This is a genomic window from Streptomyces sp. NPDC002490 (genome assembly GCF_040296045.1).
In the GTDB taxonomy this organism is placed as follows: Bacteria; Actinomycetota; Actinomycetes; order Streptomycetales; family Streptomycetaceae; genus Streptomyces.
In genome coordinates, this window is record NZ_JBEOWM010000003.1 from 171,666 (window position 1) to 228,197 (window position 56,532).

A 56,532-nucleotide genomic window follows, 5' to 3' on the forward strand; every position below is an offset into this window, starting at 1 on the left:
ACAGCTCCAGCGCGGCGGCGCTGCGGGTGGTGCCCAGCTCGGCGGCCAACTTGGGCACCGCCGGGTCGGACAGGGTGCACAGCACCTCGTTGTCGGCGGGCAGCCGCTTGCGGGTCACCCCGCTGGCGACCATGTTGGCGTCGCACAGGATCGGCGCCCCGGCGAGCAGCGCCGCACGGGCGCGGGCCACCACACCGGGGGAGTGGGCCAGGTCACGGACCAGGTCGACCATGCCGCAGGCGTGGATCATCCGGACCGCGACCCGGGCGACGTCGGCCGGCAGCCCGGACAGGTCCGCCTCGGCGCGGATGGTGGCAAAGGACTGGCGGTAGATCTCCGCCCCGTCCTTCTCGTAGTCGAACACTGCTCTGTCGGCCCTCTCGGCTCGCTCGTCCATCACTGGTCACTCGGCGGGCGCGGGGCCCGTTGCCCGGCGGGCACGGCACCGGCCCCCCTCCCGGCAGGGCCGACCGGCACCTTCCCGGCGGGCACCGGTCCGGTCCGTTCCCCGGCGGGTGCGGGACCCGTCCTCCGGGTCCCCGGTGCCTCATCGTCCTGCCCGTGCCGCCGCAACGGTAGTCGCGAGCGCTGCGGCTTCCGTCACCGAGGTGCCCCGCACCGTCCCCCCGCGCACCGCGCTGACCTGGTATCCGGTGCCGGTGGCGACCACGTCGACCCGGTCGCCGCGGGGCCGCCCGCACCGGCGGTCGCACCCCGACCAGTGCACCGGCAGGGCGTTTGCCCCGTGCGCCGGCAGGGCGGCGTCCGGGACGGTGCGCACGGTGGCGGCGGCGTCGGCCCGGACGTCCGCCAACGACTTGGCGCAGCCGGGCCGCCCGACGCAGGCGGTGACCCCTTCCCAGGGCCCGTCCGGCGCGGTGACCAGCCCGGTCGCGGCGAGGGCGGCCGACTCGACGGCCCCCGCACCGGGCACCACCACCCCGCGCCACGGCGTCAGCCGCAGCTCGCCCCCGGACCCGGCCGCGGCCTCCAGCAGCGCCGACCACTGGTGCGGGGCGAGCCGCCCCAACGGGACGAGCACGCTGAGCCCCCCGGGCAGCACCCCGGCGACCGGAACCCGCCCGCGCGCGGCGATCTCTCCGGAGGCGGCGGACGAGTCGGCGAGTTCGGTGACGTCGACGAGGTCGCCGACCCCGGCCCGGCGGACGGTGTCGAGCGCGAGCGCCCGGACGGCCCCGGCCCCACCGGGCAGTTCACCGACCCGCCACACCCGCTCGGCACCCCCGGCCCGGGCGGCCTCGGCCGCGACGAGGAACGCCTCCGCGGCGTGCACGGCGACCCGGGGCGCCGCCTCCGCGGGCACGGCCAGGACGGTACGGTCCGGGCCCGCGCCGATGCGGACGGTCGCGGTGCCTTCCGCTCCGGCGACCAGGGCGATGTCCGGTTCCAGCGCCTCGGTGTCGCCCCGCCCGTCGTCCACCGCGAACAGGAACCGTCCCGACAGCGCGGGCGTCCGCCCGCTCGCGCACACCAGATCGTCCAGCTCGCGCAGCCACGCCCCGACGGCCCGGTGCCCGAGACCGTCCAGCCCGGACAGCGGCGAGGCGACGACGTTCCGCACCCGTTCGTGCGCCGCGGAGGGCAACAGCCCCGCCGCGTCCAGGGCTGCCGCCAGCCCCGCCCCGCAGCCCTCGTCCAACCCCCGCAGTTGGACGTTGCCCCGCGAGGTGAGGTGCAGCTCGCCGTCGCCCCACCGCTCCGCGGCGGCCCCCAGCCCCTCCGCCTGGGCGACGGTCAGCACCCCGCCGGGCATCCGTACCCGGGCGAGTGCCCCGTCGTCGGCGGAGTGCAGTCGCAGCGCACCCGGGCAGGCGTCGTCCCGGCCCCCGGCGGGCGGGGGGGCGGTGCCCGGACAGACGGCCGGGCGAACGGCCTGGTGGTCGGCCTGGTGGTCGGTCCGAGGGGCGGCGGGTGGGCGCGGCTGCGCGGTCGGCATCCTGCGAGCGTACCGAGGCCCTTCGCCCGGCCCGTCGGCGACCGACACCGACCGGTCACCTCCCCGTGCCCGGCCGGCGCCTCCGCCCTCGCCGCCTTCTCCCCGTCCGTCCAGCTTGACCCTGCCGACGACTACCGCCGCCCCGGTTCCTTCAGCCCGCCGCCGCCGAACGCATCGAGGCCGCCTGCCACGTCACCCCGCGGGTGCGGGGACCACTGCTGTCTACGTAAGAAAACATGGGACGTGAAAGGACCACCCCCGCGTGCGCGGGGACCACGGCTGTGGGCGGGGAGCGTCGCTCACGTCGGGGGGACCACCCCCGCGTGCGCGGGGACCACCATCACCAAGACCCTGCAAGGGCGGTAGCCGTGGGACCACCCCCGCGTGCGCGGGGACCACCGAATCGGCGGACCCCAGGGACGCGTACCGGGAGGACCACCCCCGCGTGCGCGGGGACCACAGCGGCTCACGCGACCTCCTTCGCTTCCCGGTCGGGACCACCCCCGCGTGCGCGGGGACCACCCTTCCTGACCTGCAACGTTAGTCGGGCAACACCCGGTTTTCCTTGAGAACTTGAAAGTCCGGCAAAAGCCCCAAAACCAACAATCTCATCCCCGTGCCCCCGAGTTCGAGCGTGCAGGTACCCGTATCGCCCCCGCCCCCTCCCCGCGCCGAGGCGGAAGAACGGGGCCGGGCAACGAGTATGCCTCCTCCCGACCGCGAGCCGGGCTGGACCACGGGTCAGGCCGCCCGCACCTACGGGCTGAACGGGGGCGCCCCTACGGCTCGGGCAAGCTCGTGGGAGTAGGCGTCGCGGAGCGCCCCCGGCGCCCGCCACCCGGCACCCGCCACCCGGCGTCCGGGCCCCAGGACCGGGCCCCAGGACCGGGCCCCAGGACCGGGCCCCAGGACCGGGACCCAGGACCGGCCCCGGACCCCAGGCAGCGTCAGGGGATCGGGTCCGGTTCCTGGGGGGAGCGCACGGCACGTTCCAGGGCGCTCGGCAGTTCCGTTCGGCGTCGGATCCGCAACTTGCGGTAGGTGCTGGTCAGATGGGTCTCCACGGTGCGTCGGGCGAGGTGCAGCAGGGTGGCGATCTCGGTGTTGGTGCGGCCGTCGGCGGCCAGTTCGGCTATCCGGCGTTCGCTGCCGGTCAGTGCGTCGGTGCCGGTGCGGACGGCCGCGGGGTCGCGGGCGCCGCCTTCGCGCAGGGCCTGTTCGGCCAGGGCGAGCCAGCGCAGGGCGCCCTTGGCCTCGGACAGCCCGGCGGCCTCGCGCAGCCGGGCGCGGGCCCGGCCGCGTTCGCCGGCGGCGAGGAGTTGGCGGCCCTGGGCGAGCAGCGCGGGGATCAGCTCCATGTCGGTGTCGACGGGCGCCTCCCGCAGGGTCCGTACGGATTCCTCGGCCAGTTCGAGCCCGCGCCGTCCGCCGGTCGCGGTGCCCAGCACGCTCAGGGCGCGGCCGACGGTGCGCGGGGTGTTCCACACCCGGGCCAGCCGCAGTTCCTCCGTCGCCAGGGCCAGTGCCTCGGGGACGGCGCCCAGCGCCAGCCGGCACTGGGCGACGGCGGTCCGCCACGGGGTGACGACGGGGCTGATCACCTCGCGGGCGGCCTGGCGGCGGCCGGATTCCAGGAAGTCGTGCAGGGCGCCGGCCGGGTCGCCGGTGGCGGCGCGCAGCACGCCCCGCGCGTACAGGTAGCGGTTCAGTTCCCAGCTCTCCGGTACTTCGCGCAGGTCGAAGCGGTCGGCGTGGTCCAGCGCCGCGTCGGTGCGGCCGGTGTGGACCAGGGCCATCAGGGTGTGGGCGTCCCCGTTGGTGGGGTCGGGGCCCGGGCCGGGGCCGTGGCCCGCGCCGGGGGTGGCGGTGAGGGCGAGCAGCCGGGCGAGGTCGCCGCGCGCGGCGACGATGTCGACCCGGGTGTTGACCAGTGCCCCCAGCATCGGGTGGAGCAGGGCGGGGTGCTGTCCGGCCAGGCCGCGTTCCACGAGCCGTTCGGCCGCGTCGAGTTCGTCGGCCCACTGGGCGACCGCGGCGGCGGTGCCCAGCAGGAAGGGTTCGGCGAGCGGGTCGGTGGGCTGGGCGAGCAGGTACCGCACCCGGGACATCGCCTCGTCGGCGGAGATCAGGGCGGCCGTCGCCGCGTACCGCACCAGCAGCATCTGCCCGGCGGGACCGACCAGTTCGGGTGACTGGCTGCCGGTGTCGCACAGCCAGCGGTACACCTCCTGGCGGGTCACCAGGTCCTGGTCGGACAGCAGGGCGGTGGCGGTCTGCACGGTGCGGGCCAGGTCCGGGTGGCCGGAGAGCCGCCCTTCGGTGTGGCGCAGCACCTCCATCGCCGTGCGGATCTCGCCGCTTCCGGCCAGGGCGGTGCCCAGGGCGACGGCGGTGCGGACCCGGTTGCGGGGGTCGGCGGGCAGGTGTTGGGCCTCGGCGAGCCGGGCGATGGCGGAGGGGGCGCCGGCCGATGCGTACTCCAGGGAGCCCAGTTCGGTCAGCAGCCGCTGCCGCAGGCCGTCGGTCAGCGGCTCGTCCAGTGCCCGGCGCAGGTAGCCGACGGCGTCGGCGGGGCGGGCGTCGTGCACGGCGACCGTGACGGCGTCGCGGAGCACGCGCAGCGTCCAGGGCCTGCCGACGGCGGGGGCGCGCAGCAGGTGCCGGGCGACCGCCTCGACCCGGTCGCCGCGGCGCAGCATGGCCTCGGCCGCGGCCAGGTGCGCGGCCTCGCGCCGGGCCCGGGGCCAGCCGCTGAGCACGGCGTCGCGCAGCAGCGGGTGGGCGTAGCGGGGGAGGCCGTCCGGGTCGGGGCGCAGCAGGCCGAGCCGGGTCATGGCGGTGAGCCAGCCCTCGATGCGTACGGGGTCGGCTCCGGCCGCCTCGGCGAGCACGGCGGCCAGGTCCTCGGCCGGGCTCCGCTCGGGCGGTGGGGGAGGGGTGCACCACGGGCTCGAACGGTGCGGCGCGGGCGCGGGCGGGTCGGTACGGCCGTAGGCGGCGGCGCCGGAGCGGATTCCCGGCGCCGCGTCGTGGGGGGCGTGGGCCGGGTGGGACGGGTCCGGCGCGAAGGGCGCGTACGCCCCCCGGGGCCCGTGCGAGGGGTGGTGCGGCGTTCCGTCGGCGGGTTCGGCGGGGTGCCGGTGGCGGAGGTGCCCGGGGAGGGCGTCGTCCCGGTGCTCCGCGCGGCGCCGGGACGGGCGGGCGGCGTGCGGCGTCGCCGTCGGGGTCTCGTGGGCGTGCCGGTGGGTCGGGCCGGCCGGAGACGGGTTCGTCCACGGGCCGGGGCGGGCGCCCTCCGGTGTGCCGGGGCGCGGTGGGGGGCTCGCGGGCCGTGCCTGTTCCAGGGCGGCGAGGCAGCGGGCGACCTCGGCGGTGGCGGGGCCGGCGCTCCCGAGCCACCAGGAGACGGCCGCCGGGTAGGACCCGGGGTACAGCGCGGCGCAGCTCTCCGGCAGGGGCGGGATGCCGTCGGGGTGCGGGGTGCCGGCGAGGTCGTCCAGCAGGGCGTGCAGGAGCAGCGGGCTGCCCGCACCGGCCCGTACGCACTCCCGGGTCCAGCGCGGGGGTGCCTGGGGGAACGCCCCGCGGACCAGTTCGGCCGCCGCCGGGTCGCCGAGCGGGGCCAGGGCGTGGGTGCGCACCAGCGACGGCGACAGCGCCCGGGCGAGTCCGGGGGGCGGCGGGTCGATGTCGTACTGGCTGCGTTCGGTGGCGACGAGCAGGACCGGTAACCGGTCGACGTGCCGGGCCGCCTCCGTCAGCCAGCGGCGCGAGGGGGCGTCGGCGAGGTGGACGTCGTCGACGGCGACCAGCACCGGGCCCTCGGCCGCGTGGGAGCGCAGCAGCCGCCACAGCCGGGCGGCGCCGCCCCGGTCGTCGCCGGCGGGGGCGGTGTCGGTGAACTCGGGGAAGGGGTCCAGGAGGTGGTGGACCATGGCGAAGGGCACCGTGGTGTCCTCGGGCGAGCAGTGCACCCGCAGCACCCGCAGGCCGCGGTCGGCGGCGTGCCGGGCGGCGGTCTCCAGGGCGGTGGTGCGGCCGGTGCCGGTGGCGCCGCGCAGCAGCACGAGACGGCCGGTGCCGGACCGTGCGCGTTCGATCTCGGCGGCCAACAGGGCCTCGGTGGCGTCACGTTCACGGAGCGGTCCGTTCATCGGTGCCTCCTGTGGTGGCTGGTGCTCCCCCGCTGTCTGAGAGGGGCGGGCGCGGCGAAGGGTGGTGTGGAGTGGCGCGGGTCACGGTGACGCGCCGTTTCCGCGCGCCCCTTGCGCCGGGCGCATGCCCTTCGTCCCGGCGGGACTCCGGCCCCATCTCGTGGTGCTCCTCGTGGTGCTCCACGATTGCCAGGCCCCGCCGGCCGCACGAATGTGGAGGACGCACATCCGTCACCGGCCCGCGCTGACCGGCGCGGGCACGTGAAGAGGGGGGCAACGGATGCTCGACTCACCCTGGAGCAGCGACACGTCCACGTCGGCCACCACGTCGGCCCGCGGTTCGGGCAGAGCCGTCGGCGTCCTCGGGCGGCGGGTCCCGGTGGCGGTGTCCGCGCCGGACCCGATCAGCCGCGAGGGCGCGGTCAGCCAGTTGCGCCGCCACCCGGAGATCGACCTGCGGGAGGAGTCGGGCCCCGGCACGGTGGCCCTGCTCGTCGAGGACGCGCTCGACGAGGCGGCGTTGACCCGGCTGCGCCGGATCGTGCGCAGCGAGGGCGCGCGGGCGGTGCTGGTGATCGGCGCGATCCGCGAGAGCGAGCTGCTGGACGTGGTGGAGTGCGGCGTCGGCGCCATCGTCTGGCGGCACGAGGCCACCGCCCACCGGTTGGTGCAGGCCGTGCTGGCCGCCTCGCGCGGCGACGGGGACCTGCCGGCGGACCTGCTGGGCCGCCTCATCAGCCAGGTCGGCACCCTGCACCGCGGCGCGGCGGGTCGCCCCGGCGCCCCGGCGCTGGGCCTCGCACCCCGAGAGGTGGACGTCCTGCGGCTGGTCGCCGAGGGCCTCGACACGGGAGAGATCGCGGGCAGGTTGTCCTACTCCGAACGCACCGTCAAGAACGTGATGCATGGCCTCACCACGCGGCTGCATCTGCGCAACCGCGCCCATGCCGTAGCTTATGCCCTCCGGGAGGGCTACATCTGACCGAACGGGCAAGCCGGGTGGGCCTCTTCGGACCGCGCGGGCACGGCATCCTGCCCGCCCGTCGTCCCCGCGGCGCGTGCGGGCGGCGGGCGCCCGGGGCACGATCGGCGGAGGATGCCGGGACCGGCATCGGTGAACGGCAGGGCGACGGCATCGGCGCGGGGCTCCGGCGGCGCTCGCGGGCCGGGCGCCCGCGGCCGCGGTACGGGCAGGAGCGCAAGTGATCCACGAGGTGGACGAGGTCCTCAAGGCCCTCCTCCGGGGCGGTGCGTTGAGCGAATCGGGCATCGAGGTGGCCTTCGAGGCACCCACCCGTGACTGGGCGGCCCGGCGCAACGCCCCGGTGGTCAACGCCTACTTGTACGACATCCGGGAGGACGTCGACCGCCGTCAGCGCGGGCAGGTGGCGGTGCGCGACGCGGACGACGTCGTGGTCAAGCGGCGCCAACCGCCGCGCTGGTTCCGGCTCTCGTACCTGCTGACGGCCTGGACCAAGACCCCGCAGGACGAACACCGCTTGCTGTCCGCCGTATTGGCGACGCTGCTGCCGCGCGAGCTGCTGCCACCGTCCGAACTCCCGGGTTCGCTGGGCGCCCTGGGGCTGTCGGTGCCGCTGTCGGTGGCCGGGGTCCAGACGGAGGCCCGGTCCCTCGCCGAGATCTGGTCGGCGCTCGGCGGCGAGCTGAAGCCGTCCCTGGACCTGGTGGTGACCGCGCCCTTCCCGGCCTTCCCGGAGTACGACGCCGGGCCCCCGGTCACCGAGGGCGCCACGGTCCGGGTCGGCGCCCTGGACGGCCGGCCGCCGGTGTCCGGGGGGCGCTCGCACCGGCCGCACCAGGTGGCCGCCGCCCGCGCCGCCCGCGCCGGGGGCCGGGGCGGCACGGACGGGACGGCGGCGGGCGCGCGGACGGGGCGGCCGTGACCACCACGACACCGCCCTCCGCCGCCGGCGTCCCCGTCGACGCGCCCGCCGACGCGGCCGGTGCTCTGCTGGCCCGGCTCGACGCCCTGCGGGAGCGGGTGGCCGCGCTGGTCGAACACCGCTCCGCCGCCGACCCCACCTCCGAGGACCCGTTGCGCGGGCTGTACCTGTCCGAGGGGGCGGTGCGGCACCTGCTGCGCCCCCGCCCGCCCGCCGACGGGGCCCCCGAGGGCGCGGCGCCGCTCCCCGTCGGCGCCCCGGCGGGGCCCGGGGACCGGCTGGCGCGGCTGGGGGCGCGGGCCGGGCTCACCGAGCTGGACACCGCCGCCCTGCTCATCGCGCTCGCCCCCGACGTGGACCGCACCTTCGAACCGCTCTACGGCTACCTCAACGACGACGTGAGCCGCCGCCGCGCCACCGTGGGCCTGGCCCTCGACCTGTGCGGGATGCCCGCGCACCGGGCGGCGGCCCGGAACCGGTTCCACGCCTCGGCTCCGCTGCCCGCCCTGGGCCTGCTGGAGGTGGAGGAGACCGAACGCCCCTTCCTGACCCGTCCGCTGCGCGTCCCGGACCGGCTCGTCGGACACCTGCTCGGCGACGACACCCCGGACGCCGCGCTCGCCGGGCTGCTGCTCCCGATGCCGGGCCCGCCGGCGCCGCCCGCCGACGACACCGCCGACGCCTTCGTCCGGCACCTCGCCGCGCGGCTGGGCGAGGGTCCCCTCACCGCCTATCTGCGCGAGCCGCGCGAGGGCGACGGCCTGGCCGTCCTCGCCCCCGCCCTGGACGCCGCCGGCATCGACGCGCTGCGCTGCGCCGCGCCCTGCGCGGAGCGGGCGCCGGAGCTGCTGCGCGAGGCCCGGCTCGGCGGCCGGGCGCTGGTGGTGACGGGCCTGCCGGAGCAGCCGGGCCCGCTGGTGCGGGCGCTGACCGCGGCGCGGGGGGTCACCGTCCTGCTGACCGACACCCGCCCCTACGATCCGCACTGGTCGCCCGCCGATCCGCTGGTCCTGGACGCGCCGGGCCGCCGGGCCGGGGGCGCCGACGCCTGGCGGGCCGCGCTGGGCGCCGACGCCGAGGGCTTCGACCTGGCCCTGGCCGTCGCCCCGTACCGGCTCGGCGGCGAGCGCGTCCAGCGGGCCGCGCACGCCGCGCGGGCGCTGGCCGCCTTCGAGGGCACCCCGGTCACCGCGGACCACGTGCGGCTCGCCGCCCGCCGTCAGTCCGCCTCCGGGCTGGAACGGCACGCGCGGCGCATCCGGCCGGCCGTGGACTGGCGGGACCTGGTGCTGCCCGACCGGCCCCTGGGCCAGCTCCGCGAACTGGCCCTGCGGGCCCGCCACCGGGACCGGGTCCTGGGCGACTGGCGGCTCAGCACGGGCGGCGGGCGCGGCCGGGGCGTCCTCGGTCTGTTCGCGGGCGAGTCCGGCACCGGCAAGACCCTGTCCGCCGAGGTGGTCGCGGCCGACCTGGGCCTCGACCTGTACGTGGTCCAGCTCTCGTCGGTGGTGGACAAGTACGTCGGCGAGACCGAGAAGAACCTGGAGCGGATCTTCACGGAGGCCGACCGCACCGACGCCGTGCTCCTCTTCGACGAGGCCGACGCCGTCTTCGGCAAGCGCTCCGAGGTCAGGGACGCGCACGACAAGTACGCCAACATGGAGAGCGCCTACCTGCTCCAGCGGCTGGAGTCCTTCGACGGCATCGCCCTGCTCACCACCAATCTGCGGGCCAACATCGACGAGGCGTTCACCCGGCGCCTGGACCTGGTGGTCGACTTCCCGTTCCCGGACGCCGGGCAGCGGCTGGCGCTGTGGCGGCACGGGCTGTCGCACGTGCCGGCCGCCGAGGGCATCGACCCGGCGTCGCTGGCCCGGGACTTCGAGCTGGCCGGGGGGTCCATCCGCAGCGCCGTGGTCACCGCGGCGTACCTCGCGGCCGGGCGGGACGGCACGGTGACGGCGGGCGACCTCCTGGAGGGCGCCCGCCGCGAGTACCGCAAGGCCGGGAGGCTGGTCCCCGGGGAAGGCGGCTGGTGAGGGCCACGGGGCCCGGTGGTCAGAGCGTCGTCATGACCGCGATCTCCCACTCCTGGTCGTCGTTCTTGAGGCAGTCGAAGAGGGTCAGCTTCTCCCCGGCCTTGCCGTCGCTCCAGCCGTTGACGTTCAGGCACTTGTTGTTGCTGGCGTAGTTGCGGATCCAGTAGGCGCCGCTCTCCTGCTTTTCGGCCCACCAGAGCTGGTTGTCGTCGGTGGTGCCGTCGCAGGTGAACTGGGTGATGTCGGTCCTGATGGGCGCGGCTCCCCGGTCCGGAAGGTCCATGCAGTACCCGTCCGCGACGTTGACGATCTGGAAGAGCGGCACCCCGCCGGGCCCGGCGTCCGGGTACTTCACCTCAAGGTCCCAGAGCTGGTTGTCGCCGATCGGAACGCAGTCCGACTGCTGCACGCGGCCGTCCAGTTCGCCCCGCCCCCGGCCGGGCAGCTCGGCGCACATGTCGGTGACGGTGTTGCGCAGCATCACGTTCTCGGCGGGCACCACCGTCTCCTCGGCCGGTGCTTCGGGCTCCTCCTCGCCGTCGCTGCCGCCGCTGTCGCCGTCGCTGTTGCCGTTGGTGCCGCCCAGGCCGCCGTCGTTCTCGGGTTCGGGCGGTTCGGCGGCCGGTTCCTCGGCCTCCGGCGGTTCGGCGGCCGGCGGCGGCGGTTCGGCGGGCGCGGACTCGGCGGGGCTCGGCGGGGCCTTCGGAGCGGCGGACGGGCTCGGCGGGACCGTCGCCCCCGCCTGCTCGGTCTGCGGCTTCGCGGCGGTCGCCAGCTTCGGCTCCTTCATGATCCAGATCGTCACGAACGCCACCACCAGGGCCAGGAAGATCCCCAGGAACGTCGCCAGCCACTGCGGCAGGAACCCCCGCTGGACGTACGTCCCCTCCACCTCGGTCGGCTCCACCCCCGACCGGCGCACCGCCAACGTGAAGGGCCGCTCCTCCTTCGCCCCGAACCAGATCACCTGCCGCGGACGCAAGGTCGCCTCGACGAACGCCGCCCGCCCCGGCTCGATCTGCACGCTCCCCGGCCGCACCTCGTACGTCAGGTGATCACCGTGGTCGCTCCCGGCGACCGACGCCGTCACCTTGGTGTTGCCGAGGTTGTCGACCGCCAGCCGCGGCCGACCCCGGAAACGTCCCTTCACCGTCGGCGGCACCAACTCCGCACGCACCTCGGTGAACGAGGTGATCGTCAGGTTGCCCTCCGGCACCGTCACCGCGTCCGGGTGCTCGGTCGGCACGATCCGCACCGCGTACGGGTTCGGCCCCGCCACCGCATCGGGGCTCCGCGGCGGGGCGAACGTCAGCTCCACCGTCCCCGTCGTCCCCGGATACAGGCGCAGGGTCTGCGGCTCCACCCGCGTCCAGGGAGCCACGTCCCCCACCGGTTCGAACCGGTACTCGTCCACCACATCACCCGTGTTGCGCACCCGCAGGCGCACACACGCACTGCCACCGGGGTCCACCGTCGCGGACGCGGGCTCCAGAGAAGTCCATAGGCTCACACCGCGAGGCTAGGACCGCACGCGCCACGACGTCAGGTCGCGCCGGGGCAGACCCCGTTGCCCGAAAGTCCCGTGCGCACGGCCCCCGTTCGTTGCGCGCGGCCCCGTGCGCGCCACCGCACGACCGGCACCGGACGCGTCCTGCGGGCCCGGCGGGCCGAGGGGACGGCGCAGGTGGGCACGGCCGGCTGCCAGGGGGCCGACGGCACCGGCGCGGTCCCTGGGGACGCGGGCGGAAGCGCTCCGGCACGGGGGCTGCCCCAACGGGCACGAACGGGGGCAAGGGCGGTGCCCCGGGCCCGGCACCCCGGGACGTTTCGGCGACGGCGACGCGCGCGTGAGGCTGAGGGGCGTCCTGTCTCGTACTCCGAGGAGAGCAGAGCATGCCGTCCTACCTGTCGCCCGGCGTCTACGTCGAGGAGGTGGCCAGCGGCTCCCGCCCGATCGAGGGGGTGGGGACCTCGGTGGCGGCCTTCGTCGGCCTCGCCCCGACCGGCCCGCTGAACGAGCCCACGTTGGTGACCAACTGGTCCCAGTACGTGGCGGCCTTCGGCGACTTCACCGGCGGGCACTACCTCGCGCACGCCGTCTACGGGTTCTTCAACAACGGCGGCTCCGCCGCGTACGTCGTCCGCGTCGGCGGTTCGGGCGGTGAGGCAGCCGACGACGGCGCCGCCGCCCCGGCCGCGGTCCCCGGGGGCGCCGCGCCGGCCGCGCTGCCCGCCGCCGAGCCCCGGCAGCTCGGCACCTTCACCGTGACGGCCACCGCCGCCGGCCGGAGCGGCCCGCTGACCGTCGAGGTCGCCGACCCCGAGGGCGAGGGCCCCGCCGAGCGCTTCAAACTGATCGTCAAGGACGGCGACACGCCCGTCGAGACCTTCGACGTGAGCGCCAAGCGGGGCAACCGCTCCTACGTCGTCACCCAGGTCAAGGAGCGCTCCAAGCTCATCGCCGTGACCGAGGCGGCCCCGGCCGCGCAGCTGGCCCGGCCGGAGAACCAGACCGTGACGCTGCCCGCGCCGCCGTCCGCGGCGCCCGCCGTCCCCGCCGGTCGGGGCGAGGACGCGCACCCCGGCCCCACCCAGTACATCGGCGACTCCGCGGACCGCACCGGCTTCGGCGGCCTGGAGGCGATCGACGAGATCTCCATGGTCGCGGTGCCCGACCTGATGGCCGCCCACCAGCGCGGCGCCATCGACCTGGAGGCCGTCAAGGCCGTCCAACTCGGTCTGATCGCACACTGCGAGCTGATGGGCGACCGCGTCGCCATCATCGACCCGCCGCCTGCCCTGAACGCCCGCCAGATCCGCGTCTGGCGCCAGGAGACGGCCGGCTACGACTCCAAGTACGCGGCCCTGTACTACCCGTGGATCAAGTCCTTCGACCCGGCCACCGGCCAGTCCCGCCTGGTCCCGCCGAGCGGCCACGTCGCCGGCATCTGGGCGCGCAACGACGCCGAGCGCGGGGTGCACAAGGCCCCCGCCAACGAGGTCGTGCGCGGCGCCGTCGACCTGGAGCTCCAGATCACCCGCGGCGAGCAGGACCTGTTGAACCCGATCGGCGTCAACTGCATCCGCTCCTTCCCCGGCCGCGGCATCCGCGTCTGGGGCGCGCGCACCCTCTCCTCCGACCCGGCCTGGCGCTACCTGAACATCCGCCGGTACTTCAACTACCTGGAGGAGTCGATCCTGATCGGCACCCAGTGGGTGGTCTTCGAGCCGAACGACCACAACCTCTGGGCCCGCATCCGCCGCAACATCTCCGCCTTCCTGGTCAACGAGTGGCGCAGCGGCGCCCTGTTCGGCCAGAGCCCGGCCGAGGCGTACTACGTCAAGTGTGACGAGGAGACCAACCCGCCGGAGTCGGTCGACGTCGGCCGGGTCGTGTGCGAGATCGGCATCGCGCCGGTCAAGCCCGCCGAGTTCGTGATCTTCCGGCTGGCCCAGTTCTCCAGCGGCAGCGGGGAGTTGGAGGAGTAGCGGTCGACCGCGCCCACCGCCCCCGCCCCCGCCCCGACACCATCGTCGCGACCCTCAGAAGGACTGAGAACACATGAGTCTGAACCCGGGCGACTCCCTCACATCACACAATTTCGGCCTCCAGATCGACGGCGTGATGATCGAGTACCTCTCCGGGGTCGAAGGTCTCTCCCTGGAGCAGGACGTCATCAAGTACCCGCAGAACAACGGCGCGACCGGCAAACTGGAGATCGCGCTGATGCCGGGCGCCGCCAAGGACGGGTCCTGCACCGTCGTCCGCGGCATGACCCAGTCCTCCGCGTTCACCCAGTGGATCAACGACTCGCTGGAGGGCCGCATGTCCTCCGCGCGCAAGAACGCCTCGATCATCGTGATGGACTACGAGGACAACCCGGTCAAGCGCTACAACCTGCGCAACGCCTGGTGCAGCAAGCTCGACATGAGCCCGGTGAAGGCCGGCGAGGCCTCCGCGCTGACCGAGACCGTCACCATCGTGTTCGAAGAACTGGTCATCGAGTGATGCGGCGCACGCCCGCCAGGGCACCCGCCGCGGTGCCCCGGACCGCGGCGGCGGGAGCGGATCACCCCCGTTCCGCTCCCGCCGCCGCTCCGCCGGAGGCACCGGCCGTGCCGCCCGTCGAGGCCGCGCCGCGGCAGGAACTGCGGACCGAGTTCCCCTTCGAGCTGCCGCGCGGCTACGTCGACGACTCGGGCACGGTGCACCGGGACGGCGTGATGCGCCTGTCGACGGCGCGGGACGAGCTGATCCCGCTGCGCGACGTGCGGGTGCAGGAGAACCCGGCGTACCTGTCGGTGGTGCTGCTCGGCCGGGTCATCACCCGGCTGGGCACGCTGCCGATGGTGCACGACGGCGTCGTGGAGCACATGTTCGCCTCCGACCTGGCGTTCCTCCAGGACTTCTACCGCCAGATCAACGCGGAGGGCCACACCCGCGCCGCCGTCGAGTGCCCGCACTGCGCGGAGCCCTTCGAGGTGGAACTCGGCGGGAGCCGCCTGGGGGAATCGTGACGTACGCGAGCGACCGGCTGCACGAGGAGATCGCGTACGTGGCCTACCACTTCCACTGGAGCCTGGAGGCGATCCTCGACCTGGAGCACCAGGACCGCCGCCGGTACACGGATCAGATCGCGTCCCTCGTGACGCGGGGCATGGCGGAGGGCTGATCGGTGGGATTCCTGGACCGGCTGCGGGGCCGCCGCACCCATGGCCACGGCGCCGATGGCCACGGCGGCGGGGGCGCCGGGAGCGGCGCCGTCGTGCCGTCAACGGCTCCGCCCTCGGGCGGGGTCATGGGCACGGCTGCGGGCACGGCTGCGGAGTCGGGCTCGGGCGGTGCGCGTACCGGCGGGAGCGGCGGCGACGGCGACGGCGACGGCGACGGCGCGACCGCGCCCACGACCGGTGCCCCGCGGACGGTCGTCGCCGAGTGGACCGGGCTGCCGCCGATCCAGCGGGCCACGGGCGCAACCCCCCGCACGGGGGTCGCGGACGCCGGTTTCGGCGGGCGGCTCCTGACCTGGCAGAACCCGTCGTTCACGGCCGCGCTGTCCCCGGCGGTGCTGGATCCGGCGGCGAGCGAGGGCCTGTTGTTGGGCGCGTTCGCCCCGTCCGGGGACCGTTCCTGGTTGGCCACGCCCCTGGCCACGCCGCCCGGCGTGCCGCCCGTGCAGCGGATGCCGGTCGCGCCCCTGCGGGCGATCCCGGCGGAGACCTCCGACGCCCAGGGCTCCGCCCCCGCCCCCGCCACGGGCAGGGCGGCAGCGGCCGGGGTGCGCACGTCCGCCTCGTCCGCCCCCGGCGCACGGGCCGGTGCGTCCCGTAGGTCCGGCGCGCCTCCGAGGGGCCGCGGCGCGGCGCCGTCCCCGGCACCCCAGTCGGTCCAGCGCGCGCCGCGGTCCGGTGCGGCCGGCGGACCGGGCGCGGCCCGGCGCGCGGCGGCCCCGGCTCCCCGGTCGACGGCTCCGGCGCCTTCGACGCCTTCGGCGCGTTCGGCGGGGGCGGTCCCGCCGTCCGGGGCGTCCGCCGCGGCACCGGCCCGGCCGGCGCGCGGGGTGCGGGTGACACCGGTGCCGCCGGCCGCGCCACGCCCCCGACCGACCCGGCTGACCGAGGCCGCGTCCGCGACACCGCCCCTACAGCGCCGTTCCCTCCCGGCCCGCCGCCGGACGACCACCGGCCCCACCCCGGCTGCCTCCGCCGCGCCGGCCCCCGCAGCGCCGGCCCCCGCAGCGGCGGACGGTGACCGGGCCGGCGGCCCCGGCACTCCGGTGCCGCCCGCCGCCGGACCCGTACGGGACGACACCGCGCCGTCCCGCCCACCTGCGCCGGTACGTCCTCCCGCCCCGCACGAGCCCGGCGGGCCCCCGGCACGACACGGCGGGGCCCAGGCCCCGTTGCCCACGGCAGCGGCCCCGGCCACGCCTCCGGCCCCGGCCACGCCTCCGGCCCCGGCCACGCCTCCGGCCCGGCAGGGTGGTGCCGCCCCTGCCAACTCCCCGGTGCAGCGCGCCAATCGTGACCCGGGGGAGGGGCCCCCGGCCACGCCTCCGATACGGCATCCCGCGGCCGAGGGCACTCCGGCCCGGCAGGGCGGTGCCGCCCCCGCCAACTCCCCGGTACGGCAAGCCCGGCGGGTGCCCGACCTCGACCCCGCGCCCCCGGCCGGGGGCGGCGGTACACCGCCGCCCAGCCGGGCGGTCCGGCGTGCCGCAGGCGCACCGCGCGGCGGCGGCCCGGCGGTGACCCCACCGCCGCTACGGCGCCCCGTGCCCGAGAACACCCCGGCCCGGCCCGCCGCAGCGCCCTCCCGGGACGCCCCGCCTCCGCCGCCCGGCCCACCGGTACAACGCGCCGGGGGCCAGCCCGACGACGGCGACCCCACGGCCGCGCCCTCCGGACGGGACCCCGCGCCCGGCAGCACTCCCGCCCGGCCCACCGCCGCGCCCTCCCGGGGCGGCGGCGCTTCGTCGTCCGGCACGCCCGTCCAGCGCGCCGTTTCCGAGCCCGGCCCGCCCGCGGAACGCGCCACCGGTGCCCCGTCCGCCCCCGCCCCGTCCACCCCATCCGTTCAGCCCGCCCCATCGGTTCCGTCCGCCCCATCCGTTCCGTCCGCCCCGCCCGTGCAACGGTCGGCGGCGCCGCAGCCCCGGCGGCCCAGGCCGGGACTCGGGGCGCCCGTCTCCCGGTCCGGCGCGGACCCGGCGCCCCGAACCCCCGCTCCGGTCCGGCGCGCGGTGCCGCGGCCCGACCCCACTCCGGGCGAACCCCCGGTGCGACGGGCGCAGTCGACGGACGCCCCCGGGCCCGGAAGCGCCCCGTCATCCCCGGCCACCCCTCGGACGCCCCCGGCCGGCCGCCGTGGGGCCCCGGCTCCCGGCAGCGCGGCACCCGAGCCCTCGGTGCAGCGGGCGACGCCGCGCCCCGTGCCCGCCGAGGGGGACGCCCCGGCCACCGGCCGCACGGCGCAACGCACCGCATCAGGACCCCCGTTGCCCCCGGCCGCCACGGGGCACGCCCCCGGCGGCGGCACGCCCCACGAGCCGGCACCGGTGCGGCGGGCGGCGGCCCGGGTCGTCCCGCCGCCGGTCCCCGGTGCCGTCGACCTCCCCACCGGCCCGGCCGACGCATCACCGACGGTCCGGCACCGGGCAGCCACCGCCGCGCCGGGGGCGGAGCCGACCCCTCCTCCCGGCACGCCCGGGACCGCCACCCCGGCGCACCCGGTCCAGCGCGCCCCGCAGCCGCCGGCCGACCGGCCCGCCACCTCCGCCCCGGCCCCCGCACCGCCGCGCCCCGATGTGCCCACCACGCCCACCACGCCCACCGTCCAGCGGGCGGTGGCCCAGGGCCCCGGCCCTGCGCCCCGCCCAACTCCGGCTGAGGAAAAGGCCGTTCCGTTCCCCTCGCACACCGACCGGCCGCCGGCCGCCGCCCCCGCCCGCCCCGTGCAAGGCCGTACGGGGCCACAGCGTCCGGGGCTGGGCGCCCCCCTCTCGTCCGGTCCGGTCGACGCTCTACGCCCTACTCCAACTCCCGCTCCCGTCACGCCTCCTACGGCCTCGACGCCGTCCGCACCCGCCGGCGGAACCACCCCGGCGACCCCACCGGCAACCCGGCCCGTGCAGCGCTCCGCCGCCTTCGACGCCCCCCGGCCCCCGGCCGACACCGTCTCGTCGGCAGTCCGCCCCCCTGCGGTGCCCCCCGGCCCGGCCGCCGCCCCCGGGTACCGTTCGGTCCCGCCCGTCCAGCGGGCCACCGCCCCCGGCGCCCCACCCGTAACGCCCGCCCCGAGCCCGGCGGTACCACCCTTCGCGGCGCCCGTCCGACCGTTCACCGACACCCCGCCCCCGCCCCCGGCCCCGTTCACCGGCCCGGCCGGCCCGCCCTCCGTCGCGGTCGCACCGCCGTCCCCGCCCCTGACCGGCGGCTCCCCCCTCCCGGTCGCCGCGCTGAAGCCCCCGCGCCCGGCCCCCGGGAGCGGCACCGCCGTGCAGCGCGCCCCCGGCAGGGCCGTGCCCCTGCGCAGGTCCGGGCCGACCGCCGTCTCCCGGGCGCCCCTCCCGGTGGCACCGCTCAGGCCGCCCTCGGCACCGGCGTCCCGACCGGCGCTGCCCGTCGGCGCGGAGGCGGCACCACCGCCGGCACCACCGCCGGCAGCACCACTGACGCCGACACCCCCGACGACCCGGGTCGAGGCCCCGGCCCCGGCCACCGCCCCGCTGCCCCCGACCTCCCCCGCCCCCGGCGGCGCCACCCCGCTCCCGGTCCAGCGGGTCGGGGTCCAAGGCCGGGGAGGCGGCCGGTCCGGCCGGGCCACCAGCGCCCCGGCCCCCCACGCCCCGGCCCCCGTGGCCGACACCACCGCCGACCCGGGGGCCCCGCCCCCGGCACCCCCGTCGCGCGGCTCCGCCCCGCCCGGCGGAAGGCCGTGGCAGTCGGCCGGCTCCGGCGCGGCCACCGCCGGGCGGGACGAGGAGCCGCCGGGGTTCGCGCCGGTTGCGGCCGGGGGGCTGGACCCGGGCCAGCTGACCGACTTCCAACTCGACGAGCTGGTGCACCGGATCATCGGCCGCGTCACCCGGCTCGTCCGCACCGAACTGCGGATGGACCGGGAACGGATCGGCCGACTGCGCGACCCCCGCTGACCACCCGAACCACCCCACCCGGACCACCCCGCCCGAACCCGTCCGCACCGACCCGCCGCCCCTCCCGCGCTCCGCCCCTCCTCCCGCCCTCCACCCGCGCTCCGCCCGCCCTCCCTCCCCCCTCGTCCCCGACGGAAAGGCCGCCCCGATGACCCGCGAGGACCCCGGTTCCTCCATCTGGTTCAAGCTCGCCATCGACGGCGAGAGCCTCGGCTACTTCAACGGGTGCGAGGGGCTGTCGACCCAGGTCGAGGTGGAGCGGCGCCAGGAGGGCGGCAACAACGGCTTCGTGTGGCAACTGCCCACCCGGGTCACCTTCTCCAACATCCGGCTCACCCGTCCCCTCACCCCGGACACCACGAAGGTCGCCAAGTGGATCTCGTCCGTGCAGACGGGCATCAAGCGGCCCACCGCGCACATCTCCGCCCTGCGCGCGGATGGTTCGCTGGTCGCCCGCTGGGGGCTGTTGGAGGTGCTGCCGGTCAGCTGGCAGGGGCCCAGCCTCGACCCCGGAAGCCTCTCGGTGGCCACCGAGGTCCTGGAGATCGCCCACCACGGGTTCACCGAGTGACGGCGCCGCAGGGACGCAGAGAGGAACACCCATGAGCAGCAGCAAGGGCGCCGGCAAGAGCCTCACCCGGGCCAGCCTCGCCATCCACGAGCCGCCGACCGGCACGAGCACCACCCCCGGCGGGCTGATGCGGACCTTCACCTTCGAGTTCAACCCGGCGCAGTTGTCCCTGAACCAGCGGACCCAGTGGAAGGCCACCCCGACGGCGGCGGTGCGGGAGGCCGCCAAGCCGCAGTTCATGGGGGCCGAGCCGCGGGAGATGACGCTGGAGATCTTCCTGGACTCCTCCATGAAGCCGGACGGCGACACCGTGATGAAGAAGGTCAAGTCCCTGCTGGACTGCTGCGAGGTGACCGAGAAGAGCCTCGCCTCCGACCAGCCGTCGCCGCCGTGGGTGCGCTTCGAGTGGGGGTCCTTCGCCACCGCCCGGTTCACCGCGTACGTCTCCTCCGTGGAGGCCTCGTACACGCTCTTCGGCACCAGCGGGGTGCCCATCCGCGCCACCTGCCGGGTGCACCTGGTGGAGATCCCCGGCCCGACCCGCAGGCAGAACCCGACCTCCGGAGCCCTGAACGCCCAGCGCGTGCACCGGGTCGTCGCCGGCGACTCGCTCCCCTCGCTTGCCTGGCGGGAGTACGGCAGGGCCGGCGCCTGGCGGGCGATCGCCGAGGCCAACGGCATCGACGACCCGTCCCGTCTGCCCACCGGCACGGAACTGATCCTGCCGGCCGCCGAGGAGGTGCCGCACTGATGGTGCGTCCCGCGTTCTCCAGCATCGTCCAGGTCAGGATCGGCGGCGCGAAGCTGCCGGACGACATCGCCCCGATGCTCGTCGAGGGCTGGGTCGACCAGGGCATGGGCGTGCCCGCGGCCTTCCGCCTGACCTTCCGCGACCCCGCCCACCTGGTCCTCGGCAAGCTGAACGTCCAGTTCGGCACCCGGGTGGTCATCACGCCGGTGGCCGACGGCCAGGGCGTCGGCAAACCGGTGCTGACCGGCGAGGTCACCGCCATGGAGGCCGACTACGACGGCACCGGCAGCTTCACCGTGATCCGCGGCTACGACTTCGGGCACCGGATGATGCGCCAGCGCCGCGTGGCCGCGTACCGCAACCAGAAGGCGTCCGACATCGCCCGCAAACTCGCCGCCACGGACGGCGTCTCCGTCGGCCGGATCCAGCCGACCGCGGGCACGTACGCGTTCCTCAGCCAGTCCAACGTCACCGACTGGGACTTCCTCGCCCGGCTCGCCGACGAGAACAACATGGCGATGTCCGTGGACGCCGAGGGAAAGTTCCGGTTCGTCACCCCGACCCCGTCGGCCGGGGCGCCGTCCCCCAAGACGGACGGCGACAGGAGCGCGTTCGTCCTCCGGGCCGGCCACGACATCCTGCGGCTGCGGGCCGCGGTGACCGCCGCCGACCAGGTCGGGGAGGTCGAGTCGCGGGGCTGGAACGTCACCACCAAGAAGAAGATCGTGGAGACCGCGCCGGCCCGGACCGACCCGGGCATCAGCATCGGTTCCACCCCGGGCCAGGCCGCCGGGAAGTTCGCGTCCGCCAAGCTCGTCGAGACGGCCCGCCCCCACGAGAGGCAGGACGAGGTCCGGCACGCCGCGAAGGCCCTCGCCGCCGACCTCACCTCGTCCTTCGCCGAACTGGAGGTCGCCGTCCACGGCAGCCCGGACCTGCGGCCCGGGGTGCCGGTGGCGCTCGGCGGCGTGGGCCGGCCCTTCGAGGGCAAGTACACCGTGACGTCGGTGCGCCACCACTTCGGCGACGGCAGGACCTACGAGTGCCTGATCACGGTCAGCGGACGCCAGTGGCGCTCGCTGTACGGGCTGGCCTCGGGCGGCGGCGGGGCGACCGCCGACCCGGCGAGCGCGATGCGGCTGCCCAGCGTGGCCAACGCCCTGGTCACCGATGTGCAGGACCCCCTCGCGCAGGGCAGGGTCAAGCTCCAGTTCCCGTGGCTGGACGACGCCTACGTCAGCGACTGGGCGCGCACCGTGCAGTGGGGCGGGGTGGCGGGCGGCGGCATCTTCCCGCTGGACGTCGGCGACGAGGTGCTGGTCGCCTTCGACCGGGGGGCCCTGGACCGTCCGTTCGTGATCGGCGGGCTCTACAACGGCCGGGACCTGCCGACCAGGAGCGACGTCCCGCTGCACGACGGGCTGAAGAAGAAGGCCGCCCGGCACACCCTCGCCGACCGGCAGGGCAACCGCGTCGACCTGCTCAGCCAGCGCACCGGCCGGCGCAAGCAGGGCGTCCGGGTCGCCAGCGGCGACGACCGGCTGACCATCAACCTGGACCGCACCAAGACCGAGATCACCATCGACAGCAAGGGCACCGTCAGCATCACCGGCAGCCGCGCGGTGTCGGTGGAGGCCGGGACCACCCTGTCGTTGAGCGCCGCACGGTCCCTGACCATCAAGAGCGGCGGCCCGCTGAACATCCAGGGCGCCGTGGTCAACCTGCGCGGCGCGGGCCGGGTCGGGCTGGCCGCGGGCGGCGCGCTGAACCTGGTGGCGGGCGGCGCCGCGAGCGTCACCGGCGGCGGCACGCTCCAGCTCAGCTCCGCCACGACGCGGGTGGTGGGCGGGGCCTTCGCGGTCATGACCCCCCGGTTCACGTTCGCCTCGCCCCCCGTGCCCGGTGCCGGATGAACCGCTCCCGAGGAAGGAAGGCGGCCCCCTGATGGCCGAACAGTTCGTCGGCTCCGGCTGGTCGTTCCCGCTGCGCATCGGGCCCACCGGCGGCATCGCCCTGGTCAGCGGGGACCAGGAGATCGAGGAGGCGATGCGGCTCGTGCTGGCCACCGCGCCCGGCGAGCGCCCGATGCGCCCCGAGTTCGGCTGCGCCATCCACGACCTGGTCTTCGCCCCGGTCAACGAGCAGACCGCGGGCCGCATCCAACACGAGGTGTACACCAGCCTGGACCGCTGGGAGCCGCGCATCGAGGTGCACGAGGTCGACGTCTCCGCCGGTCCCGACCAGAGCGTCCTCCACATCGACGTGCGCTACGCCATCCGCGGCACCAACAACCCGCGCAGCCTCGTCTTCCCCTTCTACGTCATCCCCTCCCACGACGAGCCGGACCTGCCCGACGGTCCGGCCGGCCCCGCGGGCCCGGCGGGCCCTCCCGAAAGCGATCGCTGATGTCCCTGCCCTCCCCCAACCTCGACGACCGCCGCTTCCAGCAGTTCGTCGACGACGCCAAGCGCTACATCCAGCAGCGCGCCCCGGAGTGGACCGACCACAACGTCTCCGACCCGGGCATCACCCTCGTCGAGACGCTGGCCCACATGGCCGACCAGATCGTGTACCGCCTCAACCGGGTCCCGGAGAAGAACCACCTCGCCTTCCTCGACCTGGTCGGCATCACCCTCTTCCCGCCGTCCGCGGCCCGCACCGAGGTCACCTTCTGGCTCTCCGCGCCGCAGGAGGACTCCGTCCTGGTCCCGTCCGGCACCGAGGTCGCCACGCTGCGCACCGAGCGGGACGAGGCGGTCGTCTTCGCCACCGTCGACGACCTCACCGTGGTGCCGTGCGCCCTGGGCCGTCTGGTGGTGCAGCACCACGGGCAGGCCGTCCACGACCGGACCACGGACCTCGCCGAACGGAAGGACGTGATGTGCTTCGCCGAGGCCCCGGCACCCGGTGACTGCATGCTCGTCGGCCTGACCGCCGCCGTCCCGCACTGCGCGCTCGCCCTCGAACTCGACAGCCGCGTCGACGGCGTCGGCGTCGACCCCCGCCAACCGCCGCTGGTCTGGGAGGCGTGGACCGAGGACGGCTGGCAGCCCTGCGAGGTGGACCGGGACGGCACCGGCGGCCTCAACCGCCCCGGCGACGTCGTCCTGCACGTCCCCGGCGGCCACGTGCTCTCCCGCAACGGCGGCCACGAGGCGGGCTGGCTCCGCTGCCGCGTCACCGCGCCCCTGCCCGGCCAGCCCTTCTACACCACCTCGCCGACGATCCGGTCCGCCGAGGCGTACACCATCGGCGGCACCACCGGCACGGTGCACGCCGAGACCGTGCACGACGAGGCCCTCGGCGAGTCCACCGGTCTCCCGGGCCAGCGGATCCGGCTGGAACACGCCCCCGTCGTCGCCGGCGACCCGCCGGTCCTGCTCCAGACCGCCGCCGCCGACGACGGCTGGCAGGACTGGCAGGTCGTCCCGCACTTCGCCGGGACCCGCCCGGGCGACCCGCACGTCACCCTCGACGCCGCCACCGGCGAGATCGCCTTCGGCCCCGCCGTCCGCGAGGCCGAAGGCACCCTGCGCCAGTACGGCGCCGTCCCGCGCAAGGGCGCCGTCATCCGCGCCCGCCGCTACCGCACCGGCGGCGGCAGGTCCGGCAACGTCGCCCGCGGCGCCCTCCAGGTGCTGCGCACCTCCATCCCGTACGTCTCCGAGGTCGTCAACCGCGAGGCCGCCCGCGGCGGCGTCGACGGCGAGACCGTCGAGGAGGCCAAGCTGCGGGCGCCGATCACCCTGCGCGCCCAGGACCGCGCCGTCACCCTGCGCGACTACGAGGAACTCGCCCGCCGCGCCGCCCCGGAGACCGCCCGCATCACCTGCCTGAAGGGCGAGGAGAACGAGTACGGCGCCCACGCCGTCCGCGTCCTGGTCGTCCCCCAGGCCGTCGCCGACCCCGGCGGACGCCTCCGCTTCGAGCAACTCGTCCCCGGCGACGCCCTCCTGGGCCGCATCACCCGCCACCTCGACGAGCGCCGTCTGATCGGCACCCGGCTCGCCGTCGGCCCGCCCTACTACCAGGGCGTCACCGTCGTCGCCACCGTCCACGCCTTCCGCGAGGTGGACGCCGACCGGGTCCGCCGCCGGGCGCACGACGCGCTCTACCGCCACCTCGACCCGCTCACCGGCGGCGCCGACCGCACCGGCTGGCCGTTCGGGCGCCCGGTGCAGACCGGCGAGCTGTTCGCCGTGCTCCAGCGCGTGCCGGGCGTGGAACTCGTCGACAAGGTCATGCTGTACCCCGCCGACCCGCTCACCGGCAAGCGCGGCGACCCCACCGACCGCATCGACCTGGACGCGCCCGCCCTGGTCTTCTCCTACGACCACCGGGTCCGCGTGATCGGGGGCGCCGCGTGACCACGGCTCCGACCTCCCGCCGGGGCTCCGTCGACGGGCTGGGCTCCTCCCTGCCGATCGGCTCGCTGCTCCCGGCCGTCTACGCCGACGACGACCTCGCGTTGCGCTTCGTCGGCGGCCTCGACGACGTCCTCGCCCCCGTCCTCAACGTCCTGGACTGCCTCGACAGCTACTTCGACCCGGCCCTCACCCCGGCCGACTTCGCCCGCTGGCTGGGCACCTGGGTCGGCGCGGAGACCGACGGCACCGAGCCCGAGGCCCGGCTGCGCGCCGCGGTCGCCGCCGCCGCCCGGCTGCACCGGGTCCGCGGCACCCGGCAGGGGCTCGCGGAGGCCGTCCGGCTGGCGTTCGGCGTGCAGCCGGAGATCACCGAGAGCGGCGGCGCCGACTGGAACGCCCGCCCGCTCGGCCCCTTCCCGGGCCGGCCCCGCCCGTTCCTGCACGTCGCCGTACGGCTGCCCGACCCGAAACCCTCCGACGCCCACCGGCTGGACGCCCTGGTCGCCGCGGCCCGCCCCGCCCACATGCCCTACACGGTCGAAGTGACCGCCTCGGAAAGGAACCCGGAGAAATGACCACGCAGAACTGCCCCGAGTGCGGGACCCCCGCGGAACCGGGCCAGTCCTTCTGTGACGCGTGCGGCGCCGTGCTCAGCTGGGACCAGACCCGCGCCCACCGCATCGTGCCCCCCGCCTTCAACACCGAGGGCGCCCCGCCGACCCGCACCCCGGGCAGCCCCAACGGGGCGGACGCCAACCCTGCTGCCCCCGCCGCCGCTCCCTTCGTCCCCACTACCTCCGCCGCTACCTCCGTCCCGGACGGCACCGCTCCCGCCGCCACCGTTCCCGCCGCCGTTCCCGCCGCCCCGGACGGCACCCTCGGAGCCGAGACCGACCGCCCCCAGCCCCGCCACCCGTCGTCCCCCGTGCCCGAACCGGCTGCTGCGGCTGGTGCGGTGGGCGCGGCTGGTGCGGCTGCTGCGGCGGGCGCGGTGGGCACGGCGGGTGCGGCTGCTGCCACACCCGCGCCCCCGGCCTCCACCGCGGGACCGTCAACCCCGGCCGGACCGAACCCCGGAGCCCCGCACCCCCAGATCGCAACAGCACCTCCAACCACTCCAACCGCTCCAGCACCTCCAGTCACCCCAGCCGCAACGCCGCCCGCCTCTCCTTCCCCCAACCCCCACGCACTCACGGACACCATGTCGGACCGGGCCCGTTCCCTCCTGGTCCCCGTCTCCGACCCCGCCGCGCCCACGGCGCCCCCCGCCGGCGCCCCGGTCCTGCCGGGCCGCCCCGACGCCGCCCGCCCGCAGGTCCGCGCCCCCGGCCACCAGTCCGAGGCCACCAACGGCCCTGCCTGCCCCTGGTGTTCCACCCCCAACCGCCCCGACCGCCACTACTGCGCCCGCTGCGCCATGCCCCTGGCGGCGAGCGACAAGGACCAGCCCACGGTGCGCCCGCCGTGGTGGCGCCGGCTCTTCGGCCCACGGCGTCAGGAGACCCCGTGGGCGGGCGACCGCCCGCGTCTGCGCCGGGTCTTCGACCGCATCGGCACCTGGATCACCGTCGCCGTGGTGGCCACGCTGATCGTGCTCGGCTTCGTGTACGTCCCCGACGGCTTCCAGTACGCCCGCGACCACTTCGCCAAACGGGTCGCGCTCACGCCCGACGGCATCACGGCCTCCCGCTTCTTCCCCGGCCACCGGCCCGATCTGCTCATCGACAAGGTCAGCGACACCTGGTGGGAGCCGGGCATCACCCAGTCCGGCAAGGGCGAGTGGATCGAGGCCACCTTCGCGGAGCCGACCCGGCTGCTGGACGTGATGATCACCTCGGGTCAGTCCGGACGGGCCAACACGATCAACAAATCGGCCGTACCGCACCGCATCAAGGCGACGATCACGATGGAGGACGGCTCGACCAAGACCCGCCACCTCACCCTGGACAAGATCGCGAGCCCCCAGGCCCGCCCATTCCGCGTCGGCGTGGTCACCAAGGTCCGCTTCACCATCGAATCCGCCTACGGGGCCGCCTCCGACAAGCAGCTGGCCATCGCCGAACTCGAATTCTTCGGCCCCTCCAAGGCCAACAGGTCCTGACCCCGACCCTTCTGCGAACACCCCGTTGGCCGGGCGCTGGCTGTGGCGTGCGCGACGCGCGGGGCCGGGCCGTTGGGGGAGGTGCGAAGCCCCAACCCGGCGGCCCGGAAGGCCCGCTGGTCCGGGAGCCCCGTCGGCGCCGTGGCGTACCTGTGCCGGTACCGACACCTTCACCGGGACCCGGCACCGGCCCGGGTTCGGGGTCCCGGGCCGCCGCCTACGCGCACGCCGGGACCCCCAAAGCTGGTCCCGGTACCCGAGGACGGCCCCGGGGCCATGCCAGGTGCGCGGGGACCACCGTTTTGGTCGGTCTCAGTCACCTTGTACTGAGGGACCACCCCCGCGTGCGCGGGGACCACCAACGGTCGAGACCCGGTGCGCAGCAGCACCCAGGGACCACCCCCGCGTGCGCGGGGACCACCGCGACGCCCTCCAGTTCCTCGACCTCGCCGGGGGACCACCCCCGCGTGCGCGGGGACCACGCCATCAAGTCCGTGACCCTGAACATGGACGAGGGACCACCCCCGCGTGCGCGGGGACCACCCCGTCCTCGACATCCACCACGGCCAGCGGACCGGGACCACCCCCGCGTGCGCGGGGACCACCCCTTCCCGACCTGCGACGTTAGTCGACCAACACCCGGTTTTCATTGAGAACTTGAAAGTCCGGCAAAGAGTTCAAAAGGTTCATTTACCCCCCCGTGGTCCTGGCCTCAGTAGAAGTATCCCCCTCGTGGCGCAGCTTGCCGTCGCCCTACCCTTCGGCGGCGACCCGCAGTAGCAGCGCACCCGGGCAGGCGTCGTGCATCGTCCCGACCCCGGCTGGCGGGGCGGTGCCGGGACGCATGGCATGGTGAACGTGATGGGCGGCGGGTGGGGCGGCTGCGCGGTCGGCATGCTGTGAGCCTCCTGCGGACCTCCGTCTTGACCTTCAGGTTGGTCGAAGCCCGACGATGACGAGGTGTCGAACTCCGAGCTGATGCCCATCGGGCCCTTCGCCCGCCGTACCGGCGTGACCCCCAGCGCCCTGCGGTTCTACGCCGACTGCGGGCTCCTGCCCCCTGCCGAGGTCGACCCGGTCTCCGGCTACCGCTACTACCACCCCGACCAGGTGGCCCGGACCGTCGAACTCCGCCGGCTCCGCGAGATCGCCATGCCGCTCGCCGACGCCGAGGCGGTCCTCGGCGCCGGACCCGATGAGGCCGTCCGACTGATCGACGCGCACGTCGCGAGGGTCCTCGGGGACGCGGAAGCCGTCCGGCGCACCGCCGCCCGGATCAAGGCGGCCCGGACCGACGAGGCACCGGGTCCACCGCTCGCCGCCCTGGCCGGCCCGGTCCTGGCCGCCGCGGTCGAACAGGTCCTCACCGCCACCGCACGCGAACCCGGCCTGCCGGTACTCGGCGGCCTGCACGTCGAGGCCACCCCGGAGGCGTTCACGCTCACCGCGACCGACCGATACCGCCTCGCCACCCGCACCCTGGTCCCCGCCCGGCCCGCCCCCACCCCTTGGTCCGGCACGATCGACGGAGACGAACTCCGTTCATCGGTACCGGAGTTGCGCCGCAGTGCGACGGTACTGGTCGAAGTGACCGCGCACGGGCTCCGGCTGCGCCCCACCGACCGGGAGGACGGGCACGAACACCTCTGTCGGCTGCTGCCCGAGGAGTTCCCCGACTACCGGCGGATGCTCGCCGAACTGCCCGAGCCCACCACCCGCGCCACCGTCCCCAAGAACCTGTTCCTCGGCGCCCTGGAGGCCAACCCCGGACGCAGGATCTCCCTGCACTTCGCCCCCGGGCGCGGCGTGCACGTCCACGCGGACGAGGACGACCCCGCCGCTGTCCCTTCCCTCGATCCGTCCCCGACCTCGCCGCTCGCCTCTCCTCCCGGCTCGGCCCCGGTCCGGCCCTCCGGCCCACTTCCCGCCGTCGTAACCGGCCGGGACCTGCGGATCACCTTCGAGTTGACCACCCTGCACCCGGCCGTCAGCACCGCGGTCGGCCCGGACCTGATGCTTGACCTGCGCGGACCCGACCGGCCCGTCACCCTCCGCTCGGCCGACCGCGGCGACCTCACCACCCTGGCCATGCCCGTCCGGCCCACCACATGAACGACGAGGACCCCACCCAGATGACCACCACCCCTGCTGCTTCCACCGACCCCGAGTCCTCCGTGCCCGCCGTTACCTCCGATCCGACGATGGACGCCATCGGGCAGGCCGTCGCCGAGGGGCGAACCGGGGAGGCCGCCGTCGCCCGCCGAGCCCTGTTGGACCTCTGGACCGCCATCGGCCCCACCGGTGACCCCCTGCACCGCTGCACCCTCGCCCACCACCTAGCCGACCTCTACGAGGACCCAGCCCAGGCCCTGACCTGGGACGTCCGAGCCCTGGACGCTGCCGACGCCCTCACCGCCCAACGCCTCGACCAGCACCACGCCGGCCTCCACCTCGCCGCCTTCTACCCGTCCCTCCACCTCAACCTCGCCGACAACTACCGCCGCCTCGGCTCCTTCACCGCCGCCACCGAACACATCGACGCCGCCCGCCACCACACCCCACACCTCCCCCAGGACGACTACGGCACGCTGCTGCGGACCGCCATCGACCAGGTGGCGACGGCCATCGCCCGCCGGGACCGGGAGCCGCGAGTGCGGGGGTGAGGGCTGCTACCCCGCGTGCGCGGGGAACACCGGGAGCGCATCGAGCAGCTCGCCCGCGGGGCGGGACCACCCCCGCGTGCGCGGGGACCACGGAATCGAGTTGATGGGGCTACGGCGGAGGCCGGGACCACCCCCGCGTGCGCGGGGACCACTCATCGAGGCCGAACCGTTCGAGGAGTTCACCGGGACCACCCCCGCGTGCGCGGGGACCACGGAGTCCCACTGACGGTCATCATCCCGACCAGAAGGACCACCCCCGCGTGCGCGGGGACCACTTGCTCCGGGGCGACACCGCGGCCCGGGCGACGGGACCACCCCCGCGTGCGCGGGGACCACTGGTGAGCGTGCCCGTCTTGACGTAGGTGTGCGGGACCACCCCCGCGTGCGCGGGGACCACATCTCCCAGTTGTCCCAGATCCACTCCGCGAAGGGACCACCCCCGCGTGCGCGGGGACCACCGTCCTTGGGAGCGAAGGCCACTACCCACGCGGGGACCACCCCCGCGTGCGCGGGGACCACCCTTCCCGACCTGCGACGTTAGCCGACCAACACCCGGTTTTCATGCAGAACTTGAAAGCCCGGCAAAAGCCCCAAAATTGCCAACCGCATACCAATCCCCCAACGCCAACCGTGCAGGTACCCGTACCGTTCCCGACCAGCCCCCCACCCCGAGGCGGAGGAACGGGACCGGGCAACGGCAACAAGTATCCCTCCCCCCACCGAGAGCCAGGCAGCCCTGCGCCCAGCGCCCTGCACCCCGCGCGTCCTTCGCGGGGTACAGCAACTCGGCAGCCAACTGCGCAACCAAACCGCCTACTTAGCGGCACCGTGGTCGGCGGTGCAGGGCCCCGGGACGGTGACGTGTTGGGGGCAGACGTGGTGGGTGATGAACTCGGGGCCGGAGGTGCTGCCGCTGCCGTAGCCGACCACGACGGGGGCGGTGGTCCAGCGGCCGCAGCGGCAGCAGTGGGTGCCCGATTCGGTGGGCGGGGCGGTGGTGAGGGCCTCGCGGGTCATGCGGCGGCGCCCGTCCGGACCTGGTGGACTCCGGGGGCGGTGTACGGGTAGTCGTAGCCCCGCTCGGCCCAGGCGGTGGCGTAGTAGCGCTCGCGGCGTTCGGGGCTCAGGTGCCGGGCCTCCTCCGCGTGGAAGATCGCGCGGGCCTCCGCGGAACTCGGGCCGGGCCAGGGGCGCTGCCAAGCACTGCTGGACGGAGCGGGCTCGGGGGCGGTGGCGGGCGGGGCGGTGAAGTGCTCCGCGGTGTGGCGGCCGGGCCGGGTCCGGCGGGTCAACGGCAGGTGGGCGAGCACCCAAACGAGTGCATGGGCGATACGATCGGACATACGTCGATCAGCTCCTAGTCAAGCTGGTTCGGTGAGCCCCGATGGACCGTTGCCGCGGTCTGTCGGGGCGTTTCTCTGTGATGCAGGTGAGTTGAACTACCGCTCTAACCGGCGTGTGGGGCCAACAGTTACGCCTCCTCCAAGTCGCTTGCTCGTCAACTGGTTGTCTACGCTTCGTCCATGTCTGAGCCCCAGATCAGTCCGCACACCCCGCGCGCTCCGTACATGCGAGTCAGAGACGCGCTCGCGGCGGACATCGCCGCCGGCGTCTACGGGCCCGGCGCTGCGATTCCCTCGGAGGCCGAGCTGGCCGTGATGTACGGGGTGGCCAAGATGACCGCCCGCCGAGCCGTGCGGGAACTCCGCGAACGCGGGCTCGTCTACACCGAGTGGGGCAAGGGCTCCTTCGTGGTGGGCGGGCCGGCCCCGGGTTCCCGGGGCGGCGCGTAGTCACCGCGCGCCCCGACCCCGTGAGGGGCCCGGGCGCGGCGGGGCCGACCCGCCCGTGCACCAGGCCGGCCGGCCCCTCATCCGTCGCGGAACGCTCCTCGCGACTCCGCGGCGGGACCCGCACCCCGTCCCGTCCGCCGCCGCTCCTTCTCCGAAGGGTGGACGGCGATCGGGCCGGGGGTGTGCGGCAGGGCGGAGGGCTGGGTACCCGCCGTGCCCGAGCCCTTCGGGACCGACGACCGCACACCACCTCGCGTGCGGCATCCGTCCGTCCCGGGCACACCGCCCCGTCGGAGTGTTTGACGTCTTCCAACTCCACTGCGTTGGCTGCCCGTTCAACTCGGCTGAAGAGCATCGGTACACGGCGGACGGAACACCCGTCTGCGTGCGACCCGGTGACGTCCCGACGGTGGGCGTCGGCCCGGCGTTCAGGGCGGGGGTACGGGGCGGAGCGGGACGCCGAAGCGGGGGAGTGCGTTGATGGCTTCCGCCGCCGTGGTGACGGCGTGGCCGGGGGTGTAGCCGGTGGACATGCGGCGGATGGCCTCGATCTGCCAGCCTTCCGGGAGCGCGTCGAAGAGTTCGGCCACGTCGATGCCGTCCCCCGTGGCCCGGTGGCCCGTGGCGGCACGCGGTTTGTCGCCGCCTTCCAGGGTGCGTTGTTGGACGTGGTGGAGGGCGTCCCAGGCGGTGGGCGGATGGTTCTCGGGGTCGCGTTCGGTGAGGTGGGCGTGGTTCAGGGTGCGGAACACCTCGGGACGCCAGGCGGGGTGGAAGGAGCGGTACCACAGGAGGGCCTGCACGGCCTCGGTGTGTTCGTCGGCACGGCCTTCCGCCTCCGGCCAGCGGTGGCCGTTCCTGGACTCGCACTGGGCGGCGAAGTGGGCGCACTCACGGCGGAGTTCGGTGACGAAGGGCTTCCAGTTGCTGATGGCAGGGTCCCAACCGAGGCTGATGCGGTGGCCGGTGTGCAGGGCCCAGTACACGGCGGCGCGGTCGGCCGCCTCCATCCGGTGCCACACCTCCCTCTCCCGCAACTCCTCCCACACCAGCGGGGCGACGCGACCGGCGACGAGCCGCACGTCCTCCCAGTGACCTACACCCGGCCACTCGCCCAACACGTCAAGTGCGCTGCGTAGTTCGTCAAGCCGAGCGGATCGGTACGTCATGCGTCCTGCCAAGGGGTGAGGGTTGCCGAGAGGGGACGACGGGGGTGGGTACGTCGACGGACCAGGCGGTGAGCGCGTACCGGCCGGTGTGGTCGACCTCGACGAGGTGGAAGGGCTCGCCGGCGGCGAGCCGGTGGTGTGCGGCGGACCAGGGGCCGTCGTCGCGTGCCCAGACCCGTAGGGCGGTGGGCACGTCCCCGAAACGTCGTCCGGCCGGGTCCCGCCGGAGGGCCGCGGGGGAGGCGGAGGGGAAGGCGGACGGGTCGGGGTCGAGTCCGTCCGCGATCCGCAACGCCTGCCGTCGCAGCCACCGCAGCACCCGGCGCGGGGACGGGCTGGCGAACGTGCCGAGGACGAACCGTGCGGGGAGGCCGGTGCCGGCGACTTGTCCTTCGGCGAACACCCGGGCCAAGTACAGACGTTCGACCTCGGGCGGCTCGGGAAGGTGCAGGGGTACCGGGCCGGCCGCCGGCGTGGGGGCGTAGGTGCGCACGCGGCGGGCGTGGGCCCGCGCCCGCCTCACGTCGTCACCCCGGGGAGGCCGCGCGGGTCGACGCCCTGGGGCGGGTCCCACTGCACGGTGTCGAACACCACCCGGTCGTAACGCCGGTGGCCCGTCGCACGGAAGTGCTCCTCGGCCCAGGTGAGGACGCCGTCCGGGGACAGGTGCTCGGGCCTCCGCGGCGGCACCGCCCCGCACTGCGGAACCCCCGAGACGCACTGGACGTGCGCTTGCACCTCGCGGAACGTCAGGGCCTTCAGGGTCCACTCGACGTGGCGGAAGCGTCGGTTCACCCCCATGACGCCCGGCGCAGGCTCTGCGCGTTCACCGCGGCCAGGGTCGGCCTCAACTGATCCGTGGCAGTGGCGAGTCGGACGTGATCGCGCTGCACGGTCCACTCGACCCCGCCGCCCTGGGGGCGGAGGTAGATCAGCCCCGCCTCCGTACTCGTGTCCATGACCACGCCGAGTACACCCTTGACGGTGTCGTATGCGAGGTCTCCGACGCGGAGTTGGTGATGTTCCGCTACGTTCTCTCCCCACATGGGGTCACTCCTCTCCGTAGCGACACTGCTACTGGGAGGCTCAGATTGGCCCACGGTCCTGACTCAATCAACGTGGCTGACGAGAAAGATCAACCAGGGGTGGTGAAGGATGAACCGCAAGGACCTGAACCCGGAGGCATCGCCTCAAGCAGCGTTCGGAGCGCGTCTACGCAGCTCACGCGAGGCGCGTGGGTGGACGCAGGCGGAGCTGTCCACACACATGGGCATTTCCGGGGGGCATATTTCAGGGGTTGAAACTACCCGGAAAACACCTTCGTTGCGCTTCGCGAAAGCAGCTGACAAGGCGTTCGGCCTGACCGGAACGGACGTCACCTTCGAGCGCCAGTGGCGCGAGATGCAGCACGGAAGTCTGCTGGAGGGGTACCCCGAGTACGCGACCTACGAGGGGCGCGCGGCAGAGGTGCGGATCTTCGAGACGGGCGCCATCCCCGGTCCGCTCCAGACACGCGACTACGCGCGCGCATTCGCCAACAGTGCAGTTCAGAGGGGCGTCATCACGCCCGAACAAGCTTCTGAGCGGGTTGATTTCCTGATAGAGCGGCAGGCGGCGCTCTTCCGGGCGACACCACCATTGATCTCCGTGGTGTTGGACGAAAGCTGCATCCGTAGGCCCATCGGCGGCCCGGGTGTGATGGATGCGCAGCTGGTGCGGCTGCTTGAGTTCGCAGAGATGCCCAACTCTGGCCTTCAGATCGCGCCGTACTCCATGGGGGAGCACCGTCCGTTTAGCCGACTGGTGCACCTTCTGACGATGGCTGACCGGTCCGTCATGTCGTACGTGGAGTCGGAGACTCAGGGGCAACTAGACAGGGAACTAACCTCCGTACTGCCCCTGATGAGGGACTACCATCAGCTCCAGATTGGTGCCGCATCTCAGGCGGAGTCCGTCGCCGTGATCGCACAGCTACGAAAGGAAATTTCGTGATGGCCAAGACTGACTCTTCCCCGCTGCGGTGGATCAAGTCGTCCTACAGCACCGCCAACGGTGGGTCCTGCGTCGAGTGGGCTCCCGACGCGGTCGTTACGGGGACAGTCCCTGTCCGGGACTCGAAGGACCTGACTGGTCCCGTGCTGAGCTTCCCGACTACGGCGTTCTCGTCCTTCGTCTCCGGCGTGAAGGGTGGCGACTTCGGCACCGTCTGAGTGTCGGCGTGACTCGCGAGGAACCTAACCGTGAGCGAGCCCCCTCCGCCCCGGGCCAGGCGCGGTGGGGGCTACTTTATGCCCCGCGTGCGCGGGGCACACCGACATCGGCGGTGACGCCCGGGCCGCACCACGGGACCACCCCCGCGTACGAGGGGAACACCCGGCGTCGGCCAGCATCTCGCCGAACTCGTCGGGACCACCTCCGGGTGCGCGGGGAACACCGGGCCTCGGCGATCTCGATGTCCGCCAGGGCGGGACCACTCCCGCGTGTGCGGGGAACATCCGGAGGCGGCTGCCTTCTTCTTCGCCCGGGCCGGACCACCCCCGCGTGCGCGGGGACCACAGGCCCGCGGGTTATCTGGCCAGAAATGACACCGGACCACCGCCGCGTGCGCGAGGAACACCAACGGGCGTGGCGGCGGCAGGAGGACAACACGGGACCACCCCCGCGGGCGCGGGGAACACGGGAGGGGGCGGAGACGGTGTTCGTCGCGCGGAGGACCACCCCCGCGTGCGCGGGGAACACTGCCCGAAGGGGATCAGCGGCTTCAGGTCCCTGGGACCACCCCCGCGTGCGCGGGGAACACCCCGAGCGTCCAGCCGACGCCGGCCGCGCCGCCGGGACCACCCCCGCGTGCGCGGGGAACACTCCGCCGTCTCCGTGGTGGCCATCGGCTGCATGGGACCACCCCCGCGTGCGCGGGGAACACCCGCCGGCCGCCCGCGCATGTCGCTGCGGGAAGGGACCACCCCCGCGTGCGCGGGGAACACCCTTCCCGACCTGCGACGTTAGTCGGCCAACACCCGGTTTTTCATGAGAACTTGAAAGTCCGGCAAAAGGTTCAACCATCCCATCTCATCCTCAAGTCCCTGAACGTGGAAGCGTGGAGGCTGTCCGCGTTGTTCGTCAGTCGGTTCCCTCCAACCGGCCATGGAACATCGTCCCGATGTCGAGTATGCCGTTCACGTGGCGCTCCTCGTTCCTCGTCCGCGTCCTCCCACCGCACCCGCACCCGCAGCCGGCCGGTCCCCGCTGGGCTGCGACCGGCCGGGCCGCTGGCTAGCCTGGTCGAGCGGGTACGCAGCACCACCTCGCCCCCGCCCACCGTGCCCACCGGGCCTTGGCGGCCCGGCAGCAGCAACCGGGACCGTGGTCGGACCGGCCGCCTCGGGCGGCCATCGGCGCGGTGCCACGCTCGCTCCGCTTCCGACGCCGTTCGGGGAGGAGCCCGCACGCTTCTCCCGGACATCCCCCACGACATGGGAGGTCGACCATGTCTCCTGCCCAGCGCATCGCGACCGCGGCCGTCATGGCCGCGCTGTTGGGCGGTGCCTCCGGGCTGGCCGTGGCGGCCAGCCCGGAGGCACCGCCGCCGTCCCAGCGGAACGAGACCTGGTACCAGTTCCGGATCTATCCGGAGTCCGCCGCACCGGCCAGGCAGCTGGACGTCAACGGCAGTGGCACGGTTGTCGTGGGTGTTCCGGATGCCAAGGGCGAACGCCAGCAGTGGAGCCTGAGCGGCACCGGCGGGAAGCTCTTCGTCAAGAACCGGGCGACGGGCACCTGCCTCACCGCGCCCAGCGGCGCCCAGGGCTCCGTCACCGTCCGGGCCTGCGACAAGAACGACGTGCACCAGAAGTGGGACTGCACTACGTGAAGCCCGGCCAGGCCCAGATCGCCCCCTCGAACAACCTCGATCTCGCCCTCACCGGGGGCGAGCAGCTCGGCAGCGGAGTCGTCCTCCAGCCCTACGTGGACGTGCTCGACCAGCACTGGTTCGTCCGGACCGTGGGGTGACGGTCGCGCGGCGGCCGGCCCCGGCGGGCCGCGTGCACGGCTGTGACCAGCAGGTTCCCGCTGAGCTGCGGGTGGCCGGACATATGGCTAGCCTGGTCGGGTGAGCACGATTCATCTGCGTGCCCATCGGGTCTTCGAGGCGCAGCAGCCAGGGCGGTGAACGATCCGCCCTCTCGGGCGGCCCCAGGCGTGTTCCACGGACCGCGGGGCGTCCGACGCCGTTCGCGGACGGGCTCGCACGCCTCTCGAACATCCCCAAGACATGAGAGGTCAACCATGTCTCCTGCCCAGCGCATCGCGACCGCGGCCGTCATCGCCGCCCTGATGGGCGGTGCCCCCGGCCTGGCCGTGGCGGCCGCTCCGCAGACGTCACCGCCGTCCCAGCAGAACGAGACCTGGGTCCGCTACGAGGTCACCCCGCCGAACTCCAACACGCGCACCATGGACGTCGACAGCGGCGGCCGGCTCGTCATGGTCGACCGCGCGCCGAACAGCGACCGTCAGCTCTGGGGCCTCAGCGGCGCCGAAGGCCAGCAGCTCCTGAAGAACAAGGCGACGGGCACGTGCCTCACCGCACCGGGCGGCGGCTCCCAGGGCTCCGTCACGCTCCAGACCTGCGACCCCACCAACGTGAACCAGCAGTGGAGGGCGGAGTACTGGGGTGAGGGCCGGTTCACCCTGGTGCTCGCCCCCCACCACGCCCTGTACCTCACCGGGAGCGGGGAGTTCGGCGGCGGCGTCTCCGTCGAGATCTACCACGGGACCTTCGCCCAGTACTGGAGCGCGGTGCCCCCCGGCTACTGATCCGCTCGGCGACCTCAGCCACGACCAACGCCCCGTCACCGCGGCCCCGCCCGGTCCTCGCTCGGGCGGGGCCCGTGTGTGGTGGGCGCCCGCGGGCGCCGCCGTCCGGCTCCTCAGCCGGGGAAGCGGTCGGCCAGGTGCCGCCGGTCGGGCTTGCCCACCGCCGTGAGCGGGAGTGCGTCCACCAGGTGCAGGGCGTCGGGGGCGTAGAGGCGGCCCTTGCGGGTGGTGACGTAGTCACGGATCTCGGGCAGGGAGGGACGCTGGCCGGGGACGGGCACGACGGCGGCGTGGACGCGTTCGACGGCGTCCTCGTCCCGGGTGCCGAAGACCGTGCACTGGGCGACGGTGGGGTGGCCCAACAGCAGGTCCTCCAGTTCGGACGGGTACACATGGCCCCCGACCACCACGATCATCTCCTTGATCCGGTCCACGATGTAGAGGTAGCCGTCCTCGTCGAGGCAGCCCACGTCACCGGTGTGCACCCAGCCGTCCCGCAGCACCTGGGCGGTGAGTTCGGGCTGCTTCCAGTAGCCGGGCATCGCCGCGGGCGAGCGCACCACGATCTCGCCGGGTTCCCCGGGCGGCAGGTCGGTGCCGTCGGCGCCGCGGATGACGACCTCCACGCCGGGTGCCGCCCGTCCCACCGTGAGCCGCCCGCCCGGGCCGGTGCGCAGGAGTTCCGCGGGCGACACCGTGGTGATCAGCTGGGCCTCGGACTGCCCGTAGATCCCGTAGAGCACGGGCCCCAGGACCTCGGCCGCCCGCCGCATCCTGGTCGGCGAGGCGGCAGTGCCGCCGTAGGTGATCCGGGTCAGGCTGGACAGGTCGGTGGTGGCCAGGTCCGGGTGGTCCAGCAGCTGGTAGATCAGCGGCGGCAACAGCCAGGTGTGTGTGACGCGTTCCCGCTCGACGGCGGCCAGCACCTCCCCCGGCTCGAACGCGTGCCGCAGCACCACCGAACCGTTCTGGTAGAGCGCCTGGTCGACCAGGAACCCGGCGATGTGGGAGAGCGAGGTGCAGACCAGCAGCCGGGGCGGGACGCCGGCGTTCTCGAACCGGAAGTCCAGGCCGCGCCGGAGGGGGCCGTGGGTCGCGGGGATGCCCTTGGGGATTCCCGTGGTGCCGCCGGTGTGCCCGATGCGGCAGTGGTCGTCCGGGCCGACCCGGCCGCGCATCGGCCGCGCGGGGCGGTGCGCGGCCCTGGCGAGCACGTCCTCGGCGAAGTCGCCCGGACCCAGCGAGAGCATCCGGGGCACATCGGCAAGTTCCTGCAACTCCCGTGCAGTGCGCTGGCGTTGACCGTCCACCAGGAGGAGTGAACTGTCGACGCTCGCCATGATGTGCGCCATCGTCGCCGGGCTCATGCCCTCGTACAAGCTGACCACCCGGGCGCCGGTCAGGTTGGCCGCGTAGCGGGCGACGACCGCCTCGACGGTGTTGCCGGTGAGCAGCGTGACCGTGCAGCCCGGCCCGATCCCGTCCGCCTCGAGTTCCCCGGCGAGTCGCAGCACCCGGTGGTGTAAGTCCGCCGCCCGGACCACCACGCCCTCGCCCGTGGTGACGACCGGCCGGTCCGGCGCGGCGGCCAACACGTCGAGGACGGCTTCCACGTAGCTCTCGAAGGTCCCGGCGTCCTCGGTGGCGGTGGCCTGACTCATCGCTGGTGCTCTCCCCGGTCGGGTGCGGTGGACTGGACGTCATCGACGCTAGTCCCGCCCGCCGCCGCGTTCCATGACCGAATCCGCCATGTGCCGATGCCTTGTCGCACATGAACAGCGCTCGCCCCCGGGCTCACGCCCTTGCCCCTTCGCCCGGGACGGGCCGGCCCCGGCCTTGCCCTGCCAGGGCCGGCCCGGTCGTTCGCCGTGCTCGTCGCGTCGGTGGTGCGTGCGTGCGGGTGGGGGCACGGGCGCGGGTGTCGGGGCCCGCGGTGTCGGGCCCGCCGTGCGTCAGCCCTACGCGGGGCGGGCGCCGTGTTCGCTCGCGAGGGTGGTGAGGCGGGTTGCCATGGCGGTGTCGAGTGCGGTGATGACGCCTCCGGCGTCGTGGGTGTTGAGGGCGAAGCCGATCGTCCCGTAGAGGATCCGGACCTCGGCATGGTGGTTGGCCGCGTCCTCGGCCGCCGCCGCGGCCGCGTAGAGGGAGGGGATGGCGGAGCGGTCGGCCTCGAAGGTGGCGGTCAGCTTTCCGTCCTCCACGGTCCAGCCGGGGAGGTGGGCGAGGGCCTGGGCAAGCTCGGCGCTGGTCAGCGGGGTGGAGGGCACGGCGATCTCCTTCGTTCAACGGTTTCAAGTTGCGAGTGGCTTGAGGGCCTTGACAAGACGGTCCCCGATGGGGTCGTTCTGCCAACGGCTCATGCTCTCGCGGAGGGCTTCCAGCTCTTTGCGATGGCGGGCGGAGCGGGTCTGGGAGGCGATCTCGGCGGACTCGGCGGCCAGCGTCACGGCGTGTTCGGGTTCGCCGGTGGCGGCATGCGCGACGGCCTGGCGGGCGAGGTAGACGCCGGTGTCGCGGCGGGCGGCCGGGGGCATGTGGGCGTTGATCCGGCCCCAGATCCGCTGGGCCTCCTCGTACAGGCCCATGCGGCCGTAACAGGTGGCGCGCTGGACCTCGAAGAAGTACGCGTTGTGGTGGACTCCGCCCCAGGGCACGGCGGGGTCCGCCGCTTCGACCACTGCTGACGCCTCGTCCAAGAGCCGGTCCACGGCGGTCCGCTCGCCGAGGAGCGAGTGGCCGTGTGCTTGTTGGTGCATGAGGTTGACGCGGATGCGGTTCGAGAGCCGGCTTCGCTCGCCCAGTCCTCGGCGACACAGGTCGACGGCGGCCCGGCCGTCCCCCAGGTCAGATCGGAGGCGGGCCATGTTGGAGAGGACGTACGCGTTCAGATCGGTGTTCCCGAGCATCTGGGCATCCATCTGTGCGATGCCGTGCCAGTACGCGGTGGAGTCCCACAGACCCGCGTCCTGGTGGAGCCATCCCGCCAGCGCGGCGTAGGTGACACCGACCTGGATCAGCTCCTCCCGCACGCTGCCGTTGGCAGCCCGGGTGAGGTCGCTGATCAGCCGGTACTGCTCGGTGACGGTCCCGATGAGATCACGGGGGCCGAGCATCATGTCGGCGGTGTAGTGGCCGCCGAGCTGTTGGTAGAAGTAGCCGACCAGAGCCGGGTCGATGTCCCGGGGCCTGAGATCGGCAGGGCTCACCATGCCGAGCGAGGCCACCGATCCGGTGGCCAGAAGGCTGCGGCGTTCCATGGAAGATCCCTCCTCCGCGCGGCGCAGACGGGCCGGGTGCCCAGGTGGGGGAGTGAAGCCGAGGTGTTCGGGACTGAGGCCGAAGCTCGCCCGCAGGGCGGCGGCGGTGTCGGGCCGGGGCCAGCCCGGCCGGTCCGACTCCCAGCGGCGGTAGGTGCGCACGCCGACGGTGAAGTACGGATCTCCGAGCGCGCGCCGACCCGCCACGCTGATCTCCTCGGCCGCCTTCTCCTGGGACAACCACCCACGGTCGAGCCGCGCCGCCCGCAACCTGCCGTTGGTCCCCACCGTGTACCCCCTCGTGCTTGACCTCTCCAACGTAACGTTCAACTGAGACACCCATGAGCGGCGTTACGGAAGATCGGTCCGTCTGTTCGAAGTGGCCGGTGAATGGCCGCCCTGTGGCCGCCGGGCTTCCTGGCCGTCCGCCGGGTCCGGCGGTTCCCTGGAACAGCCGGCCGTCCGCGACCCCGTGAAAGGGGCGAAGCCGGAGTGTCGGCCGGCCTGCACGGATGCCGTTACGCCCTGCCCGGGGCGCGGGCATCCCCGGTCCACCCGGCCCGGGAAGGGCCGAGCAGCATCACCACGACGAAAGGGAACCCATGTCCCTGCTGTTGGAGCGCGTCCCGTCGCTCTCCCACGAGATCGCGACCGAGCCCGCCGGACCGGTCGAGACCCGCCCGTTCGGTTTGGACAGCCTGACTGACCCGGTACCGGTCCACGGTCACCGCCCGGTGCTTACCGTCGACCCGGTCACCCAGCTCTCCCTGGTCGACGGCCTCCCGGCCAACGCCCACCCGACCATGAGCAAGACCTCCTGCAACACCGAGTCGGACGGCAAGGACGCCATCGCCGTCGACACGGACCAGAACGACGACGAGTACGACGACTGATGACGTTCCGCGTCGGCCAGGGCACGCGCGGCGGACTCCCGCCGCGCGTGCTCGTCGTCACCCATGCCTTGGACCCCACCGCGGACTTCGTCCTGCGGGAACTGAACGAACGCGGGGTCCCGTTCTGGCGGACCGACCTCGCAGACTTCCCCACCCGTACGACGCTGCGCACGGAGCTGGGAGCGGACGGCCGCTGGACCGGCTCCCTGCACGACCACGCCCGGGGCATCGACTTGTCGGGCCTGCGGGCGGTGTGGTGGCGCAAGCCCACCGTCCACGAGCTGCCCGAGTCGATGAGCGGCCCGGAGCGGCGGTTCGCCGTCGGGCAGGCCAAGCGGGCCCTCACGGTACTCGGGTCGCTGCCCGGAGTGCTGTGGGTGAACCGGCCGCAGGCGAACGTCGACTGCACGAAGCCGGTGCATTTGGCCGCCGCCCTCGCGAGCGGGCTCCAGGTGCCGGAGACACTGATCACCAATGAACCGGCCGCCGTTCCGTCCTTCGCCCGGCGGTGCGGTGGGCGCATCGTCACGAAGGTGCTGGGCGGGATCGTGCACACCGAGGGCGGAACCCGGGGTCAGCTCTACACCCGCCGGGTCCCCGAGGAACAGTGGGCCGATCCCCGGATCGCGCTGACCGCCCACCTCTTCCAGCGGGAGATCACCGACCGGGCGTACGAGGTCCGCGTCGCCGTTGTCGCCGGGCGGTTGTTCGCCGCCGCGATCCAGGCCCCGGCGGGCCACACCGGGCCGGACTGGAGACAGGACTCCGACGCCTTCACCCACACCGCCGTCGACCTGCCCGCCTCGATGGAGGACGCGGTGCGCGAGATGATGCGCTGCCTCGGACTGGTCTTCGCCGCCCTCGACTTCATCGTGGACACCCGGGGCGCGCACCACCTGGTCGACGTCAACGCGGGCGGCCAGTGGGCCTGGATCGAACCCACCCGCGAACCGATCACCCACGCCATCGCCGACCTCCTTCAGAAAGGCACTGCCCACCCATGACCACGGACGACCTCCCGACCCGGGCCGCCGAAGCCCGCCGCGCCCTCGCCCGAACCCTGGTGGGCGCGGGCGACCTCACCGACCCCGAATGGCGCCGAGCCTTCGAGGAGGTCCCCCGGCACGTCTTCGTCCCGTACTTCTACGCGCCTTCCGGGGAGCGGATCTCCGGCGACGACCGGTGGTTCACCGCCGTCCACGAAGACCGCAGCCTGGTCACCCACCGCACGGCCGGCGCGGCGACCTCGTCCAGCTCGCAACCGTCCCTCATGGCCACCATGCTCGAAGCGCTCGCCGTGGCGGAGGGGACGAGGGTTCTGGAGATCGGAGCCGGCACCGGCTACAACGCGGCCCTCCTCGCCCACCGCCTCGGCGACGACCACGTCACCACCGTCGACCTCGCCGAGGACATCACCGGACCCGCCCGCGAACGACTGGCCACCGCCGGATACCAACCGACCGTGATCACCGGCGACGGCTCCCTCGGTGCCCCCGACCGCGCCCCCTACGACCGGATCATCGTCACCTGTGGCCTCAGCACGGTCCCCCCGGCCCTACTCCAGCAACTCACCAACGACGGCTTCCTCCTCGCCCCCTTGGGCAATGCCCTCGCCCGTGTCCACCCCACGGGCCCCGGCACCGCCACCGGCCGCTTCCTCCCCCACGGTGCCTTCTTCATGCCGCTCCGCCATACGGCGAGCGACGGTGTCCCGACGCGCCGTCCGCCGCTGCCGGCCGGCCCGGGTCGTCCCTCCACCCTCCCCGCGGCGACCATCGCCGACAACCACTTCCGCTTCCTCGCGGGCATCGCCGTCCCTGGCCTCACCTGGCAGTACGACCTGGGCGAGGACGGTGGGATCACCGGCGCCCGGGTCTGGCACTCTGACGGCTCCATCGCCCAACTTCAGCCCGACAACACAGTGGGCGAGGCAGGCCCCCGCCCGCTCTGGACCCTCCTCGAAGAGGCCCACCGGACCTACCAGGACGCGGGGCGCCCCGCCTCTGACCGCTACGGCGTCACCATCACTCGGGAAGGCCAACGGGTCTGGCTCGACGAGCTTGACGGGTTGAGTTGGATCTTGGGCGAATGAAACTGGGGCTGAGCGATCCCAGTAGGCGTGGTCTGGCGAGCGCCAGTCGTTGGGCGAGGGGTGGGCTGATGGACCACCCCGCGTGCACGGGGACCACACGTTCTACCGGGCGATGCGCGACACCGGAGCGGGACCACCCCCGCGTGCGCGGGGACCACGCACCCACGCTGCGCACGACGCCGGATGGCACGGGACCACCCCCGCGTGCGCGGGGACCACCGACGGGCAGCGTTCTCCGCTCGGAGCACGTCGGGACCACCCCCGCGTGCGCGGGGACCACGCAGGCGTACGCCAACGACCTGGACGACGAACGGGACCACCCCCGCGTGCGCGGGGACCACGTCGATCAGGATGATGTCGAACCGTCCACGCAGGGACCACCCCCGCGTGCGCGGGGACCACCCGACGATGAGGAGGGAGCGGGTGTCGTCGGGGGGACCACCCCCGCGTGCGCGGGGACCACAGCCCGTACGTCTCGGCGGACGCCTGTAGTGCGGGACCACCCCCGCGTGCGCGGGGACCACAAAGGGCGCGCGACGACGACGGTCTGCTTGTCGGGACCACCCCCGCGTGCGCGGGGACCACGACAGGCAGCGAGTTGTGGCGCACTGATATCAGGGACCACCCCCGCGTGCGCGGGGACCACCCTTCCCGACCTGCGACGTTAGCCGACCAATACCCGGTTTTCATTGAGAACTTGAAAGTCCGGCAAAGAGTCCAAAAGCCTCATGTCAATCCCAAGGTTGTGAACGCTCAGCGGAGTGCCTCCCTTGTGTGCCCCAACGGCCGAGGCACGAGCACCGGCAAGAACGAAGCTAGTCAACGAGTTCGGCGAAGGGGGACTCGCTCAAGACACGGTCTGACTGAGCCGGTGCCGGTACACGGCCCCCGCCCGGCGCCGACGGTGGACCTGGTCATCCAAGTCTCCCTGGTCAACGTCTTTGATTCGATGGCGTGGTTGGGGAGGAGTGCGCAGGTCGAGGTTGGATATTCGCCGATTCGGCGAAGGCGTCAAGCGGAAGGTGGTTGCCTTGGTGCTACCAGGATTTCTCTTGAAGTGGAGATCAATTCGTTCGAAGGGTTGGTGGAAATTGTGGTGTATCGCTTCCGTTCTATTTGCCAAGCAGAGGGGAGATCACGGAGGGGACGGTGAAGTCGTCGGCGATGGCGTCCATGATGATCTCGTCGCAGACCTGGCCGAGCCAGTAGCCGGCCTGGCGCAGTGCGCCGACGGTGTGGAAGCCGGCCTTCTCGTAGGCGCGGATGCCGGGTTTGTTGGGGGCGAGGACCTTGAGCCAGACCATGCGGAGGTTGGTGATGTGGAAGGCGTAGTCGAGGGTGAGGCGGGTGGCCTGGGTGCCGAGGCCGCGTCCGCGGGCTTCGGGGGCGAGCATGATGACGTATTCGGCGGTGCGCACGGAGTCGTCGGGGAGCAGGGTGGTGACTCCGGCGGGGACGGGCTCGCCGCTGGTGAGGTCGTAGACGGTGAAGCGGGGGTTGCCGCCGCGGAGTTGGTGGGTCATGCCCTCGGTGCGGGCTTCCAGGGATTCGGGGGTCTGGCGGCCGTAGCCGACGAGGAGGGCGGGGTCCTGTTCCCAGCGCCAGTACGTCTCGACGAGATCGGCGCGGTAGGGGCCGAGGGCGCAGGTGTCGTTGGAGACCCACAGGATGGGGTCAGTGCTGGCGCTGATGACGGGCTCCGATGGTGAGGGCGGGGGTGAAGGACAGGGTCGAGGGCGGTTCGGCGGCCGGGGCTCCGTCCTCGGTCTGGATCCAGGCGTGCAGTCGGACGGGGTCGGGTGCGACGCCGTGACACCAGGTGACCGAGAGACGGCGGGAGGCCAGAAGTAGCACGGCGGCGGCTGATTCCTCCAGGCATGCGGTCCGAGTCGGTGAATACCAGCCAGCCCGGCGTACGGCGTTGACGGCCAGGGCTGCCTCGGTGGGGGTGGCGGGTCGTCGGACGGCTGTCGCGGCGTGCTTGATCACGGTTGTGAGGCGGTGCATGGCGGTGTGTCGGGTGCCCGCGCGTTTGATCCCGAGGACGGTTCCGAGGGCGGCCACGGCTGTGGGGGAGCACGCCACGCCCGGACGGGTCGTGCCTGCGGTGTGCTCGGTGCCGCCCCAGCTCGCGAGAGGCGCCCTGGCGCTCACCGGCAGGGGCCATGGGGTCGGAGCGGTGGTCGGCACCAGAAGGCCGGCGTCGAGGAGTCGCGTGGCGAGGGTGGGTTCCATGGCGTCCAAGCGTCCCGTGGCGGCGGCCTCGTGCCACAGTGCGGCGGCTGCGGGGAGCAGGCACTGGACCCGTCCGGTCCGGTAGTCCAGGAGCACCAGGACATGCTCGAAATCCACGGAACGGACGTAACCGGGTGCGCTGGCGAATTCGGGCAGGTCAGCCATGTGCGCTCCCCACGGGCTCGTACGTCCAGACGGGGGCGGGTTCGCGGTGGTGGGCGATGAGCCAGGCTTCGGCCATGAGTGCCTGCTCCACTGTGGCCAGCGGCATCGGCACGCCAGCTGACGCCTCCCGCAGGCTCCGGCGGAACCGGTCAGGGGCAAGGAGACCGAAGGAGGCGAGGTGCCCGTCCGCGAGGGGCAGGAGATCCGGGAGGTTGGCGCGCATCCCCGTGTAGTGGTCTGCCTCGAAGCTGCCCTTGGTCGTGCGGGCCGCGACCTCCGGGGGCAGGAGGTCCGCCATGGCACCTCGCAGCAGCGGCTTGTACTCGTGGACGGCCGGGCGGCGGTCGAGCGGTGTCCGCAGCACGGCGTCCATCACGACCGCGTCGAGGAACGGGTTGTGGAGGTCGATGCCGCAACTTCGCGCCAGAGCTGCATCGGCGGTCGCCGTGCGGGCGACCTCGCGGATCTCGTCCACCAGGGACCGTACGGAGAAATCGAGCCCCGGTAGCTGATCAGGTGCTGATGCGGCCTCGTGTGCGGCGGCAACCAACTCCTTCCGGGCCGCCGGTTCGGCCCAGGAGGGGAAGGGCATCAAGGGGAACCAGCGCACCAGTCCGTGATCGTCGCGGCCGGGAGTGCCCACCGTACGGGCGAGATCGGCCAGTGCCTCGTGCCGACCGGCCCTGGCGACCGTGACGGCGTCCCGCAACAGGGGAAGCGCCGGCCTCCTCCGTAGCCGGGCCCAACCGAGGGCTTCGCCCACCACGCGTCGGATGCTCCGGTGTCGTACGAGGTCGGCGAGTCGGATCGGTGGCTGGAACAGGACGCTGTCGCCTCCGTCGCCGGTCATATGGGTACGGGTGCCCAGACGTTCCGTCATCCAGCGGAATTGTCCGGTCAGGCGGGCCTGGGTCAGGGTCGAGGGCGTGGGCTCGTCCGTCGCGGGGACGGTGGTGATCCGGGTGTACGGGCGGTGCTCGGCGGTCAGCGGCAGCAGGTGATGGACGATTCGGTCCGTGTGCGCGGCAGCGGTGAGACGGGCGTACCGCAGGTCGGCTCCGGTCTCGTCGCCCTCGGGGTGGATGGTGACGGCGTTCAGGTCGCTGCCCGGCGGGAGTGCCTGCGCCGCCAGAACGGCGAGGGACGTGGAGTCCAGTCCGCCGGACATGTCACACGCGAGGTTCGGATCGGACGCTGTACGCAGGACCACGGCCGCGTTCAGGGCCTGGCGAAGACGTTGCTCCGGTGCGCCTTCGGAGGTGGGCCGCCACACGGTGGCACGGCGCGGAGCACTCCCGTTTCTCGGCAGCTCGATCCGGCTGCCGGGCGGAAGATGTTTCACCCCGGCGAAGAAGGTCCGCCCGTCGGCGAGTGCGGGGACCGAGGGCAGGAAGACGGCACATGCCAGCCGCTGGGTGTCGATACCGGCTCCGGTGAGCGCGGCCAGGGCGCGGGCGGAGCTGCACCACACCCAGTCGTTCTCGTGCCGGGCCAGGTAGATGGGCTGGGCGGCGGCCGGGTCGGTGTACAGCGCCACCAGCTCTTCGTTCTCGTCCACCACGGTGTACGTGCCGGGCCATCGCCACGTGATGTCGGTCGGGAGCGGGGTGTCCGCCAGGCGAGCAACTTCCTGGTCCGATCCGCCGGACCAACCGAGGACCGTGACCCGGCGTCGGCCGCCGCGAGTAGCGGAAACCCGTGCTGGCCCCGGGCCGAGCCGCCAGACGGACGATCCGGCGGCGACGGGCTCCGCGCCCATCGGGCGGGGTTCACCGGAGCGGGCCGTACAGGAACCTCCGAAGATCATGTCTTCCTCCATGGACGGAGTCACGAACGGGAAGGGGTGGTGCGGCCCCTGGATAGGGCCGCACCACCTCGCGGGCGTCAGTTGTACATACGCCGCTTGTCCTCGCTCCCGGTGCCGCCCTGGCCCTCGGTCAGTTCGGCGATCTCACCGATCTCTACCGGCAGCAGCTCGTCCTCGGTGTTCACGGTGGCGTTCATCGGTTCGCTCATGAAGTGTTCCCTTCTTCTGGGTGATGGAAGGTGCGGTGGTGCTGCCCGGTCTGCTCGGTCTCAAGACACGGTCTGACTGATTTGGTGCCGGTCCACGGCCCGCCGCCCGGTTCCGACCGTGGACCGGGTCACCCAAGTCCCCCTGGTCGACGGCCTCCCAGCCGACACCCACCCCGCCATGAGCCGCAACGTTGACCCGGACCGGCGTCGCCCACGTCCACCCCGGCACCACCGTCACCGAGGCGGGACCCGTTCGGCTCCGGCCGTGGTGGTGGGGGTCAGAGCCGCCACGAGGTGGTGGTGGGCTCTTCGCGCTGGAGGGTGTGCGCGCCATCGGGTTCGACGGTGAGGGTGTAGGCGCCGGGCCCTGGTCGTCCGGCGGCGATCCACCGTGCCGTCAGCGTCGCCCGCTCGGTCCACAGGTCCCGCGGGCCGCCCACGACGACGTCTGCCGTGGACTTCCCGGCCGGGATGACGCGGGCCCACGAGCCGGTGTCCGGATGCACGAGCCCGTACACGTCCGTGTCGCCGGCGGTGAGGGCGATGGAGAGCACGTCGTACTGGGCCATGGCGACTTCGAGGGCACAGCCCTCCATCAAGTCCTGGTAGAAGCCGCGCGTGTCCTGGGAGTCCGGCAGGTCGATCCGGCATTCCCGGCCGGTGCCGTTGATCACGAGCGCGGTGTACGACGACGCACGGTGCGCCACTTGCTCGGGGGTGGGCCGGGCGATCATGAACGCGGCCGGGTCGGGCAGGAACCCGCCCGTCGCGGACTCCGCGCCGACGCTCAGGCGCACGATGCCGGTCCCGATGTTCGTGACGATGGTTCCCCCGGGCCGCACCTGGCGCACCCACTCCGCGGGGATGCGGTGCACTCCGCAGGTGGCGAGGATTCCACCGTACGGGGCGCGGTCGCCGACGCCGCGTGTACCGTCGCCGGCGACGAGATCCGGCACGTAGCCGACGGATGCCAGGCTCTGCCGAGCCGTGGTCGTCAGCTCGGGGTCGATGTCGATGCTGACGACCTGGTCCTCGCCGAGGCGGTGGCAGAGCAGGGCGGTGTTGTATCCGGTGCCCGTGCCGACCTCCAGCACCCGATCGGTGTCGGTGACGGTGAACGCCTCCAGCATCCGGGCCATCAGGGACGGTTCGCTGGAACTGCTGATGGCGGTGCCGCCGGCGTCCCACCGGGTGATCAGCGAGGTGTCCTGGTAGACCGCCGTGTGGAAGCCGGGGTCCTGAGCGGTGAGGGTGTCGATCTGGTCTCCGTGACGGACCTGGAAGCTGGGCACGAATGCTTCCCGGGGCACGCCGCGGAACGCGTCCGTCCAGCCGGGAGAGGTCAACGCCCCGGTGTCGGTCATGCTCCGGACCAGGTGGGCGCGGGCTTCCTCCGAAGCGGTGGAGACGATGGTCATTGCCTTCCTTCCAGAACATCGGCGAGGGCCTGGGTGATGGGCGCGCGAAGGTCAGGGACGAACCCGAACTGGCCGCCCGGGTTGACGTCGATCAGGTGCCAGTCGCGGTTGTCCCGATCAACGAGGAAGTCCAGGGCCACGTAGCGCAGTCCGAGGGCTTCCATCAGCCGGCGGACGCGGCGCGCGACGTGCGCGGGCACGTGGCAGAGCCGGTAGGTCAGCGAGTCGTAGTCACGTCGGAAGTCGATCCGGGCAGCGGGCGAACCGGCGTGGATCTCGGCGAACATCTGCGAGCCGGACCCCCCGTGCGCGGGGAACGCCCGTCCGGGTCACCGGTGAACCGGTACGAGGGGACCACCCCCGCGTGCGCGGGGACCACGACGCCTACGAGTGCAGGGGCATCCAGCGCCCGGGACCACCCCCGCGTGCGCGGGGACCACCAGGGGTCTCTTCGTGCCAGAGGTCGACTGCGTGGGACCACCCCCGCGTGCGCGGGGACCACGTCGCCGAGGACATCTTCGTGGGGTACGCGACGGGACCACCCCCGCGTGCGCGGGGACCACCCTCGACGAGATGGCGGCCGGCGACTGCTGGCGGGACCACCCCCGCGTGCGCGGGGACCACAGCGTGTACCGGACTCCGGCCCGCAGCTCGATGGGACCACCCCCGCGTGCGCGGGGACCACCAGGTCCTGTTCAGGAACGCCGGCGGCGTCCTGGGACCACCCCCGCGTGCGCGGGGACCACCAGGTCCTGTTCAGGAACGCCGGCGGCGTCCTGGGACCACCCCCGCGTGCGCGGGGACCACGCCCTGCTCTGAGGCAAGAGCGAGTTCACCGAAGGACCACCCCCGCGTGCGCGGGGACCACTTGTCGAGGCCGTTGAAGACGAGCTGGATCGCGGGACCACCCCCGCGTGCGCGGGGACCACGCGGGTGATCGCATCCCGCATCGACTCACCGCCGGGACCACCCCCGCGTGCGCGGGGACCACGGAGCGCGAGTGACGCCCGTCGTGGCCGGATCGGGACCACCCCCGCGTGCGCGGGGACCACCGCCCGGTCGTCCAGTCCAGGCCAGCCTCGGGCGGACCACCCCCGCGTGCGCGGGGACCACCACTTCGCGATAGTGCTTCTTTTCTCCCAGGATGGACCACCCCCGCGTGCGCGGGGACCACATGAACCCGGGGCCCATGGTGCCGCGCATGGTGGGACCACCCCCGCGTGCGCGGGGACCACCCGTGGTCGCTGGGCAGGAGGCCCCAGGGCGTGGGACCACCCCCGCGTGCGCGGGGACCACCTGCTGATCGCGTCTCGCATTGAACGGCCCGAGGGACCACCCCCGCGTGCGCGGGGACCACAAGGAAGTCGTCGGCGGCCTGAAGAGCGCGGAGGGACCACCCCCGCGTGCGCGGGGACCACTGCATGTCGGAGAGCAAGCCACGGGCGTGGTACGGACCACCCCCGCGTGCGCGGGGACCACACGGGCATCACTGGCGCCACCTCGCCGCAGACGGGACCACCCCCGCGTGCGCGGGGACCACGTCGTCGACGAACACGGCAACGAGACCATCGTGGGACCACCCCCGCGTGCGCGGGGACCACCCCGGGTGGGCGGACGACGGGAAGCCGGGCCGGGGACCACCCCCGCGTGCGCGGGGACCACCTCGCCCCGCCCCCGCCCCCGACTCCCGCGCGGACCACCCCCGCGTGCGCGGGGACCACTGCATCATGCATTCCTCTGTGTAGGGCCTGGGAGGACCACCCCCGCGTGCGCGGGGACCACCGCGGACCGCGCCGACCGCGCCGGCCGTGGAGGGGACCACCCCCGCGTGCGCGGGGACCACTCGATCAGCTCCGCGGCCTCACCGGTCCGGGCGGGACCACCCCCGCGTGCGCGGGGACCACGTCAGCCGCTCCGCGGTCTGGTTGATGTGGGTGGGACCACCCCCGCGTGCGCGGGGACCACGAGAGCATCAGCGCCCTCTCAGTCGACCGACTGGGACCACCCCCGCGTGCGCGGGGACCACCAGGAGTGGTCTGGGCGCCTAACTTCGTTCCCGGGACCACCCCCGCGTGCGCGGGGACCACCCGAAGTGCAAGGGGGCGGGGCGGCTGGAAGAGGGACCACCCCCGCGTGCGCGGGGACCACAACGGGTACGACCTGTACCTGTCGAACAAGTGGGGACCACCCCCGCGTGCGCGGGGACCACCCTTCCCGACCTGCGACGTTAGCCGGCCAACACCCAGTTTTCCTTTAGAACTTGAAAGTCCGGCAAAAGGTTCAAATCCCTTGCATCGATCCTCAGCTCGTGCACGTCCAGCGGAAGGGCCTTCCTGATGCCCAACACCCCTTCCCGCCCAGCAACCCGAAACGCGAGCCACAGCGCAAGGACGAGGCTAGCCAAGGGGGCCGGCCAAGCGCACCCACTCACCCCCACCAGGCGAACCACGTACAGGGCCAGGCGAGCAAGCGAGGCAGGGGGAACCGCGGACAGGGCGACCACAGCCAGAGCGAGACGGAGCCAGCCAGGGCCACCACCCCCGCCCGCACGAAACCCGCACGTCGGGCGCCATTCAGCCGGGTGGGGAACCTGCATACGATGGTCCCGGCGGGTCAACCGGGCCCGCCATCGCCATGACGGCACCAGGGGAGGAAGCCGGTGCGACTCCGGCGCGGTCCCGCCACTGTGTCACCGGCCCGTCGAACGGGCCGGACGAGCCAGGAACTCCCGCCGTCCGACAGCACCCGGGGCGCGGACACCCCGAGGAAGGCCGACGTCGCATGCAGCAGCCCAGCCAGGAGAACGGCTCCGACGACCAGTCCCGACCGGCCGGCACGCCGGTGAACGACCCGATCGACGGGACCGGCCCGACCACCCCGGCCGACGACCAGCCCACCCAGGCCGACGAAACCACCCGGGCCGAGGAAACCACCCGGGCACGGGACCAGGCACCGCCCCCCGCCCCCTACGTCCTGCTCCTCTCCACCTCCGACACCGACCTGCTCTCCGCCCGGGCCGCGAACAGGTCGGCGAACAGGTCGGCGAACCAGGCCGACGCCAACCCGGTGCCGTACCGCTTCGCGAACCCCTCGCGGTTGCCGCTGGAGGACCTGGCCGGGTTGCTGGACGGGGTCGGGCTGGTGGTCGTGCGGCTGCTCGGCGGGGTGCGGGCCTGGCAGGAGGGGCTGGACCAGGTGATCGCCACCGGGTTGCCGGTCGTCGTGCTCACCGGTGAGCAGGCGCCGGACGCCCAGTTGATGGCGGCGTCCACGGTGCCGGTGGGCCTCGCCGCCGAGGCGCACGCGTACCTGGCGCACGGCGGGCCGGCGAACCTGGCGCAGCTGGCCCGGTTCCTCTCCGACACGGTGCTGCTCACCGGGCACGGCTTCGAGCCGCCGGCGCCCGCCCCGTCCTGGGGGCCGCTGGAGTGCGCCGAGCGCACCCCGGCACAAGCACAGGCACAGGCACAAGCACAGGCACAGGCACAGGAGGACGGACGGGTCGTTCCGACCGTCGCCGTCCTCTACTACCGGGCGCACCACATGAGCGGCAACACGGCGTTCGTGGCGACGCTGTGCGAGGCGATCGAGGCGGCGGGCGCACGGGCGCTGCCCCGCTTCGTGGCCTCGCTGCGCACCCCCGAGCCGGAGCTGTTGGCGGAGCTGCGCGGGGCGGACGCGGTGGTGACGACGGTCCTCGCGGCGGGCGGCACCCGCCCGGCGGACGCCTCGGCGGGCGGCGACGACGAGTCCTGGGACGCGGGCGCGTTGACCGGGCTGGACGTGCCGGTGCTCCAGGCGCTCTGCCTGACCTCCTCGCGGGCGGCGTGGGAGGAGAACGACGAGGGCGTGTCCCCGCTGGACGCGGCGACGCAGATCGCGGTGCCGGAGTTCGACGGGCGGCTGATCACCGTGCCGTTCTCGTTCAAGGAGATCGACGAGGACGGGTTGCCGGCGTACGCGGCGGACCCGGAGCGGGCGGCGCGGGTCGCCGGGATCGCGGTGCGGCACGCCCGGTTGCGGCACGTGCCGGCCGCGGAGAAGCGCCTGGCGCTGGTGCTGTCGGCGTACCCGACGAAGCACGCCCGGATCGGCAACGCGGTCGGGCTGGACACCCCGGCCAGTGCGGTGGCGCTGCTGCGCCGGCTGATCGCGGAGGGGTACGACTTCGGGCCGGCGGAGGAGATCCCGGGGCTGGTGTCCGGGGACGGCGACGAGCTGATCCGGGCGCTGATCGACGCGGGCGGGCACGACCAGGACTGGTTGACGGAGGAGCAGCTCGCGGCGAACCCGGTGCGCGTCCCGGCCGCCGACTACCGGCGCTGGTTCGCCACCCTGCCCGAGGAGTTGCGGGCGCACGTGGAGGAGCACTGGGGGCCGCCGCCGGGCGAGATGTTCGTGGACCGCACGCACAACCCGGACGGGGACATCGTGCTGGCGGCGCTGCGGCGCGGGAACCTGCTGATCGTCATCCAGCCGCCGCGCGGGTTCGGGGAGAACCCGATCGCGATCTACCACGACCCGGACCTGCCGCCCTCGCACCACTACCTGGCCGCGTACCGGTGGATCGCCGCCGCCCGTGAGGACGGCGGTTTCGGGGCGGACGCGATGGTGCACCTGGGCAAGCACGGCAACCTGGAGTGGCTGCCCGGCAAGAACGCCGGGCTGTCCGCGGCCTGCGCGCCGGACGCGGCGCTGGGCGACCTGCCGTTGGTGTACCCGTTCCTGGTGAACGACCCGGGCGAGGGCACCCAGGCCAAGCGGCGGGTGCACGCCACCCTGATCGACCACCTGGTGCCGCCGATGGCGCGGGCCGACAGCTACGGGGACATCGCCCGGCTGGAGCAGCTCCTCGACGAGTACGCGCAGATCTCCTCGATGGACCCGGCGAAGCTGCCGGCGATCCGGGCGCAGATCTGGACGCTGATCCAGGCGGCCCGGCTCGACCACGACCTGGGCATGGAGGAGCGGCCCGACGACGAGGGCTTCGACGACTTCCTGTTGCACGTCGACGGTTGGCTGTGCGAGGTGAAGGACGCGCAGATCCGGGACGGGCTGCACGTGCTGGGGGCGCCGCCGGCGGGCGGGGACCGGGTGAACCTGGTGCTGGCGATCCTGCGGGCCCGTCAGATCTGGGGCGGCACCACGGCGCTGCCGGGGCTGCGGGAGGCGCTGGGCCTGGACGAGTCGGCGGCGACCCGTACCGGCGCGGACGAGGCGGAGGCCGCGGCGCGGACGCTGGCGGAGGCGATGGAGGCGGCGGACTGGGACCCGGCGGCGGTCGCGGTGGTGGCCGCCGACCACGGCCCGGACGTGGCCCGGGTGCTGGACTTCGCCGCCGCGGAGGTGGTGCCGCGGTTGACCGCCACGGTGCAGGAACTCGACCACTGCGTGCACGCGTTGAACGGCGGCTTCGTGCCGGCGGGCCCGTCCGGTTCGCCGCTGCGCGGGCTGGTGAACGTGCTGCCGACCGGCCGCAACTTCTACTCCGTCGACCCGAAGGCGGTGCCGTCCCGGCTGGCCTGGGAGACGGGCCAGGCGCTCGCCGACTCGCTGCTGACCCGCTACCGGGACGACAACGGCGAGTGGCCCTCGTCGGTCGGGCTGTCCCTGTGGGGGACGAGCGCGATGCGCACCGCGGGCGACGACGTGGCGGAGGCGCTGGCGCTGCTCGGGGTGCGGCCGGTGTGGGACGACGCCTCGCGCCGGGTGACCGGGGTGGAGGCGGTGCCGGCGGAGGAGCTGGGCCGCCCGCGGGTGGATGTGACGCTCCGCATCTCGGGCTTCTTCCGGGACGCGTTCCCGCACGTCATCGGCTTGTTGGACGATGCGGTGCGGCTGGTCGCGGAGTTGGACGAGCCGGACGCGGTGAACCACGTGCGCGCCCACGTCCGGGCGGACCTGGCCGCGCACGGGGACGCCCGTCGGGCCACCACCCGGATCTTCGGTTCCCGCCCGGGCACCTACGGGGCGGGGCTGCTCCAGCTGATCGACTCCCGTGACTGGCGCACCGACGCCGACCTGGCCGAGGTGTACACGGTGTGGGGCGGTTACGCGTACGGCAGGGAGTTGGACGGGCGGCCGGCGCGCGAGGAGATGGAGAGCGCGTACAAGCGGATCGCGGTGGCGGCGAAGAACACCGACACCCGTGAGCACGACATCGCCGACTCCGACGACTACTTCCAGTACCACGGCGGCATGGTCGCCACGGTGCGGGCGTTGCGCGGCTCCGCGCCGGAGGCGTACATCGGGGACTCGACCCGGCCGGAGACGGTGCGCACCCGCACCCTGGTGGAGGAGACCTCCCGGGTGTTCCGGGCCCGGGTGGTGAACCCGAAGTGGATCGAGGCGATGCGCCGCCACGGTTACAAGGGGGCCTTCGAGTTGGCGGCGACGGTGGACTACCTCTTCGGGTACGACGCCACCACCGGCGTGATCGCCGACTGGATGTACGACAAGCTCACGCAGACGTACGTCCTGGACCCGGAGAACCGCGCGTTCCTCCAGGAGGCCAACCCGTGGGCGCTGCACGGCATCACGGAGCGGTTGCTGGAGGCGGAGTCGCGGGGGCTGTGGGCGAAGCCGGATCCGCAGACGCTGGAGGCCCTGCGCCAGGTGTTCCTGGAGACGGAGGGCGAGCTGGAGGGGGGCACCGAGGGCGACTGAGCCCGTCCCGGCCCGGGGGTGCGGCGGGTGCCGCGCCCCCGGGCCCGTGGGGGTCAGCCGGCGGTGCGGGTCATCGTGGAGGCGTAGCCGCCGCCGCCCGGGTAGACCCAGGCGCCGTCGACGGTGTTGCCGTCCGCGCTGAAGGCGCCCCGGTAGTGGGCGGGGGAGCCGACCTCGCCGGCCCAGATGGTCAGGGTGTCGCCGTCGATCTCGTAGAGGTAGTCGAAGGTGTTGCCCTGGCTGTCGTAGTACCGGGAGTGGACGTGTTCGCTGGGCTGCTTGGCGCCGAACGGCTTCAGCCGGCCGATGACCTCGATGCCGGTGACGGGCTGTCCGTACTGGGTGAGGTCGACGTCCTGCACCAGGAACTGCTCGCCGGCCAGCCAGCGGTAGGTGACGGTGCCCTCGGCGCCGCCGGTGACGTGCCAGGTGCCGACGAGACGGCCGAAGTTCTTCATGGACATGGTGGGTCGCCCGCTTTCGGTGGTCGACGGCGCGGCGGGGTTGCCGCGCTCGGCTGTGTGCGTACACCTCTGTGACGGGGGTGGCACCGGAGAAGGAATCGGCCGGTACGGAGTGACCTGCGTCACTCCGTACCGGCCGTGATGGCGGGCGCCGCGGGCGAGGGGTCAGAGCGTGGCGGGCAGACCCAGCGCGGGCAGGAGTTCCGGCCCGAAGGTGGTGATCTCCGCGATCAGCCCGTCCTCGATCCGCAGCACGTCGATGTTGACCGCCCGGTACGCGGTGTCCCCGGGCGCCCGGACGTAGTTCACCGCCGCGGGCTGCCGGTTCACCACCGTCTCCACGGACCGCCACGCGCCCCAGGCGTCGGGCCCCTCGTACACCGGTCGC

The 56,532-nt window shown here is 73.9% G+C and carries 48 protein-coding genes, 5 CRISPR repeat arrays and 1 riboswitch (2 of these 54 running past the window's edge); of the genes, 27 read left to right on the forward strand and 21 right to left on the reverse strand.

The genetic code is table 11. The features are described from left to right. The 3 genes from ABT092_RS03185 to ABT092_RS03195 form a co-directional block, all read right to left on the reverse strand. A protein-coding gene (locus tag ABT092_RS03185; RefSeq protein WP_351239285.1) for a precorrin-8X methylmutase crosses the window boundary here: on the reverse strand, nt 1-364 show its 5' portion. It extends 263 nt beyond the left edge of the window; only the first 364 of its 627 coding nucleotides appear in the window; its start codon is at nt 362-364; its stop codon lies off the left edge, out of view. 183 nt (nt 365-547) lie between these two features. Further along, nucleotides 548-1,957 carry a ferredoxin-like domain-containing protein gene (locus tag ABT092_RS03190; protein ID WP_351239158.1) on the reverse strand — a complete coding sequence of 470 codons (1,410 nt, stop codon included), beginning with the start codon at nt 1,955-1,957 and terminating at the stop codon, nt 548-550. A 249-nt stretch (nt 1,958-2,206) separates the two neighbouring features. Further along, a CRISPR array of direct repeats spans nt 2,207-2,479; the repeat unit is 28 nt; unit sequence GGACCACCCCCGCGTGCGCGGGGACCAC. Between the two features lie 425 nt (nt 2,480-2,904). Beyond that, nucleotides 2,905-6,111, reverse strand: a complete 3,207-nt coding sequence (locus tag ABT092_RS03195) for an AAA family ATPase (protein ID WP_351239160.1) — start codon at nt 6,109-6,111, stop codon at nt 2,905-2,907. 280 nt (nt 6,112-6,391) lie between these two features. Here ABT092_RS03195 and ABT092_RS03200 point away from each other — a divergent pair, with 280 nt between their 5' ends. From ABT092_RS03200 to ABT092_RS03210, 3 genes are all read left to right on the forward strand, one after another. Further along, nucleotides 6,392-7,093 carry a helix-turn-helix transcriptional regulator gene (locus ABT092_RS03200; RefSeq protein WP_351239162.1) on the forward strand — a complete coding sequence of 234 codons (702 nt, stop codon included), beginning with the start codon at nt 6,392-6,394 and terminating at the stop codon, nt 7,091-7,093. A gap of 220 nt (nt 7,094-7,313) precedes the next feature. After that, nucleotides 7,314-8,015: a Pvc16 family protein gene (locus ABT092_RS03205; RefSeq protein ID WP_351239164.1), complete on the forward strand. Its 702-nt coding sequence runs from the start codon at nt 7,314-7,316 to the stop codon at nt 8,013-8,015. Continuing rightward, entirely contained in the window at nt 8,012-10,054 is a 2,043-nt protein-coding gene (locus ABT092_RS03210; RefSeq protein ID WP_351239166.1) for an ATP-binding protein, read from the forward strand. The genes ABT092_RS03205 and ABT092_RS03210 overlap by 4 nt, the downstream gene beginning before the upstream one ends. Before the next feature lie 19 nt (nt 10,055-10,073). Here the strand turns inward: ABT092_RS03210 and ABT092_RS03215 are convergent, their stop codons facing one another. Further along, complete coding sequence (locus tag ABT092_RS03215) at nt 10,074-11,564, reverse strand: RICIN domain-containing protein (protein ID WP_351239168.1); 1,491 nt, start codon at nt 11,562-11,564, stop codon at nt 10,074-10,076. A gap of 383 nt (nt 11,565-11,947) precedes the next feature. Here ABT092_RS03215 and ABT092_RS03220 point away from each other — a divergent pair, with 383 nt between their 5' ends. The 14 genes from ABT092_RS03220 (at nt 11,948) to ABT092_RS03285 (ending at nt 29,161) form a co-directional block, all read left to right on the forward strand. Continuing rightward, nucleotides 11,948-13,543, forward strand: a complete 1,596-nt coding sequence (locus tag ABT092_RS03220; RefSeq protein ID WP_351239170.1) for a phage tail sheath subtilisin-like domain-containing protein — start codon at nt 11,948-11,950, stop codon at nt 13,541-13,543. A gap of 73 nt (nt 13,544-13,616) precedes the next feature. Further along, on the forward strand, nt 13,617-14,063 hold the full coding sequence (locus tag ABT092_RS03225) for a phage tail protein (protein WP_351239172.1): 447 nt from the start codon (nt 13,617-13,619) through the stop codon (nt 14,061-14,063). After that, a complete protein-coding gene (locus tag ABT092_RS03230) occupies nt 14,063-14,572 on the forward strand; it encodes a hypothetical protein (RefSeq protein WP_351239174.1) in 510 nt (169 codons plus the stop codon). Before ABT092_RS03225 ends, ABT092_RS03230 begins: the two co-directional genes overlap by 1 nt. Next, nucleotides 14,569-14,727, forward strand: coding sequence for a DUF6760 family protein (locus ABT092_RS03235; RefSeq protein ID WP_351239176.1), 159 nt, complete (start codon nt 14,569-14,571; stop codon nt 14,725-14,727). The genes ABT092_RS03230 and ABT092_RS03235 overlap by 4 nt, the downstream gene beginning before the upstream one ends. A gap of 3,324 nt (nt 14,728-18,051) precedes the next feature. Further along, nucleotides 18,052-18,708 carry a hypothetical protein gene (locus ABT092_RS03240; RefSeq protein ID WP_351239178.1) on the forward strand — a complete coding sequence of 219 codons (657 nt, stop codon included), beginning with the start codon at nt 18,052-18,054 and terminating at the stop codon, nt 18,706-18,708. 148 nt (nt 18,709-18,856) lie between these two features. Beyond that, on the forward strand, nt 18,857-19,279 hold the full coding sequence (locus ABT092_RS03245) for a phage tail protein (RefSeq protein ID WP_351239180.1): 423 nt from the start codon (nt 18,857-18,859) through the stop codon (nt 19,277-19,279). Nucleotides 19,280-19,310: 31 nt separating this feature from the next. Then, complete coding sequence (locus tag ABT092_RS03250; protein WP_351239182.1) at nt 19,311-20,030, forward strand: CIS tube protein; 720 nt, start codon at nt 19,311-19,313, stop codon at nt 20,028-20,030. Beyond that, the gene (locus ABT092_RS03255) at nt 20,030-21,943 is read left to right on the forward strand and encodes a VgrG-related protein (protein ID WP_351239184.1); all 1,914 of its coding nucleotides are present in this window, start codon (nt 20,030-20,032) and stop codon (nt 21,941-21,943) included. The genes ABT092_RS03250 and ABT092_RS03255 overlap by 1 nt, the downstream gene beginning before the upstream one ends. 31 nt (nt 21,944-21,974) lie before the next feature. After that, nucleotides 21,975-22,436: a GPW/gp25 family protein gene (locus tag ABT092_RS03260; RefSeq protein ID WP_351239186.1), complete on the forward strand. Its 462-nt coding sequence runs from the start codon at nt 21,975-21,977 to the stop codon at nt 22,434-22,436. After that, the gene (locus tag ABT092_RS03265) at nt 22,436-24,397 is read left to right on the forward strand and encodes a putative baseplate assembly protein (RefSeq protein WP_351239188.1); all 1,962 of its coding nucleotides are present in this window, start codon (nt 22,436-22,438) and stop codon (nt 24,395-24,397) included. Before ABT092_RS03260 ends, ABT092_RS03265 begins: the two co-directional genes overlap by 1 nt. Next, nucleotides 24,394-24,972, forward strand: coding sequence for a phage tail protein (locus ABT092_RS03270; protein WP_351239190.1), 579 nt, complete (start codon nt 24,394-24,396; stop codon nt 24,970-24,972). The genes ABT092_RS03265 and ABT092_RS03270 overlap by 4 nt, the downstream gene beginning before the upstream one ends. Next, nucleotides 24,969-26,498, forward strand: coding sequence for a zinc ribbon domain-containing protein (locus ABT092_RS30990; protein ID WP_502968375.1), 1,530 nt, complete (start codon nt 24,969-24,971; stop codon nt 26,496-26,498). The genes ABT092_RS03270 and ABT092_RS30990 overlap by 4 nt, the downstream gene beginning before the upstream one ends. Before the next feature lie 330 nt (nt 26,499-26,828). Beyond that, a CRISPR array of direct repeats spans nt 26,829-27,103; the repeat unit is 29 nt; unit sequence GGGACCACCCCCGCGTGCGCGGGGACCAC. A 355-nt stretch (nt 27,104-27,458) separates the two neighbouring features. After that, nucleotides 27,459-28,610, forward strand: a complete 1,152-nt coding sequence (locus ABT092_RS03280) for a DNA polymerase III subunit beta family protein (protein WP_351239194.1) — start codon at nt 27,459-27,461, stop codon at nt 28,608-28,610. A 20-nt stretch (nt 28,611-28,630) separates the two neighbouring features. Then, on the forward strand, nt 28,631-29,161 hold the full coding sequence (locus tag ABT092_RS03285; protein ID WP_351239287.1) for a hypothetical protein: 531 nt from the start codon (nt 28,631-28,633) through the stop codon (nt 29,159-29,161). A 62-nt stretch (nt 29,162-29,223) separates the two neighbouring features. Beyond that, a CRISPR array of direct repeats spans nt 29,224-29,680; the repeat unit is 29 nt; unit sequence GGGACCACCCCCGCGTGCGCGGGGACCAC. Nucleotides 29,681-29,974: 294 nt separating this feature from the next. Here ABT092_RS03285 and ABT092_RS03290 read toward each other — a convergent pair. Continuing rightward, the gene (locus tag ABT092_RS03290) at nt 29,975-30,178 is read right to left on the reverse strand and encodes a hypothetical protein (protein WP_351239196.1); all 204 of its coding nucleotides are present in this window, start codon (nt 30,176-30,178) and stop codon (nt 29,975-29,977) included. Further along, nucleotides 30,175-30,504: a hypothetical protein gene (locus ABT092_RS03295; RefSeq protein ID WP_351239198.1), complete on the reverse strand. Its 330-nt coding sequence runs from the start codon at nt 30,502-30,504 to the stop codon at nt 30,175-30,177. Before ABT092_RS03295 ends, ABT092_RS03290 begins: the two co-directional genes overlap by 4 nt. 180 nt (nt 30,505-30,684) lie before the next feature. Here ABT092_RS03295 and ABT092_RS03300 point away from each other — a divergent pair, with 180 nt between their 5' ends. After that, nucleotides 30,685-30,954, forward strand: coding sequence for a GntR family transcriptional regulator (locus ABT092_RS03300; protein ID WP_351239200.1), 270 nt, complete (start codon nt 30,685-30,687; stop codon nt 30,952-30,954). Nucleotides 30,955-31,382: 428 nt separating this feature from the next. On the opposite strand, the gene ABT092_RS03305 is transcribed toward ABT092_RS03300, so the two are convergent. From ABT092_RS03305 to ABT092_RS03320, 4 genes are read right to left on the reverse strand one after another with little or no spacing between them, the layout of a single operon-like run. Further along, nucleotides 31,383-32,123, reverse strand: coding sequence for a hypothetical protein (locus ABT092_RS03305; RefSeq protein WP_351239202.1), 741 nt, complete (start codon nt 32,121-32,123; stop codon nt 31,383-31,385). Further along, a complete protein-coding gene (locus tag ABT092_RS03310) occupies nt 32,098-32,616 on the reverse strand; it encodes a hypothetical protein (protein WP_351239204.1) in 519 nt (172 codons plus the stop codon). The genes ABT092_RS03305 and ABT092_RS03310 overlap by 26 nt, the downstream gene beginning before the upstream one ends. 26 nt (nt 32,617-32,642) lie before the next feature. After that, nucleotides 32,643-32,924: a DUF7848 domain-containing protein gene (locus tag ABT092_RS03315; RefSeq protein ID WP_351239206.1), complete on the reverse strand. Its 282-nt coding sequence runs from the start codon at nt 32,922-32,924 to the stop codon at nt 32,643-32,645. After that, the gene (locus tag ABT092_RS03320; protein WP_351239208.1) at nt 32,915-33,082 is read right to left on the reverse strand and encodes a hypothetical protein; all 168 of its coding nucleotides are present in this window, start codon (nt 33,080-33,082) and stop codon (nt 32,915-32,917) included. The genes ABT092_RS03315 and ABT092_RS03320 overlap by 10 nt, the downstream gene beginning before the upstream one ends. A 196-nt stretch (nt 33,083-33,278) precedes the next feature. Between ABT092_RS03320 and ABT092_RS03325 the strand changes: the two genes are divergently transcribed. The 5 genes from ABT092_RS03325 (at nt 33,279) to ABT092_RS03345 (ending at nt 36,938) form a co-directional block, all read left to right on the forward strand. After that, nucleotides 33,279-34,115 carry a helix-turn-helix domain-containing protein gene (locus ABT092_RS03325; RefSeq protein ID WP_351239210.1) on the forward strand — a complete coding sequence of 279 codons (837 nt, stop codon included), beginning with the start codon at nt 33,279-33,281 and terminating at the stop codon, nt 34,113-34,115. Next, a complete protein-coding gene (locus tag ABT092_RS03330; RefSeq protein WP_351239212.1) occupies nt 34,115-34,333 on the forward strand; it encodes a DUF397 domain-containing protein in 219 nt (72 codons plus the stop codon). The genes ABT092_RS03325 and ABT092_RS03330 overlap by 1 nt, the downstream gene beginning before the upstream one ends. A 1,277-nt stretch (nt 34,334-35,610) precedes the next feature. Continuing rightward, the gene (locus ABT092_RS03335; protein WP_351239214.1) at nt 35,611-35,994 is read left to right on the forward strand and encodes an RICIN domain-containing protein; all 384 of its coding nucleotides are present in this window, start codon (nt 35,611-35,613) and stop codon (nt 35,992-35,994) included. After that, nucleotides 35,976-36,134 (forward strand): hypothetical protein, encoded by a 159-nt coding sequence (locus ABT092_RS03340; protein WP_351239216.1) that lies wholly within the window; start codon nt 35,976-35,978, stop codon nt 36,132-36,134. The genes ABT092_RS03335 and ABT092_RS03340 overlap by 19 nt, the downstream gene beginning before the upstream one ends. Nucleotides 36,135-36,410: 276 nt before the next feature. Next, complete coding sequence (locus ABT092_RS03345) at nt 36,411-36,938, forward strand: RICIN domain-containing protein (protein ID WP_351239218.1); 528 nt, start codon at nt 36,411-36,413, stop codon at nt 36,936-36,938. 113 nt (nt 36,939-37,051) lie between these two features. On the opposite strand, the gene ABT092_RS03350 is transcribed toward ABT092_RS03345, so the two are convergent. From ABT092_RS03350 to ABT092_RS03360, 3 genes are all read right to left on the reverse strand, one after another. Beyond that, nucleotides 37,052-38,599, reverse strand: a complete 1,548-nt coding sequence (locus ABT092_RS03350; protein ID WP_351239220.1) for an AMP-binding protein — start codon at nt 38,597-38,599, stop codon at nt 37,052-37,054. A 297-nt stretch (nt 38,600-38,896) separates the two neighbouring features. Further along, nucleotides 38,897-39,205: a 4a-hydroxytetrahydrobiopterin dehydratase gene (locus tag ABT092_RS03355; RefSeq protein WP_351239222.1), complete on the reverse strand. Its 309-nt coding sequence runs from the start codon at nt 39,203-39,205 to the stop codon at nt 38,897-38,899. 24 nt (nt 39,206-39,229) lie between these two features. Next, nucleotides 39,230-40,534, reverse strand: a complete 1,305-nt coding sequence (locus ABT092_RS03360; RefSeq protein ID WP_502968376.1) for an NsdA family TPR-like regulatory protein — start codon at nt 40,532-40,534, stop codon at nt 39,230-39,232. Between the two features lie 263 nt (nt 40,535-40,797). Here ABT092_RS03360 and tgmA point away from each other — a divergent pair, with 263 nt between their 5' ends. The 3 genes from tgmA to ABT092_RS03375 are packed head-to-tail and all read left to right on the forward strand — an operon-like array spanning nt 40,798 to nt 43,180. Continuing rightward, complete coding sequence (tgmA, locus tag ABT092_RS03365; protein ID WP_351239226.1) at nt 40,798-41,088, forward strand: putative ATP-grasp-modified RiPP; 291 nt, start codon at nt 40,798-40,800, stop codon at nt 41,086-41,088. Beyond that, complete coding sequence (locus tag ABT092_RS03370) at nt 41,088-42,092, forward strand: MvdC/MvdD family ATP grasp protein (protein WP_351239228.1); 1,005 nt, start codon at nt 41,088-41,090, stop codon at nt 42,090-42,092. The genes tgmA and ABT092_RS03370 overlap by 1 nt, the downstream gene beginning before the upstream one ends. After that, a complete protein-coding gene (locus ABT092_RS03375) occupies nt 42,089-43,180 on the forward strand; it encodes a methyltransferase domain-containing protein (RefSeq protein ID WP_351239230.1) in 1,092 nt (363 codons plus the stop codon). Before ABT092_RS03370 ends, ABT092_RS03375 begins: the two co-directional genes overlap by 4 nt. Nucleotides 43,181-43,309: 129 nt before the next feature. Then, nucleotides 43,310-43,826: direct repeats of the CRISPR family, unit length 29 nt; unit sequence GGGACCACCCCCGCGTGCGCGGGGACCAC. Nucleotides 43,827-44,292: 466 nt separating this feature from the next. Here ABT092_RS03375 and ABT092_RS03380 read toward each other — a convergent pair. The 6 genes from ABT092_RS03380 to ABT092_RS03405 all read right to left on the reverse strand — a co-directional run bounded on the left by ABT092_RS03380 (nt 44,293) and on the right by ABT092_RS03405 (nt 49,301). Next, on the reverse strand, nt 44,293-44,850 hold the full coding sequence (locus tag ABT092_RS03380; RefSeq protein WP_502968379.1) for a GNAT family N-acetyltransferase: 558 nt from the start codon (nt 44,848-44,850) through the stop codon (nt 44,293-44,295). A 4-nt stretch (nt 44,851-44,854) separates the two neighbouring features. Then, entirely contained in the window at nt 44,855-45,580 is a 726-nt protein-coding gene (locus ABT092_RS03385; RefSeq protein WP_351239232.1) for a lasso peptide biosynthesis B2 protein, read from the reverse strand. After that, nucleotides 45,573-47,399 carry an albusnodin/ikarugamycin family macrolactam cyclase gene (locus ABT092_RS03390; protein WP_351239234.1) on the reverse strand — a complete coding sequence of 609 codons (1,827 nt, stop codon included), beginning with the start codon at nt 47,397-47,399 and terminating at the stop codon, nt 45,573-45,575. Before ABT092_RS03390 ends, ABT092_RS03385 begins: the two co-directional genes overlap by 8 nt. Before the next feature lie 65 nt (nt 47,400-47,464). Continuing rightward, nucleotides 47,465-47,596: an albusnodin family lasso peptide gene (locus ABT092_RS03395; RefSeq protein ID WP_351239236.1), complete on the reverse strand. Its 132-nt coding sequence runs from the start codon at nt 47,594-47,596 to the stop codon at nt 47,465-47,467. A 278-nt stretch (nt 47,597-47,874) separates the two neighbouring features. Next, nucleotides 47,875-49,014, reverse strand: a complete 1,140-nt coding sequence (locus tag ABT092_RS03400) for a methyltransferase domain-containing protein (protein ID WP_351239238.1) — start codon at nt 49,012-49,014, stop codon at nt 47,875-47,877. Further along, nucleotides 49,011-49,301 (reverse strand): hypothetical protein, encoded by a 291-nt coding sequence (locus ABT092_RS03405; protein WP_351239240.1) that lies wholly within the window; start codon nt 49,299-49,301, stop codon nt 49,011-49,013. Before ABT092_RS03405 ends, ABT092_RS03400 begins: the two co-directional genes overlap by 4 nt. Before the next feature lie 63 nt (nt 49,302-49,364). Further along, nucleotides 49,365-51,223: direct repeats of the CRISPR family, unit length 29 nt; unit sequence GGGACCACCCCCGCGTGCGCGGGGACCAC. A gap of 440 nt (nt 51,224-51,663) precedes the next feature. Next, a riboswitch (cobalamin riboswitch) is annotated at nt 51,664-51,742 on the forward strand. Nucleotides 51,743-51,795: 53 nt separating this feature from the next. On the opposite strand from ABT092_RS03405, the gene cobN reads away from it, so the two are divergent. Next, nucleotides 51,796-55,680 carry a cobaltochelatase subunit CobN gene (gene cobN, locus ABT092_RS03410; RefSeq protein WP_351239242.1) on the forward strand — a complete coding sequence of 1,295 codons (3,885 nt, stop codon included), beginning with the start codon at nt 51,796-51,798 and terminating at the stop codon, nt 55,678-55,680. Nucleotides 55,681-55,733: 53 nt separating this feature from the next. Here the strand turns inward: cobN and ABT092_RS03415 are convergent, their stop codons facing one another. Next, nucleotides 55,734-56,144 (reverse strand): hypothetical protein, encoded by a 411-nt coding sequence (locus ABT092_RS03415; RefSeq protein WP_351239244.1) that lies wholly within the window; start codon nt 56,142-56,144, stop codon nt 55,734-55,736. Nucleotides 56,145-56,309: 165 nt separating this feature from the next. Beyond that, on the reverse strand, nt 56,310-56,532 hold the 3' end of the coding sequence (locus ABT092_RS03420; RefSeq protein ID WP_351239245.1) for an RNA polymerase subunit sigma-70. The gene runs 710 nt beyond the window's last position; only the last 223 of its 933 coding nucleotides appear in the window; its start codon lies off the right edge, out of view — the gene reads right to left on this strand; its stop codon occupies nt 56,310-56,312.

Excerpts from the sequence above, each read along its gene's own strand:
- ABT092_RS03190 (WP_351239158.1), bottom strand. The coding sequence starts at position 1,957 with ATGCCGACCGCGCAGCCGCGCCCACCCGCCGCCCCTCGGACCGACCAC.
- ABT092_RS03195 (WP_351239160.1), bottom strand. The coding sequence starts at position 6,111 with ATGAACGGACCGCTCCGTGAACGTGACGCCACCGAGGCCCTGTTGGCC.
- ABT092_RS03200 (WP_351239162.1), top strand. The coding sequence starts at position 6,392 with ATGCTCGACTCACCCTGGAGCAGCGACACGTCCACGTCGGCCACCACG.
- ABT092_RS03220 (WP_351239170.1), top strand. The coding sequence starts at position 11,948 with ATGCCGTCCTACCTGTCGCCCGGCGTCTACGTCGAGGAGGTGGCCAGC.
- ABT092_RS03225 (WP_351239172.1), top strand. The coding sequence starts at position 13,617 with ATGAGTCTGAACCCGGGCGACTCCCTCACATCACACAATTTCGGCCTC.
- ABT092_RS03230 (WP_351239174.1), top strand. The coding sequence starts at position 14,063 with ATGCGGCGCACGCCCGCCAGGGCACCCGCCGCGGTGCCCCGGACCGCG.
- ABT092_RS03245 (WP_351239180.1), top strand. The coding sequence starts at position 18,857 with ATGACCCGCGAGGACCCCGGTTCCTCCATCTGGTTCAAGCTCGCCATC.
- ABT092_RS03250 (WP_351239182.1), top strand. The coding sequence starts at position 19,311 with ATGAGCAGCAGCAAGGGCGCCGGCAAGAGCCTCACCCGGGCCAGCCTC.
- ABT092_RS03255 (WP_351239184.1), top strand. The coding sequence starts at position 20,030 with ATGGTGCGTCCCGCGTTCTCCAGCATCGTCCAGGTCAGGATCGGCGGC.
- ABT092_RS03260 (WP_351239186.1), top strand. The coding sequence starts at position 21,975 with ATGGCCGAACAGTTCGTCGGCTCCGGCTGGTCGTTCCCGCTGCGCATC.
- ABT092_RS03265 (WP_351239188.1), top strand. The coding sequence starts at position 22,436 with ATGTCCCTGCCCTCCCCCAACCTCGACGACCGCCGCTTCCAGCAGTTC.
- ABT092_RS30990 (WP_502968375.1), top strand. The coding sequence starts at position 24,969 with ATGACCACGCAGAACTGCCCCGAGTGCGGGACCCCCGCGGAACCGGGC.
- ABT092_RS03285 (WP_351239287.1), top strand. The coding sequence starts at position 28,631 with ATGACCACCACCCCTGCTGCTTCCACCGACCCCGAGTCCTCCGTGCCC.
- ABT092_RS03290 (WP_351239196.1), bottom strand. The coding sequence starts at position 30,178 with ATGACCCGCGAGGCCCTCACCACCGCCCCGCCCACCGAATCGGGCACC.
- ABT092_RS03295 (WP_351239198.1), bottom strand. The coding sequence starts at position 30,504 with ATGTCCGATCGTATCGCCCATGCACTCGTTTGGGTGCTCGCCCACCTG.
- ABT092_RS03300 (WP_351239200.1), top strand. The coding sequence starts at position 30,685 with ATGTCTGAGCCCCAGATCAGTCCGCACACCCCGCGCGCTCCGTACATG.
- ABT092_RS03305 (WP_351239202.1), bottom strand. The coding sequence starts at position 32,123 with ATGACGTACCGATCCGCTCGGCTTGACGAACTACGCAGCGCACTTGAC.
- ABT092_RS03315 (WP_351239206.1), bottom strand. The coding sequence starts at position 32,924 with ATGGGGGTGAACCGACGCTTCCGCCACGTCGAGTGGACCCTGAAGGCC.
- ABT092_RS03320 (WP_351239208.1), bottom strand. The coding sequence starts at position 33,082 with ATGGACACGAGTACGGAGGCGGGGCTGATCTACCTCCGCCCCCAGGGC.
- ABT092_RS03325 (WP_351239210.1), top strand. The coding sequence starts at position 33,279 with ATGAACCGCAAGGACCTGAACCCGGAGGCATCGCCTCAAGCAGCGTTC.
- ABT092_RS03330 (WP_351239212.1), top strand. The coding sequence starts at position 34,115 with ATGGCCAAGACTGACTCTTCCCCGCTGCGGTGGATCAAGTCGTCCTAC.
- ABT092_RS03335 (WP_351239214.1), top strand. The coding sequence starts at position 35,611 with ATGTCTCCTGCCCAGCGCATCGCGACCGCGGCCGTCATGGCCGCGCTG.
- ABT092_RS03345 (WP_351239218.1), top strand. The coding sequence starts at position 36,411 with ATGTCTCCTGCCCAGCGCATCGCGACCGCGGCCGTCATCGCCGCCCTG.
- ABT092_RS03350 (WP_351239220.1), bottom strand. The coding sequence starts at position 38,599 with ATGAGTCAGGCCACCGCCACCGAGGACGCCGGGACCTTCGAGAGCTAC.
- tgmA (WP_351239226.1), top strand. The coding sequence starts at position 40,798 with ATGTCCCTGCTGTTGGAGCGCGTCCCGTCGCTCTCCCACGAGATCGCG.
- ABT092_RS03370 (WP_351239228.1), top strand. The coding sequence starts at position 41,088 with ATGACGTTCCGCGTCGGCCAGGGCACGCGCGGCGGACTCCCGCCGCGC.
- ABT092_RS03375 (WP_351239230.1), top strand. The coding sequence starts at position 42,089 with ATGACCACGGACGACCTCCCGACCCGGGCCGCCGAAGCCCGCCGCGCC.
- ABT092_RS03385 (WP_351239232.1), bottom strand. The coding sequence starts at position 45,580 with ATGGCTGACCTGCCCGAATTCGCCAGCGCACCCGGTTACGTCCGTTCC.
- ABT092_RS03390 (WP_351239234.1), bottom strand. The coding sequence starts at position 47,399 with ATGGAGGAAGACATGATCTTCGGAGGTTCCTGTACGGCCCGCTCCGGT.
- ABT092_RS03395 (WP_351239236.1), bottom strand. The coding sequence starts at position 47,596 with ATGAGCGAACCGATGAACGCCACCGTGAACACCGAGGACGAGCTGCTG.
- ABT092_RS03400 (WP_351239238.1), bottom strand. The coding sequence starts at position 49,014 with ATGACCATCGTCTCCACCGCTTCGGAGGAAGCCCGCGCCCACCTGGTC.
- ABT092_RS03405 (WP_351239240.1), bottom strand. The coding sequence starts at position 49,301 with ATGTTCGCCGAGATCCACGCCGGTTCGCCCGCTGCCCGGATCGACTTC.
- cobN (WP_351239242.1), top strand. The coding sequence starts at position 51,796 with ATGCAGCAGCCCAGCCAGGAGAACGGCTCCGACGACCAGTCCCGACCG.
- ABT092_RS03415 (WP_351239244.1), bottom strand. The coding sequence starts at position 56,144 with ATGTCCATGAAGAACTTCGGCCGTCTCGTCGGCACCTGGCACGTCACC.